48 protein-coding genes (2 of these 48 running past the window's edge) are annotated in these 57,050 nt (G+C 67.2%); 28 read left to right on the forward strand and 20 right to left on the reverse strand.

Annotated elements, in window-relative coordinates; translation table 11 throughout:
• The 3 genes in view from metH to ACFCQI_RS13720 are tightly spaced (at most 25 nt apart) and all read right to left on the reverse strand, a layout consistent with a single transcriptional unit that may run on beyond the window.
• Positions 1 to 2,156, reverse strand: partial view of a methionine synthase gene (gene metH, locus ACFCQI_RS13710; RefSeq protein WP_395117547.1) — the 5' portion only. It extends 544 nt beyond the left edge of the window; 2,156 of the gene's 2,700 nt are visible here — the first part of the coding sequence; its start codon is at positions 2,154 to 2,156; its stop codon lies beyond the left edge, outside the window.
• A complete protein-coding gene (locus ACFCQI_RS13715) occupies positions 2,153 to 3,232 on the reverse strand; it encodes a homocysteine S-methyltransferase family protein (protein WP_395117549.1) in 1,080 nt (359 codons plus the stop codon). Before ACFCQI_RS13715 ends, metH begins: the two co-directional genes overlap by 4 nt.
• Before the next feature lie 25 nt (positions 3,233 to 3,257).
• Positions 3,258 to 4,187 (reverse strand): ArsR/SmtB family transcription factor, encoded by a 930-nt coding sequence (locus ACFCQI_RS13720; protein WP_395117551.1) that lies wholly within the window; start codon positions 4,185 to 4,187, stop codon positions 3,258 to 3,260.
• Between the two features lie 99 nt (positions 4,188 to 4,286).
• On the opposite strand from ACFCQI_RS13720, the gene ACFCQI_RS13725 reads away from it, so the two are divergent.
• The gene (locus ACFCQI_RS13725) at positions 4,287 to 5,480 is read left to right on the forward strand and encodes an acyl-CoA dehydrogenase family protein (RefSeq protein ID WP_395121363.1); all 1,194 of its coding nucleotides are present in this window, start codon (positions 4,287 to 4,289) and stop codon (positions 5,478 to 5,480) included.
• Between the two features lie 190 nt (positions 5,481 to 5,670).
• Here the strand turns inward: ACFCQI_RS13725 and ACFCQI_RS13730 are convergent, their stop codons facing one another.
• Together ACFCQI_RS13730 and ACFCQI_RS13735 are read right to left on the reverse strand one after the other, a co-directional pair.
• Positions 5,671 to 8,841 (reverse strand): multidrug efflux RND transporter permease subunit, encoded by a 3,171-nt coding sequence (locus ACFCQI_RS13730; protein WP_395117553.1) that lies wholly within the window; start codon positions 8,839 to 8,841, stop codon positions 5,671 to 5,673.
• 12 nt (positions 8,842 to 8,853) lie between these two features.
• Positions 8,854 to 10,047 carry an efflux RND transporter periplasmic adaptor subunit gene (locus ACFCQI_RS13735; protein ID WP_395117555.1) on the reverse strand — a complete coding sequence of 398 codons (1,194 nt, stop codon included), beginning with the start codon at positions 10,045 to 10,047 and terminating at the stop codon, positions 8,854 to 8,856.
• A 457-nt stretch (positions 10,048 to 10,504) separates the two neighbouring features.
• Here ACFCQI_RS13735 and ACFCQI_RS13740 point away from each other — a divergent pair, with 457 nt between their 5' ends.
• The 3 genes from ACFCQI_RS13740 (at position 10,505) to ACFCQI_RS13750 (ending at position 17,367) form a co-directional block, all read left to right on the forward strand.
• On the forward strand, positions 10,505 to 15,430 hold the full coding sequence (locus ACFCQI_RS13740) for an NAD-glutamate dehydrogenase (protein WP_395117557.1): 4,926 nt from the start codon (positions 10,505 to 10,507) through the stop codon (positions 15,428 to 15,430).
• A 141-nt stretch (positions 15,431 to 15,571) separates the two neighbouring features.
• On the forward strand, positions 15,572 to 16,333 hold the full coding sequence (locus ACFCQI_RS13745) for an NAD kinase (protein ID WP_395117559.1): 762 nt from the start codon (positions 15,572 to 15,574) through the stop codon (positions 16,331 to 16,333).
• Positions 16,334 to 16,443: 110 nt separating this feature from the next.
• Entirely contained in the window at positions 16,444 to 17,367 is a 924-nt protein-coding gene (locus ACFCQI_RS13750) for a 5'-nucleotidase (protein WP_395117561.1), read from the forward strand.
• Positions 17,368 to 17,398: 31 nt separating this feature from the next.
• Here ACFCQI_RS13750 and ACFCQI_RS13755 read toward each other — a convergent pair whose 3' ends face one another.
• Both ACFCQI_RS13755 and ACFCQI_RS13760 read right to left on the reverse strand, forming a co-directional pair.
• A complete protein-coding gene (locus tag ACFCQI_RS13755) occupies positions 17,399 to 18,034 on the reverse strand; it encodes a LysE family translocator (RefSeq protein WP_395117563.1) in 636 nt (211 codons plus the stop codon).
• A complete protein-coding gene (locus ACFCQI_RS13760; protein ID WP_395117565.1) occupies positions 18,031 to 18,891 on the reverse strand; it encodes an NIPSNAP family protein in 861 nt (286 codons plus the stop codon). The genes ACFCQI_RS13755 and ACFCQI_RS13760 overlap by 4 nt, the downstream gene beginning before the upstream one ends.
• Before the next feature lie 94 nt (positions 18,892 to 18,985).
• Between ACFCQI_RS13760 and ACFCQI_RS13765 the strand changes: the two genes are divergently transcribed.
• Positions 18,986 to 19,987: a helix-turn-helix transcriptional regulator gene (locus ACFCQI_RS13765; RefSeq protein ID WP_395117567.1), complete on the forward strand. Its 1,002-nt coding sequence runs from the start codon at positions 18,986 to 18,988 to the stop codon at positions 19,985 to 19,987.
• Here the strand turns inward: ACFCQI_RS13765 and ACFCQI_RS13770 are convergent.
• Positions 19,929 to 20,804 carry a DMT family transporter gene (locus ACFCQI_RS13770; RefSeq protein WP_395117569.1) on the reverse strand — a complete coding sequence of 292 codons (876 nt, stop codon included), beginning with the start codon at positions 20,802 to 20,804 and terminating at the stop codon, positions 19,929 to 19,931. The two genes, ACFCQI_RS13765 and ACFCQI_RS13770, sit on opposite strands and share 59 nt — an antisense overlap.
• A 143-nt stretch (positions 20,805 to 20,947) precedes the next feature.
• Here ACFCQI_RS13770 and ACFCQI_RS13775 point away from each other — a divergent pair, with 143 nt between their 5' ends.
• The 4 genes from ACFCQI_RS13775 (at position 20,948) to ACFCQI_RS13790 (ending at position 25,639) form a co-directional block, all read left to right on the forward strand.
• Positions 20,948 to 22,117, forward strand: a complete 1,170-nt coding sequence (locus tag ACFCQI_RS13775) for an acyl-CoA dehydrogenase family protein (protein WP_395117571.1) — start codon at positions 20,948 to 20,950, stop codon at positions 22,115 to 22,117.
• A gap of 166 nt (positions 22,118 to 22,283) precedes the next feature.
• A complete protein-coding gene (locus tag ACFCQI_RS13780; RefSeq protein ID WP_395117573.1) occupies positions 22,284 to 22,826 on the forward strand; it encodes a GNAT family N-acetyltransferase in 543 nt (180 codons plus the stop codon).
• Positions 22,823 to 23,329, forward strand: a complete 507-nt coding sequence (locus tag ACFCQI_RS13785; RefSeq protein ID WP_395117575.1) for a hypothetical protein — start codon at positions 22,823 to 22,825, stop codon at positions 23,327 to 23,329. The genes ACFCQI_RS13780 and ACFCQI_RS13785 overlap by 4 nt, the downstream gene beginning before the upstream one ends.
• A 39-nt stretch (positions 23,330 to 23,368) precedes the next feature.
• On the forward strand, positions 23,369 to 25,639 hold the full coding sequence (locus ACFCQI_RS13790; RefSeq protein WP_395117577.1) for a thiamine pyrophosphate-dependent enzyme: 2,271 nt from the start codon (positions 23,369 to 23,371) through the stop codon (positions 25,637 to 25,639).
• A 347-nt stretch (positions 25,640 to 25,986) separates the two neighbouring features.
• Here ACFCQI_RS13790 and ACFCQI_RS13795 read toward each other — a convergent pair whose 3' ends face one another.
• The 3 genes from ACFCQI_RS13795 to ACFCQI_RS13805 all read right to left on the reverse strand — a co-directional run bounded on the left by ACFCQI_RS13795 (position 25,987) and on the right by ACFCQI_RS13805 (position 32,284).
• Positions 25,987 to 27,747: a diguanylate cyclase gene (locus ACFCQI_RS13795; RefSeq protein WP_395117579.1), complete on the reverse strand. Its 1,761-nt coding sequence runs from the start codon at positions 27,745 to 27,747 to the stop codon at positions 25,987 to 25,989.
• Positions 27,748 to 28,103: 356 nt separating this feature from the next.
• A complete protein-coding gene (gene mfd / locus ACFCQI_RS13800; RefSeq protein ID WP_395121364.1) occupies positions 28,104 to 31,592 on the reverse strand; it encodes a transcription-repair coupling factor in 3,489 nt (1,162 codons plus the stop codon).
• 89 nt (positions 31,593 to 31,681) lie between these two features.
• A complete protein-coding gene (locus ACFCQI_RS13805; protein WP_395117581.1) occupies positions 31,682 to 32,284 on the reverse strand; it encodes a GNAT family N-acetyltransferase in 603 nt (200 codons plus the stop codon).
• Positions 32,285 to 32,484: 200 nt separating this feature from the next.
• Between ACFCQI_RS13805 and ACFCQI_RS13810 the strand changes: the two genes are divergently transcribed.
• Entirely contained in the window at positions 32,485 to 32,886 is a 402-nt protein-coding gene (locus tag ACFCQI_RS13810) for an MmcQ/YjbR family DNA-binding protein (RefSeq protein ID WP_395117583.1), read from the forward strand.
• Entirely contained in the window at positions 32,883 to 33,284 is a 402-nt protein-coding gene (locus ACFCQI_RS13815; protein ID WP_395117585.1) for a VOC family protein, read from the forward strand. The genes ACFCQI_RS13810 and ACFCQI_RS13815 overlap by 4 nt, the downstream gene beginning before the upstream one ends.
• Before the next feature lie 131 nt (positions 33,285 to 33,415).
• Here the strand turns inward: ACFCQI_RS13815 and ACFCQI_RS13820 are convergent, their stop codons facing one another.
• Positions 33,416 to 33,955 carry a DUF2058 domain-containing protein gene (locus tag ACFCQI_RS13820; RefSeq protein WP_395117587.1) on the reverse strand — a complete coding sequence of 180 codons (540 nt, stop codon included), beginning with the start codon at positions 33,953 to 33,955 and terminating at the stop codon, positions 33,416 to 33,418.
• 195 nt (positions 33,956 to 34,150) lie between these two features.
• Here ACFCQI_RS13820 and ACFCQI_RS13825 point away from each other — a divergent pair, with 195 nt between their 5' ends.
• Together ACFCQI_RS13825 and ACFCQI_RS13830 are read left to right on the forward strand one after the other, a co-directional pair.
• A complete protein-coding gene (locus tag ACFCQI_RS13825) occupies positions 34,151 to 34,417 on the forward strand; it encodes a DUF1778 domain-containing protein (RefSeq protein WP_395117589.1) in 267 nt (88 codons plus the stop codon).
• Position 34,418: 1 nt separating this feature from the next.
• Positions 34,419 to 34,910, forward strand: coding sequence for a GNAT family N-acetyltransferase (locus ACFCQI_RS13830; RefSeq protein WP_395117591.1), 492 nt, complete (start codon positions 34,419 to 34,421; stop codon positions 34,908 to 34,910).
• A gap of 348 nt (positions 34,911 to 35,258) precedes the next feature.
• Here ACFCQI_RS13830 and ACFCQI_RS13835 read toward each other — a convergent pair whose 3' ends face one another.
• Genes ACFCQI_RS13835 through ACFCQI_RS13850 form a run of 4 tightly spaced genes read right to left on the reverse strand, consistent with a single transcriptional unit; the run spans position 35,259 to position 38,374 of the window.
• Complete coding sequence (locus ACFCQI_RS13835; protein WP_395117593.1) at positions 35,259 to 36,131, reverse strand: NAD(P)H-binding protein; 873 nt, start codon at positions 36,129 to 36,131, stop codon at positions 35,259 to 35,261.
• Positions 36,132 to 36,141: 10 nt separating this feature from the next.
• Positions 36,142 to 36,675, reverse strand: coding sequence for an ester cyclase (locus ACFCQI_RS13840; protein ID WP_395117595.1), 534 nt, complete (start codon positions 36,673 to 36,675; stop codon positions 36,142 to 36,144).
• Positions 36,676 to 36,695: 20 nt separating this feature from the next.
• Positions 36,696 to 37,778, reverse strand: a complete 1,083-nt coding sequence (locus tag ACFCQI_RS13845; RefSeq protein ID WP_395117597.1) for an alpha/beta hydrolase — start codon at positions 37,776 to 37,778, stop codon at positions 36,696 to 36,698.
• A 17-nt stretch (positions 37,779 to 37,795) separates the two neighbouring features.
• Positions 37,796 to 38,374, reverse strand: coding sequence for an O-methyltransferase (locus tag ACFCQI_RS13850; protein ID WP_395117599.1), 579 nt, complete (start codon positions 38,372 to 38,374; stop codon positions 37,796 to 37,798).
• 94 nt (positions 38,375 to 38,468) lie between these two features.
• Here ACFCQI_RS13850 and ACFCQI_RS13855 point away from each other — a divergent pair, with 94 nt between their 5' ends.
• On the forward strand, positions 38,469 to 39,398 hold the full coding sequence (locus tag ACFCQI_RS13855; RefSeq protein WP_395117601.1) for a LysR family transcriptional regulator: 930 nt from the start codon (positions 38,469 to 38,471) through the stop codon (positions 39,396 to 39,398).
• A 281-nt stretch (positions 39,399 to 39,679) separates the two neighbouring features.
• On the opposite strand, the gene ACFCQI_RS13860 is transcribed toward ACFCQI_RS13855, so the two are convergent.
• The 3 genes from ACFCQI_RS13860 to ACFCQI_RS13870 form a co-directional block, all read right to left on the reverse strand.
• Positions 39,680 to 40,579, reverse strand: coding sequence for a cation diffusion facilitator family transporter (locus tag ACFCQI_RS13860; RefSeq protein ID WP_395117603.1), 900 nt, complete (start codon positions 40,577 to 40,579; stop codon positions 39,680 to 39,682).
• 131 nt (positions 40,580 to 40,710) lie between these two features.
• The gene (locus ACFCQI_RS13865) at positions 40,711 to 41,226 is read right to left on the reverse strand and encodes a Slp family lipoprotein (protein WP_395117605.1); all 516 of its coding nucleotides are present in this window, start codon (positions 41,224 to 41,226) and stop codon (positions 40,711 to 40,713) included.
• A gap of 39 nt (positions 41,227 to 41,265) precedes the next feature.
• Positions 41,266 to 42,180, reverse strand: coding sequence for a 23S rRNA (adenine(2030)-N(6))-methyltransferase RlmJ (locus ACFCQI_RS13870; protein ID WP_395117607.1), 915 nt, complete (start codon positions 42,178 to 42,180; stop codon positions 41,266 to 41,268).
• 163 nt (positions 42,181 to 42,343) lie between these two features.
• Here ACFCQI_RS13870 and ACFCQI_RS13875 point away from each other — a divergent pair, with 163 nt between their 5' ends.
• The 10 genes from ACFCQI_RS13875 (at position 42,344) to ACFCQI_RS13920 (ending at position 53,947) form a co-directional block, all read left to right on the forward strand.
• Positions 42,344 to 42,679: a hypothetical protein gene (locus ACFCQI_RS13875; protein WP_395117609.1), complete on the forward strand. Its 336-nt coding sequence runs from the start codon at positions 42,344 to 42,346 to the stop codon at positions 42,677 to 42,679.
• Between the two features lie 147 nt (positions 42,680 to 42,826).
• Entirely contained in the window at positions 42,827 to 43,174 is a 348-nt protein-coding gene (locus tag ACFCQI_RS13880; RefSeq protein ID WP_395121365.1) for a hypothetical protein, read from the forward strand.
• A gap of 103 nt (positions 43,175 to 43,277) precedes the next feature.
• Complete coding sequence (locus ACFCQI_RS13885; protein WP_395117611.1) at positions 43,278 to 45,029, forward strand: copper resistance system multicopper oxidase; 1,752 nt, start codon at positions 43,278 to 43,280, stop codon at positions 45,027 to 45,029.
• Positions 45,026 to 46,048, forward strand: coding sequence for a copper resistance protein B (locus ACFCQI_RS13890; protein WP_395117613.1), 1,023 nt, complete (start codon positions 45,026 to 45,028; stop codon positions 46,046 to 46,048). The genes ACFCQI_RS13885 and ACFCQI_RS13890 overlap by 4 nt, the downstream gene beginning before the upstream one ends.
• Before the next feature lie 9 nt (positions 46,049 to 46,057).
• On the forward strand, positions 46,058 to 47,149 hold the full coding sequence (locus ACFCQI_RS13895) for a c-type cytochrome (protein ID WP_395117615.1): 1,092 nt from the start codon (positions 46,058 to 46,060) through the stop codon (positions 47,147 to 47,149).
• Positions 47,150 to 47,151: 2 nt separating this feature from the next.
• A complete protein-coding gene (locus ACFCQI_RS13900) occupies positions 47,152 to 47,604 on the forward strand; it encodes a DUF411 domain-containing protein (protein WP_395117617.1) in 453 nt (150 codons plus the stop codon).
• An 83-nt stretch (positions 47,605 to 47,687) separates the two neighbouring features.
• A complete protein-coding gene (locus ACFCQI_RS13905; protein ID WP_395117619.1) occupies positions 47,688 to 48,110 on the forward strand; it encodes a hypothetical protein in 423 nt (140 codons plus the stop codon).
• Positions 48,111 to 48,192: 82 nt separating this feature from the next.
• On the forward strand, positions 48,193 to 49,470 hold the full coding sequence (locus tag ACFCQI_RS13910; RefSeq protein WP_395117621.1) for a TolC family protein: 1,278 nt from the start codon (positions 48,193 to 48,195) through the stop codon (positions 49,468 to 49,470).
• A complete protein-coding gene (locus tag ACFCQI_RS13915; protein ID WP_395117623.1) occupies positions 49,467 to 50,774 on the forward strand; it encodes an efflux RND transporter periplasmic adaptor subunit in 1,308 nt (435 codons plus the stop codon). Before ACFCQI_RS13910 ends, ACFCQI_RS13915 begins: the two co-directional genes overlap by 4 nt.
• Positions 50,771 to 53,947 carry an efflux RND transporter permease subunit gene (locus tag ACFCQI_RS13920; RefSeq protein WP_395117625.1) on the forward strand — a complete coding sequence of 1,059 codons (3,177 nt, stop codon included), beginning with the start codon at positions 50,771 to 50,773 and terminating at the stop codon, positions 53,945 to 53,947. The genes ACFCQI_RS13915 and ACFCQI_RS13920 overlap by 4 nt, the downstream gene beginning before the upstream one ends.
• Before the next feature lie 445 nt (positions 53,948 to 54,392).
• Here the strand turns inward: ACFCQI_RS13920 and merR are convergent, their stop codons facing one another.
• Entirely contained in the window at positions 54,393 to 54,800 is a 408-nt protein-coding gene (merR, locus tag ACFCQI_RS13925) for an Hg(II)-responsive transcriptional regulator (protein ID WP_056763436.1), read from the reverse strand.
• A gap of 70 nt (positions 54,801 to 54,870) precedes the next feature.
• Between merR and merC the strand changes: the two genes are divergently transcribed.
• The 4 genes from merC to ACFCQI_RS13945 form a co-directional block, all read left to right on the forward strand.
• A complete protein-coding gene (gene merC / locus ACFCQI_RS13930) occupies positions 54,871 to 55,293 on the forward strand; it encodes an organomercurial transporter MerC (protein WP_056763438.1) in 423 nt (140 codons plus the stop codon).
• Positions 55,294 to 55,362: 69 nt separating this feature from the next.
• Positions 55,363 to 55,578, forward strand: a complete 216-nt coding sequence (locus ACFCQI_RS13935; RefSeq protein ID WP_395117627.1) for a GDCCVxC domain-containing (seleno)protein — start codon at positions 55,363 to 55,365, stop codon at positions 55,576 to 55,578.
• 70 nt (positions 55,579 to 55,648) lie between these two features.
• Complete coding sequence (locus ACFCQI_RS13940) at positions 55,649 to 56,038, forward strand: hypothetical protein (RefSeq protein ID WP_395117629.1); 390 nt, start codon at positions 55,649 to 55,651, stop codon at positions 56,036 to 56,038.
• Positions 56,039 to 56,104: 66 nt separating this feature from the next.
• Positions 56,105 to 57,050: the 5' portion of a TolC family protein gene (locus tag ACFCQI_RS13945; protein WP_395117631.1), read on the forward strand. It continues 302 nt past the right edge of the window; only the first 946 of its 1,248 coding nucleotides appear in the window; it begins with the start codon at positions 56,105 to 56,107; the stop codon falls past the right edge of the window.

Consider the following 57,050-nt stretch of genomic DNA (forward strand, 5'->3'; position numbering starts at 1 on the left):
ATGAAATCGGCCAGGCACAGGTTGGGGCGTTCCACCGGCTTGTCGGCCTGCTGGCGCAGGTGGTGCAGCGTGGCCAGCGGCTGGGTGCGGGTGTCGTCGGTGTAGATCTCCACGTCGTCCATGAGGTTGGCGGCCGGCCAGAAGCCGATCACCGCGCGGGCCGTGAGCCACTTCTCGTTGACGATCTTGTCCAGCATCGCCTGCGCGTCGGCGAACAGTTCGCTGGCCTGCGTGCCGACCACGGCGTCGGTGAGGATGGCGGGATAGTGGCCGGCCAGTTCCCAGGCCTGGAAGAACGGTGTCCAGTCGATGGTTTCGCGCAGCTCGGCCAGCGGGTAGTCGTCGAACACGGTGAGGCCGGGCCGCACCGGCTGCGGCGGGTCGTAGTTGGCCCAGTCGCAGCTGAAGCGGTTGCCGCGTGCGTGCGCCAGCGTCACCAGCTTCTTGCCGGGGCCGCGGTGCTTGTGGCGCTCGCGCACCTCCGCGTACTCGCTGCGCACCTTGGCCAGGAAGCCGTCGACCAGCTCCTTGCTGACCAGCGATTGCGCCACGCCGACCGCGCGCGAGGCGTCCTTCACCCACACGCAGGCGGTTTCGTAGTGCGGCTCGATCTTGATCGCGGTGTGCGCGCGCGAGGTGGTGGCGCCGCCGATCAGCAGCGGGATGCTGAAGCCGCGCCGCTTCATTTCGCGGGCGACGTTGGCCATCTCCTCCAGCGAGGGGGTGATCAGGCCGGAGACGCCGATCATGTCGGCCTTCTCCTCGATCGCGGTGTCGAGGATCTTCTGCGCCGGCACCATCACGCCGAGGTCGATCACCTCGAAGTTGTTGCAGGCGAGCACCACGCCCACGATGTTCTTGCCGATATCGTGCACGTCGCCCTTGACCGTGGCCATCACGATCTTGCCGTTGCTCTTGCTGGTGTTGCCGCTGAGTTTTTTCTCCTCTTCCATGAAGGGCAGCAGCCACGCCACCGCCTTCTTCATCACGCGGGCGGATTTCACCACCTGCGGCAGGAACATCTTGCCGGCGCCGAACAGGTCGCCGACCACGTTCATGCCGTCCATCAGCGGACCTTCGATCACGTCCAGCGTGCGGGTGACGGTCTGGCGCACTTCCTCGGTGTCTTCCACCACGAACTGGTCGATGCCGTGCACCAGCGCGTGCTCCAGCCGCTTGCGCACCGGCAGTTCGCGCCAGGCCATGGCGTTGCTATTGTCCTGCTCGCGCGCGCCTTTCTTGTGCTTCTCGGCGATCTCCATCAGCCGCTCGGTGGCGTCGGCGCGGCGGTTCAGTACCACGTCTTCCACGCGCTCGCGCAGCTCGGGTTCCAGCTCGTCGTAGATCGCCAGCTGGCCGGCGTTGACGATGCCCATGTCCATGCCGGCCTGGATGGCGTGGTAGAGGAACACGCTGTGGATCGCCTCGCGCACGGCGTCGTTGCCGCGGAACGAGAACGAGACGTTGGAGACGCCGCCGGAGAGGTGCGAGTACGGGAAGCGTTTCTTCAGTTCCTTCGCCGCCTCGATGAAGTTCACCGCGTTGTCGGCGTGCTCCTCGATGCCGGTGCCGATCGGGAAGATGTTGGAATCGAAGATGATGTCTTCGGGCGGAAAACCCACTTCTTCGGTGAGCAGCTTGTACGAGCGCTCGCAGATTTCCAGGCGGCGCGCCACGCTGTCGGCCTGGCCGTTCTCGTCGAAGGCCATCACCACGGTGGCGGCGCCGTAGCGCAGGATTTTCCGCGCCTGCTCCAGGAATGGTTCTTCGCCTTCCTTCAGCGAGATGGAGTTGACCACGCCCTTGCCCTGCAGGCACTTCAGGCCGGCCTCGATCACGCTCCACTTGGAGGAGTCCACCATCACCGGGATCTTGGCGATGTCCGGCTCGGCGGCGATCAGGTTGAGGAACTTCACCATTGCCGCTTCGGAATCGAGCAGGCCTTCGTCCATGTTCACGTCGAGGATCTGCGCGCCGCTCTCCACCTGCTGGCGGGCCACTTCCACCGCTTCGTCGTAGCGGTCTTCCTTGATCAGCTTCTTGAACTTGGCCGAGCCGGTGACGTTGGTGCGCTCGCCGATGTTGATGAACAGCAGGTCGGGGGTGATGACCAGCGGTTCGAGGCCGGACAGGCGGGTGTGGCGGGGCGCGTTCATGCGGCCTCCCGCACGGCGCCGGGCAGCACGCGCGGGGGCACGCCGCGCACGGCCTCGGCAATCGCCCGGATGTGAGCCGGCGTGGTGCCGCAGCAGCCGCCGACCAGATTGAGCAGGCCGTCGCGGGCGAAGTCGGCGATCACGCCGGCCATGTGTTCGGGCGTCTCGTCGTATTCGGCGAAGGCATTCGGCAGGCCGGCGTTCGGGTGGGTGCTGACATGGCTCTCGGCGATGCTCGCCAGGGTCTGGATGTGCGGGCGCAGGTCCTCGGCGCCGAGCGCGCAGTTGAAGCCGACCGACAGCGGCTGTGCGTGGCGTACCGAGTAGTAGAACGCCTCGGCGGTCTGGCCGGAGAGCGTGCGGCCGGAGCGGTCGGTGATGGTGCCGGAGATCATCACCGGCACGCGCGCGCCGCGCTGGTGGAACAGTTCGGACAGCGCGAACAGCGCGGCTTTCGCGTTCAGCGTGTCGAAGATCGTCTCGACCATGATCACGTCGGCGCCGCCGTCGATCAGGCCGCTGGCCGCCTCGGTGTAATTCGCCGCCAGTTCCTCGAAGGTCACGTTGCGGAAACCCGGGTCGTTGACGTCGGGCGACAGCGAGGCGGTGCGGCTGGTCGGGCCGAGCACGCCGATCACGAAGCGTGGCTGCTGCGGCGTCTTCGCCGTCATCGCGTCGCAGGCGGCACGGGCCAGCTTTGCGCCTTCCAGATTCAGCTCGTGGGCCAGGTGCTGCAGCTTGTAGTCGGACTGGCTGATGCGGGTGGAGTTGAAGGTGTTGGTCTCGACCAGGTCGGCGCCGGCTTCGAGGTAGGCGTCGTGCACGCCGCGGATGATTTCCGGGCGGGTCAGGGTGAGCAGGTCGTTGTTGCCCTTGAGGTCGCAGCCCGGGTGGTCGTGCGCGTGCGCGTGGCCGTCGTGGCCGTGCTCGAAGCGCTCGCCGCGAAAGCCCTCTTCGTCGAGGTGGTGCGCCTGCAGCATGGTGCCCATGGCGCCGTCGATGATCAGGATGCGTTGGCGCAGCGCCTGTTCCAGGGCGGCGACGCGATCGGGGTGGAGCCAGGGCAGGGTGTTCATTGCAACGTCCTTGCAGACAAGAGGGTCAGGCGCGCTTGCGCGCCAGCAGGCTGATGACTTCGAAATGCGGCGCCTTGCGCTCGCGGCTGAGCCGGTTGCCGCTGAGCACGTCGAGCCCGGCGCTGCGCGCGTAGCCTTCGAGTTGCTCGATGCGGAAACCGAGATTGCGGTGGTCGAACGGCTCGACCGCGGCGCGGTGGTCGTGCTGGCCCAGCGTCACGGCCAGCAAGCGGCCGCCGGGGCGCAGCAGGCGGGCGGCCTCGGCCACCGCCTTGGCGGGGTGTTGGGCGTAGGTCAGCGCGTGCAGCATCAGCACCAGGTCGAAGCGCTGCTCGCCCAGCTCCAGCGCGTGCATGTCGCCCTGGATCACGCGCACGTTGGCGAACGACTTCAGTCGTTTCGCGGCGGCCTCGACCACGCGCTCGCTGGAATCGACGCAGACGATCGAGTGCGCATGCGGCGCCAGCAGCTCGGCGGTGATGCCGTCGCCGGAGGCGATGTCGAGCACGTCGCCGGTGCCCAGCAGCTGCAGCAGCGAGCGCGCCAGCGTTTCCCAGGTGCGGCCGGGCGAGTAATGGCGCTCCATGTCGCCGGCGACGGTGTCGGCCCAGCCTTCCTCGCGGGCGCGGTTGGCCAGCACGCCGGGCAGTCGTGCGGTGTCCTCGCGCAACAGGGCGTCGTCGATGCTTGCGCGCAGCGAAACCACCAACGCGTGCTGCGCCTCGTCGCCCTCGTTGTTGGCGCGGTAATAAGCCGAGACGCCGGCGCGGCGGTCGCGCACCAGGCCGGCTTCCTTGAGCTTGGCCAGATGCGTGGATACCCGTGGTTGCGCCAGATGCAGCACCGCGGCCAGTTCGGCCACGGTCAGCTCCTCGTTCTCCAGCAGGGCCAGCAGGCGCACGCGGGTGGGGTCGGCGAGCAGGCGCAACACGCTGGACGCGGTGGCCAAGTCCATGATTATCCCTGTATCGCGATATAAAGATGTATAGGCTAGGCCGGGCTTTGCCATGCGTCAAGCGGGCTGCGCCGGGCCGATCGGCCATTTGCCGCTAAAATCGGCGGCTCGATTGCCTCAAGGAGCCCACCCGTGGATTTCCGTTTTACCGAAGACCAGTTGTCGATCCAGTCGATCGCCCGTGATTTCGCGCACAAGCGCATCGCGCCGGTGGCGGCCGAGCTGGACGCGAAGGGCGAGTTTCCGCTGGAGAACATCCGCGAGATGGGCCGGCTCGGACTGATGGGCATCGAGGTGCCTGAGGCGTACGGCGGTGCCGGCATGGACCCGATCGCCTACGTGCTGGCGATGATCGAGATCGCTGCCGCCGACGCGGCCACTTCGACGGTCATGTCGGTGAACAATTCGCTGTTCTGCAACGGCATCCTCAAGCATGGCACCGAGGAGCAGAAACAGCAGTACGTGCGCGCCATCGCCACCGGCGAGGCGATCGGTGCCTATGCGCTGACCGAGCCGCAATCGGGCTCCGACGCCTCGGCCATGCATACCCGCGCCACCAGGAACGCCAACGGCGACTGGGTGATCAACGGCAAGAAGAGCTGGATCACCTCCGGCCCGGTGGCGCGCTACATCGTGCTGTTCGCGATCACCACGCCGGGCATCGGCGCCAAGGGGGTGTCGGCCTTCATCGTCGATACCCGGCTGCCCGGCTTCCACGCCGGCAAGACCGAGCCCAAGCTCGGCATCCGCGCCTCGGCCACCTGCGAGATCGAGTTCACCGATTACGTGTTGCCAAAAGCCAATTTGCTGGGCGAGGAGGGCAAGGGCTTCTCGATCGCGATGGGCGTGCTCGATGCCGGACGCATCGGCATCGCCTCGCAGGCGGTCGGCATTGCCCGCGCCGCGTACGAAGCCACGCTGCAGTGGTCGCGCGACCGCAAGGCGTTCGGCCAGCCGATCGGCACCTTCCAGATGACCCAGTCCAAGATCGCCGACATGAAGTGCAAGCTCGATGCGGCCACGCTGCTCACCCTGCGCGCCGCGTGGACCAAGGGCGAGGCCGAAAAGCACGGCGGCCGCTTCGGCACCGAGGCGGCCGTGGCCAAGCTCACCGCCTCCGAGGCGGCGATGTGGATCGCCCACCAGGCCGTGCAGATCCACGGCGGCATGGGCTATTCGAAGGAAATGTCGCTGGAACGCTACTTCCGCGACGCCAAGATCACCGAGATCTACGAAGGCACCAGCGAGATCCAGCGGCTGGTGATTGCACGGGCGGAGACGGGATTGCGCTGAAGAGCGAGAAGTGAGTGGAGAGGAGTGAGGAGTGAGAGACAGCCTGCCCGCATCCCCCATCACTTCGCTCATCTGAAGCAACCAACAAAAAGGCCCCGGTTGGAACCGGGGCCTTTTTGTTCGGAGCAAGCGGTACGCAGGAGTACCGTGCTTTTCTCTCACTCATCACTCCTCTCCACTCACTCCTGCCTCAATGCCCCCGCTGCGGATCGGAGTCGAACGTGTGCGGTGCGTTCAGGCCCGGGCGAGGGATATCGCCATCGAGTCTGTCGCCGAGCAGGCGACGCACCACCACGTAGAACACCGGGATCAGCAGCACGCCGAGGAAGGTGGCGAACAGCATGCCGCCGATCACGCCGGTGCCGATGGCGTGGCGTGCGTTGGCGCCGGCGCCGGAGGAGACGAGCAGCGGGAACACGCCGAGGATGAAGGCCAGCGAGGTCATCAGGATCGGGCGCAGGCGCAGGCGGGCTGCGTCGACCGTGGCCTCGCGCAGGCTGCGTCCGGCCTGCTGCTCGGCCACCGCGAATTCCACGATCAGGATCGCGTTTTTCGCGGCCAGGCCGATCACCGTGATCAGGCCGATCTTGAAGTAGATGTCGTTGGGAAGGCCGCGCAGCAGGGTGAACACCACCGCGCCCAGGAACGCCAGCGGCACGATCAGCAGCACCGAGACGGGGATCGACCAGCTTTCGTACAGCGCGGCCAGCGCCAGGAACACGATGAAGATCGACAGCACCATCAGCAGGGTAGCCGCGTTGCCGGAGAGGATCTCCTGGTACGACTGCCCGGTCCAGTCGTAGCCGAAGCCCTTGGGCAGGTCGTTGCGGATGATCCGTTCCATCTCGCTCATTGCCTCGCCCGAGGCGTGCCCGGGCGCCGGCGAGCCGACGACCTCGACCGCCGAGTAGCCGTTGTAGCGGGTCAGCGAGGGCGATGACACGTCCCACGTCGAGTGCACCACGTTGGCCAGCGGGATCATCTGCGCGGTGCCGTCGCCGGCCAGCTTGGAGCTGGGCGTGAAGATGTGCTGCAGCGCATCCGGGCCCATGCGGTAGGGCGCGTCGGCCTGCATGATCACGCGCTTGATGCGCCCGCCATAGGTGAAGTCGTTGACGTACACCGGCGCCAGCATCAGCCCGATCGCGTTGTAGATGTCGCCGATCGACAGGCCCATCGACTGCGCCTGCACGCGATCCACCTGCAGGTGCAGCTGCGGGGCTTCCTCCAGCTCGTTCGGACGCACGCCGGCCAGCTTGCTGTCCTGGTTGGCCTTGCCGATCAGGGTGTTGCGTGCCGCGGTCAGGGCGTCGCGACCGGCGCCGCTGCGGTCCTGCAGGTACATGTCGAAGCCGCCGAACTGGCCCAGCCCCTGCACGGTGGGGATGTTGATCACGAAGATGCGCGCATCGCGGATCTGGTGCAGCTTGCGGTTGGCGCGCTGGATGAACTCGCTGGCGCCGACATCGCGGTCGGCCCAGTCCTTGAGCTTGATGAAGGCCATGCCGGCGTTCTCGCCGGAGCCGATGAAGCTGAAGCCGGTGACCTGCATCACCCCGTCCACCGCGGGGTCCTTGCGCAGGATGTCGCGCATCTGCGCCATGACCTCGGTGGTGCGCTGCTTGGTTGCGCCCGGCGGCAGCTGGATCACCGACATCGCGTAGCCCTGGTCTTCCTCCGGCAGGAAACTGCCGGGCAGGCGCGTGTAGAGGAAGCCGCCGAGCAGCGCGACCACCACGAACGCCAGCATCCACCGCGGCGCGTGGCCGATCGCGACGCCCACGTGGCGGGTATAGGTGTGCGTGGTCCAGTCGAACAGCCGGTTGAACTTGCGATAGACGACGTTTTTCTTCTTCTCGTGCTCCGGCTGCAGGAAGCTGGCGCACAGCGCCGGCGTGAAGCTCAACGCGAGGAAGGCGGAAAAGCCCATCGACAGCGCGATGGTCAGCGCGAACTGCTTGTAGATGATGCCGGAGGCGCCGGGCTGCAGCGACGAGGGCACGAACACCGCCGCCAGCACCACGGTGATCGCCACCACCGCGCCGGTGATCTGGCCCATCGCCTTGCGCGTGGCATCCTTCGGCGAGAGACCCTCCTCGGTCATGATGCGTTCGACGTTCTCGATCACCACGATCGCGTCGTCGACCACGATGCCGATCGCCAGCACCATGCCGAACAGGGTCAGCTGGTTGATGGTGAAGCCGAGCACCAGCATGCCGAGGAAGGTGCCGAGCAGGGCCACCGGAATCACCAGGGTGGGGATGATGGTGGCGCGGAAGTTCTGCAGGAACAGCAGCATCACCAGGAACACCAGCACGATCGCCTCGATCAGCGTGTGCACCACCTCGTTGATCGAGATGGTCACGAAGGTAGTGCTGTCGTACGGGCTGAACCAGGTCACGCCCGGCGGGAAGCTGGGCGCCAGCTCATCCATCTTGGCGCGCACCGCGGTGGCCACGTTGAGCGCGTTGGCGCCAGGCAGCAGCTGGATCGCGAAGGCGCCGATCGGCTTGCCGTCGTACTGGGTATCGAAACCGTAGTTGCCGGGCCCGAAGCTGATCCGCGCCACGTCGCCCAGGGTGACGGTGGTGCCGTCGGTGTTGGTGCGCAGGATGATCTCGGCGAACTGCTGCGGCGTGGTGAAACGGCCTTCGGTCGACACCGTGGCGCTGAAACCCTGGCCGGGGATGGCCGGGTCCGCGCCCAGCGCGCCGGCGGCGAACTGCACGTTCTGCGAACGCACGGCGGCGAGCACCTGGCTGGCCGACAGATTGTAGCCGTGCAGCTTGTCCGGGTTGAGCCAGATGCGCATGGCGTACTCGGAGCCGAACTGCCGCGTGCTGCCCACGCCCGGCACGCGCGAAATCTGGTCGAGCACCTGCGAGCCGACGATGTCGTTGAGGCGGTCGCGGTCGATGCCCGGGTTGGTCGATTGCAGCGCCACCACCATCAGGAAGCCGGCGTTGGCCTTGGCCACCACCACGCCCTGCTGGGTCACTTCGGAAGGCAGTCGCGGTGTGGCCAGCGCCACCTTGTTCTGCACCTGCACCTGGGCGATGTCGGGGTCGGTACCGCTCTCGAAGGTCAGCGTGATGCTGGCGCGACCGCTGGCGCTGGACGAGGAGCTGAAATACAGCAGGTGGTCGATGCCGGTCAGCTGCTGCTCGATGACCTGGGTGACCGTTTTCTCGGTGGTGTCGGCGCTGGCGCCGGGGTAGCTGGCGCTGACCGTGACCGACGGCGGCGCGATGTCCGGGTAGGATTCCACGCCCAGGTTGAGGATGGCCAGCACGCCACCGAGCGAAATCAGGATGGCGACCACCCAGGCGAAGACAGGGCGGTCGATGAAGAAGTTGGGCATGTCGGCGCTCCGTTACTGGCCGTTCGCGGAAGCGCCGCCCGCCGGCGCCGTGGACGTCGCGCCGGCCGGCGCATCGCGGTGCCAGGGACTCGGCTTGGCCGGCTCGCCTTCCTTCACGTTCTGGATGCCGGAAACCACCACCTTGTCGCCGGCCTTCAGGCCGCCGCTGATTACCCAGTCGCCATCGCGCATGTCGGCCGTGGTGACGTCCTTGCGCACGACCTTGTTGTCCGCACCCACGGTCATCACGTAGGCGCCGGTGGTGTCGCGCTGCACCGCCTGCTGCGGCAGCACGAACACCTTGTGACGCTGGCCCAGGTTGGCCTGCAAGGTCACGTACATGCCCGGCAGCAGCTTGTGCTTCGGGTTGGGGATGGTGGCGCGCAAGTCCACCGAGCCGGTCGCCGGGTTGACCGTGGCGGCGGAGAAATCGACCGTGCCCGGCTCGGCGTAGGTGCTGCCGTCGGGCAGGGTGATGCGCACGCTGGCCTTGTTCTGGCCGGCCAGGGTGACGTTGCCCTCGCTCTGCGCCTGGCGCATGTTCTCCAGCGATTCCACGCTGAGCGTGAAGTTCACGTACAGCGGGTCGATCTGCTCGACCGTGGTGAGCAAGGTGGCCGCCCCGCTGCCCACCAGCGCGCCCTCGGTCACCTGCTGCTGCCCGGCGCGGCCGGCGATCGGCGCGGTGACGTTGGCGTAGCCCAGGTTGATGCGCGCGGTCTCCACGTTGGCGCGCGCGGCCTGCACGGCCGCGGCGCTGCTGCGCTCGGCGGCCAGCGCGTTGTCGAGGTCGGCCTTGGACACGTAGCCCTTGGGCGCCAGTTCGCGCACGCGCTGCGCGGTGACCTTGTTGTTGGTCCAGCTGGCCTGGGCCTGCGCCAGCGAAGCCTTGGCCGCGTTCAACTCGGCCTGCAGCGGCGCCGGGTCGATCTGGAACAGCAACTGGCCGCGCGTGACGTCGGTGCCTTCCTCGTAATCGCGCTTGAGCAGCACGCCGGCCACCCGCGCGCGCACGTCGGCGCTGCGATAGGCGGAAAGGCGCCCGACCAGGTCGCGGGTCAGCGGCGAGTTCTGCGGTTGCACCGTGACCACGCCCACCTCGGGCGGCGGCATTTGCGGCGGACCGTTGCCGGTGCTCTTGCCGCAACCGGCCAATACCAGCAGGCACAGGCACAGCAGCGGCGAGCGCAGTGACGAAGGCTTCATGGGGACTCCGGTTCTCTTTCTTGTTCGGGGTGTGGGGAGGGGCGTCGCATGCGCCGCGCGGGAATCCGTTTCCGCCGCGCATCGGGTGTTGCCGGTGGCGTCCGAAACGCCGCCGTGGCGGCGCTTCGGAGATGTCACAACGTACAAACTGGACTGCGCAGTATACATTTTCCGGCGGCGTCGTTTCCAGCGCGGGTCGCGCGCGCAACCTCGCATGGTCGGAGGCAGCGGTCGATGAATATCCGCCGCCGCGCCACGCGCCGTTCGACACGCCGTTCGACACGTTGTGCGACATCCGCGCGGGCCGCGTTGCGCGGCGGATCATCCGCGCCGCGTGCGGCGCCTCGCAGACGTTCGCCCCGCCCCGCGCGCGGGTGGATTCGGGAGGTGCCGCGGCGTATCCTTCCGAGGATTTATCGCGGCCCTTCCCACCTCCGTCCAACTAACAGCAGATGCCATGAATGCGACCCTTGCGGCAAATGACCCCTCCCTCCCGTCCGTAGTGCTCGCCGAGCTGAAAAAGAGCGGCATGTCGCCCCAGCGCCTGACCCAGGCCGAGGTGTTCTGCACCGCCTTCTTCGCACGGGTCGCCGGCAGCGATGTCCAGCTGCACACGCCGGTGCAGTGGGCGGCGCTGGTCGGCAGCCTGCTGGAGTTCATGCAGCAGCGCCCGGCCGGTCGCGCCGCGGTGCGCGTGCTGAGCCCCGCGGACCTCCACGCCGGGCGCAGCCTGCTACAGGTGGTCACCGACGACATGCCGTTCCTGATCGACACGGTGAGCATGGTGGTGTCGACCAACCTGCAGATCCACGCAGTGATCCACCCGGTGCTGACCGTCTCGCGCGACGCCGCCGGCGCGCTGCAGGAGCTGGGCGGCAAGCAGGGACACGCCGAGTCGGTGATGCATTTCGAGATCGACCGCGCCGCCGATGCCGCCGAGCAGGAACAGTTGAAGGCGCAGGTCGAGGCGGCGCTGGAAGACGTGCGCGCCGCGGTCAACGACTGGAGCGCGATGCGCGAGCAGGCGCTGGCGATCGCCGCCGAGCTGCCGCAGCGCAAGATCCCGCTGGACGAGGCCTCGGCGAAGGAAGCGGCTGCCTTCATGCGCTGGCTGGCGGAGGACAACTTCACCTTCCTCGGCTACCGCGAATACGAAGTGGTCGATGCCGACGGCGACCGCGTGCTGCGTTCGCTCGAAGCCTCGGGCCTGGGCATCCTGCGCAAGACCGACAGCGCGCTGGCCCCGCGTTCGCTGCGCACCCTGGCCGCCAGCGAGCTGCCGCAGTCCGGCGCCACCGACGCGATCATCCTGACCAAGACCAACGCGCGCTCGCACGTGCATCGCCCCGGCTACATGGACTACATCGGCGTGCTGCAGTTCGGGCCTGATGGCCGCGCGGTCGCCGAGCAGCGCTTCCTGGGCCTGTTCACCTCCAGCGCCTACATGGCGCGCCCGCAGGACGTGCCGCTGGTGCGGCACAAGGTCGAGGCGGTGCTGGCCCGCTCGGGCCTCAAGCGCGATTCGTACTCCGGCAAGTCGCTGCGCCACATCCTGGAAACGCTGCCGCGCGAGGAGCTGCTGCAAGGCACCGAGGAGGAGCTGTTCAACACCTCGATGGGCATTCTCGAACTGCGCCAGCGCGCACGCACGCGGCTGTTCGTGCGCCGCGACCGCTACGGGCGGTTCTTCACCTGCATGGTGTTCGTGCCGCGCGACCGCTTCAACACTTCGGTGCGCGAACGTATCGAAGCCACGCTGGGCATGGCGCTGCACGCGGTGCAGAGCGATTCCTCGGTGGAGATGGGCGAGTCGGCGCTGGCGCGGCTGACCATCGTGATGCGGCCGAAGATCGGCGACCAGCCTGCCTGCGACGTCGCCGAACTGGAGCACGCCGTGGCCGCGATCGTGCGCAACTGGCACGACGAGGTGCGCGACGCGCTGGTGCGCCTGCGCGGCGAACACGAGGGCGTGGTGCTGGCCAACCGCTACGCCCGCGCGCTGCCGGCCGGCTACGTCGAGGACGTCAGCCCGGCGGTGGCCGCGGAAGACATCCACGAGTTGTCGCAGCTGAGCGGCGAGCACGGCATCCGCATGTCGTTCTACCACCCGCCGCAGAACCCCGAGTCGCTGCGCTTCAAGGTGTACCGCAACGGCAGCGACATCTCGCTGTCCGAGGTCCTGCCGCAGCTGGAGAACCTCGGCTTGCGCGTGCTCACCGAGCATGTCTACGAGATCCCCGGCGACACGCCGTTGTCGATCCAGGATTTCGACGTGCAGCCCACCGGCAAGCTCGCCTTCAGCGTGGAGCAGGTCGGCGCGCTGTTCGAGGATGCGTTCGAGCATGTCTGGCGCGGCGCCGCGGAGAACGACGGCTTCAACCGGCTGGTGCTCGGCGCCAAGCTCGATTGGCGCCAGGTGGCGATGCTGCGCGGCTACAGCAAGTATCTGCTGCAGACCGGCGTGACCTTCTCGCAGGCGTACATGGAGGAGACGCTCAACCGCTATCCGGCGATCGCCGGCTTGCTGGTGGAGCTGTTCCTGGCCAAGTTCGACCCGCGTCGCGAGGCGCTCTCGCCCGACGAGCTGAAGATCGCCGGGGCCACCCTGGCGGTGGAGATGCGCACGCTGATCCCGGCCAACGTGCAGGCCGCGCAGCCCGGCCTGATCGACGAGCTGGGCGCCGCGCTGGCGCGTCCGCGCGCCGAGCAGGTCAAGGTCGTGGAAGCTGCCATCGGCGTGCTGCTGGAGAACGTGGCCAGCCTCGACGAGGACCGCATCCTGCGCAGCTTCGTGGGGCTGATCCGTGCCACCTTGCGCACCAGTTTCTTCCAGCAGTGGGAGGGCGCGTACCGCGACTACATCAGCTACAAGATCGACTCGCACCAGGTCGCCGAGCTGCCCAAGCCGGTGCCGTACCGCGAGATCTGGGTGTGCGCCCCGCGCGTGGAAGGCATCCACCTGCGCTTCGGCGCGGTCGCCCGCGGCGGCCTGCGCTGGTCCGACCGCCGCGAGGATTTCCGCACCGAGGTGCTGGGCCTGGTCAAGGCGCAGATGGTCAAGAACACGGTGATCGTGCCGGTCGGCTCCAAGGGCGGCTTCTTCGTCAAGAAGTCCCCCGACGGCGACCGCGACGCGGTGCTGGCCGAGGGCATCGCCTGCTACAAGCTCTTCATCAACGGCCTGCTCGACATCACCGACAACCTGGTCGAGGGCAAGGTGGTGCATCCGCACGACGTGGTGCGCCACGACGCGGACGACCCCTACCTGGTGGTGGCCGCCGACAAGGGCACCGCGAAGTTCTCCGACATCGCCAACGCCATCTCGATCGAGCACAACTACTGGCTGGGCGACGCGTTCGCCTCCGGCGGGTCGCACGGCTATGACCACAAGGGCATGGGCATCACCGCGCGCGGTGCGTGGGAGTCGGTCAAGCGCCACTTCCGCGCACTCGGCCGCGATTGCCAGAACGAGGATTTCACCTGCGTCGGCATCGGCGACATGTCCGGCGACGTGTTCGGCAACGGCATGCTGCTGTCCGAGCACATCCGGCTGCTGGCCGCGTTCGACCATCGCCACGTGTTCCTCGACCCGAACCCCGACGCGGCCCGTTCGTTCGTCGAGCGCAAGCGCATGTTCGACGTGCCGCGCTCGAGCTGGGACGACTACGACAAGTCGCTGATCTCCGCCGGCGGCGGCGTCTACCCGCGCAGCGCCAAGTCGATCCCGATCTCGCCCGAGGTGCGCGTCGCGCTGGGCCTGAAGCCCGACGTGGAGCACCTGGCGCCGAACGATCTGCTCAGCGCGGTGCTCAAGGCGCCGGTCGACCTGCTCTGGAACGGCGGCATCGGTACCTACATCAAGGCCAGCAGCGAAACCCACGCCGACGTGCGCGACCGTGCCAACAACGGCCTGCGCATCGATGGCGCCGAGGTGCGCGCGAAGATCATCGGCGAGGGCGGCAACCTGGGCATGACCCAGAAAGGCCGCATCGAGGCGGCGCAGAAGGGCGTGCTGCTCAACACCGACTTCATCGACAACTCCGCCGGCGTGGACACCTCCGACCACGAGGTCAACATCAAGATCCTGCTCAACGACGCCGTGCAGCGCGGCGAGCTGAGTTTCGATGCCCGCAACGAGCAACTGGCGTCGATGACCGACGAAGTGGCCGAGCTGGTGCTGTGGGACAACTACCGGCAGAACCAGGCGATCACGTTGATGGAGCACCAGTCGATCGGCCGCATCGGTTCGATGGCGCACTTCATCAAGACGCTGGAAAACGAGGGCACGCTGGACCGCCAGGTGGAGAACCTGCCGTCCGAGGCCGAACTGGCCGAGCGCAAGAGCCGCGGCCTGGGCCTGACCCGGCCGGAGCTTGCCGTGCTGCTGTCCTACGACAAGATGCGGCTGTTCCAGCAACTGCTGGACTCCGACGTGCCGGAAGACCCGTACCTGTCCAAGGAGCTGGTGCGCTACTTCCCCGCGCCGCTGCACGAGAAGTACGCCGAGCACATGCAGCGCCATCGCCTGAAGCGCGAGATCATCGCCACCGCGGTGACCAACTCCACGCTCAACCGCATGGGCGCGACGTTCATGATGCGCATGCAGGAGGACACCGGCAAAGGCCCCGAGGCGATCGCCAAGGCGTACACCGCGGCGCGCGAGATCCTCGACGCGCGCCAGTTGTGGGCGCAGATCGAGGCGCTGGACAGCAAGGTGGCCGAGGACACCCAGGTCGACGCGGTCAAGCAGATCTGGTCGCTGCTGCGCCACATGACGCGCTGGCTGCTCAACCGCCCCGGCGGCTCGCTCGACATTGCCGAAAACGTGGCGCGCTATCAGACAGGCGTTTCCGCCCTGCGCCAGGTACTGCCCGAGGTGCTCACGCCCACCGGCAAGGGCGACTTCGCCTGCACCCAGGAGAAATGGGAAGGCCTGGGCATGCCGGCCGAGCTCGGCCAGCGACTGGCCCGCATGCCGGACCTGCGCGCCGCGCTGGACATGGTCGAAGTCGTGCAGCAGAGCGGGCAGCCGATGGAAAAGGTGGCGCGGGTGTTCTTCGAACTGGGCGAAGTGCTGGATCTCGAGTGGCTGCGCGGCCAGATCGAGGCCTTGCCGGTGGAAGGTCACTGGCATGCGCAGGCACGCGGCTCGCTGCTCGACGAACTGAGCCACCAGCATCGTGCGTTGGCGCTGCAGGTGCTCGGCATGGCCGGCGCCACTGGCGACCTCTCGCCGGTGCAGGCCTGGCTGCAACGCGACGACGCCACCTTGCAGCACACCCGCAACATGCTGGCGGAAATCCTCACCCAGAACGCGGACTACCCGATCGCCTCGGTCGCCGTCCGTCGTCTGGCCCAGCTGGCACAGGTGCCGGTGGGTTGAGGGCAGGGAATAGGGAGTAGGGAATAGGGAATGGCAAAGGCGGCGGCGAGCAGGCTTGATCTGATGCGCGCGTTGCAGGGATGATCGGAACGGTCGGCTTGCCGGCTCTTCCGATTCCCTATTCCCTATTCCCGGCCTCCCATGCGCATCGCCTTCGTCGCCAGTGACACCAGTGTCGCCCAGCAGGCGAGGCGCAAGCTGGTGGAGCGGTACGGTGACGTGCCGGCGGTCGAGGCGGAGCTGATCGTGGCGCTGGGTGGCGATGGCTTCATGCTGCGTACCCTGCATCTGCACCACGCGCTGGACGTGCCGGTGTATGGCATGAAGCTGGGGCGGGTCGGCTTCCTGATGAACAAGCACAAGCTCGACGGCCTGCCCGAGCGGGTGGCGCGCGCGCATGCGGCGGAGCTGCATCCGCTGGAGATGCTGGTCACCGGTGCGGATGGCGCCAGCCACCAGGCGCAGGCGTTCAACGAGGTGTCGTTGTTGCGCCAGAGCAATCAGGCCGCGCACCTGGAAGTGAAACTCAACGAGACGGTGAAGCTGCCCAACCTGGTCTGCGACGGCATCATGGTCGCCACGCCGGCCGGCTCCACCGCCTACAACCTCTCCGCGCACGGGCCGATCCTGCCGCTGGACGCGAACGTGCTCGCGCTCACCCCGATCAGCCCGTTCCGCCCGCGCCGCTGGCGTGGCGCGATCCTGCCGCACCGCACCCAGGTCACCCTGCGCATTCTCGATCCGGGCAAGCGTCCGGTCAGCGCCACCGCCGATTTCCATGAAGTGCGCGACGTGCGCGAGGTGGTCGTGCGCCAGGCCGAAGGACGCGGCGTGCGCCTGCTGTTCGACCCGGAGCACAACCTGGAGCAGCGCATCCTGGACGAGCAGTTCGCCGCGGAATGAGAGGTGAGTGGAGAGGAGTGAGAAGTGAGAGAAGGCCGACTCCGCTGTTGCTCGCTCTCACTCCTCACTCCTCTGCACTCACTCCTCGCCCTTTGCGGTAGATTCGCGGCATGAGCCAGCCAACCGTCCACGATCCCGTATCCACCACCGACAACCGCCTGGTCGTCGCCATCTCCTCGCGCGCGCTGTTCGACCTCGGCGACAGCCACGCGCTGTTCGAGCGCGACGGCCTCGACGCCTACCGCGCGTTCCAGATCGAGCACGAGGAGGACATCCTGCGACCCGGCGTGGCGTTCCCGCTGGTGCAGAAGCTGCTGGGCCTCAACAAGCTGGCCGGCGACGTGCCGCCGGTCGAGGTGATCCTGCTGTCGCGCAACTCCGGTGACACCGGCCTGCGCATTTTCAACGCGATCCAGCATTACGGCCTGGAAATCAGCCGCGCCGCATTCACCAGCGGTGCGCCGACGTCCGACTACATCGCGCCGTTCAAGGCCGACCTGTTCCTCTCGGCCAACGCCGAGGACGTCGGCCGCGCGCTGGCCGCCGGCGTGGCCGCGGCGACGATCCTGCCCAGCACCGCGCCGCCGCGCATGAGCGAGCAACTGCGCATCGCGTTCGACGGCGACGCCGTGATCTTCGGTGATGAGGGCGAACGGGTATCGCGCGAGGAAGGCCTGGAAGCCTTCCATCGCAGCGAAACCGAACACGCCGCCGAACCGTTGTCGGTGGGCCCGTTCCGCGGCTTCCTCACCGCGCTGCATCACCTGCAGACCGCGTTCCCGGCCGAGGACTCGCCGATCCGCACCGCCTTGGTGACCGCCCGTTCCGCGCCCGCGCACAAACGCGTCATCCTCACCTTGCGCAAGTGGGGCGTGCGCATCGATGAGGCGCTGTTCCTCGGTGGCCGCGACAAGGGCCCGTTCCTCGACGCGTTCGGCGCCGACATCTTCTTCGACGACTCGCCGGCGAACGTGGAGTCCGCGCGCAAGCACGTGGCGACCGGGCACGTGCCGCACGGGGTCAGCAACCGCTGAGCGCGGTGCCGGCAGCGAATGGCGCGCCGGCTTACGCGCCGCGCCATCCCTCGAACCCGGTGAACATGGCCGCGGCGATCAGCAAGGCGCCCACGCAGCGGGTCGCCAGCATTCCGGCCTTCGGCTTGCCTTGCAGCCATGCGCGGGCGCGGTCGGCCATCAGCGCCAGTCCGCCGTACACGCACAGCTGGTTGAGCGCGATGATCAGCCACAGCACCAGCGCCTGCATCGCGATCGGGCCATGCTCCGGGCGCAGGAACTGCGGAAAGACCGCCAGCATGAACAGGTAGGCCTTGGGGTTGAGCAGGCAGGTCAGCATGCCCTGGCGGAACGTCGCCGCGTGCGAGCGCCGCGAGGCATCCGGCTGCAGGGCCGGCGCGGCGTCGCTGCGCATCAGCGAAAGGCCGATCCAGGCGATGTACAGCGCGCCGGCCAGCAGCAGCGCGTTGAATGCACCAGGGACCAATTCCAGCAGCACGCTGATGCCCAGCGCGGTCATCACGACATGGCACACGCCGCCAGCGACGATGCCGGCCAGCGCAGCGAAGCCGCGGCGGCGGCCGCCTGCCAGCGTGCTGCCCAGCACGAAGGCCATGTCCAGGCCGGGCAGCACCATGATGCCGAAGACCAGTGCGAAGAACAGCCACAGTTGCTCGACGTGGTTCATGGTGAAACCCCGGCGCCCGCGCCGGCAAGCCAGCGCAGGCGCGAGCGTGGGGTCGGGTCCATCACCACGCGTTCCGGCGCGCCGCGCAGGAGGCCACTGGCGGCGAGCGTGCGTTCGGCCGCGGCCAGCCGTGGCGCGAGTCGCTCATCCAGCGTTGCGTTGTCGCGAACCACGCCGAGCCATACGAGGAACGGACCGTCGGTGCGTATCGGCAACTGCGGGAAGTTGTTCGGCACATCCAGCGACACCAGCACGCCGGCCGGGTGCACGCCCTCGATGCGGTAGCCGGCGAACGCGGCCTCGGCCTGTTTCGCGAAGGCCTCCTCGCTGCCTTTCTTCACCGCGAAGATCTGCGCCACCACGATGCCTTGCGCGCCGCGCTCCTCGGTCACCGGGTCGACCGCCGGCAGCACGCTGATGCCGTGTTCCGGATGCAGCGGGCGCAGCAGCATCACGTTGTCGCTGTCCGGCAGGATCGCGTTGACCTTGATCCGGTGTTCCTTCCACAGCGGCCCGTAGTAGAACGCCGCATTGACGATCGGGCGTGCATTGATGTCGTGGAAGCCGCGCAGCCAGGTGAAGCGGTTCGGTTGCCCGCGCTCGGTGAACTGGCCGAACACCATCGCGCCCAGCTGCTCGAAGGCCTCCGGGAAATACGCGTCGAAGTACTTGACGAAGTGCGCCAGCTCGCCGTCTGCGGTGACGTAGCGGCGGAATTCGACGACCTGGTAGTCCTTGAGGTGCTGCACGCTTTCCATCATGGGGGCCTCGTTCGCGGGTTTGCCGTGTGCCGACATGGCTGCACCGAGCGCGATGCCCGCGACGATGCCGGGTAACAGTCGCTTGAAGTGGTTCATGGGTATCCCTGGCCTGGACGCCGGCTGGCGCAGGACACACGCTAAAACCCATACAGGGCAAATTACGCCCTGATTTGTCGCTACCATGGCCGCCATGGCCAAACCCACCACGCGCGTGCTGGCGGTGCTCGACCTGCTGCAGAGCCACGGCCGCATGAGCGGCCCCGAACTGGCGCGCCGGGTCGGCGTCGACGTGCGCACGCTGCGGCGCTACATCGTGATGCTGGAGGACCTCGGCATCCCGCTCACCACCGAGCGCGGCCGCCACGGTGCCTACATGTTGGTCGCCGGCTTCAGGCTGCCGCCGATGATGTTCACCAATGACGAGGCGGTGGCGCTGTCGGTGGGCATGGTGGCGGCGCGCGGACTGGGCCTGGCCGAGGCGGCGCCGGCGGTGGAAAGCGTGCAGGCGAAACTGGCGCGAGTGATGCCCGATGGCCTGAAGCGCCACGTGCGCGCGATCGCCGATACGGTCAAGGTCGATCTGCTGCCGGCCACAAACATGCCGACCAGCAACGCCGCGCTGATCACGCTGACCACCGCGGCGCAGGCGCAGCAGCGGGTGCGCATGAGTTACGACTCGGCCCAGGGCAGCCACACCGAACGCGAGTTCGATCCGTACGGCCTGGCCTGGCGCGGCGGTGCCTGGTACGCGCTGGGCATGTGCCAACTGCGCCACGGGCTGCGCTCGTTCCGGCTGGACCGGATGGGCCAGGTGACCTTGCTGGACCACCATTTCGAGCGGCCCGACGATTTCGATGCGCTGGAGCATCTGGTGCAGGGCATCGCCGGCATGCCACGCGGCCGCGACATCGAGGTGTTGCTGCATGCGGACCTGCCGACCGCACGGCGCGCGTTCTCGCTGGGCTTTGGCCTGCTGGAGCCACTGGATCGCGGCGTGTTGTTGCGCAGCAGCGCCGATGACCTGGCCTGGTTTGCCCGCCAGCTCGCCGCGGTGCCGTTCGATTTCGAGATCCGCACGCCATCGGCATTGCGTGCCGAGCTGGCGCGCTGCGCCGTGCGCCTGCAGAAGCTGGCTAGATCATCCGTACGCGCTTCCACCAGCGCGTCACCTGCTCCTCGCGCACGAAGGTGAACAGGCCGGCGCCCAGGATGATCGCGATGCCGGTCGCCATGGGCCAGTCCAGCCGGTCATGGAAGACCACGTAGCCGAGCAGCACGGCCCACAGCATCTGGCTGTACTGGGTTGGTGCGACGTGGTTCGCCGGCGCTATTTGCGTGGCCAGCATCAGCAGCACGGAGCCGAGTGCGGCGAGCAGGCCGTAGCCCAGCAGCAGGCCCCACTGGGCGAGGTCCGGCCAGCGGAAGTTGGCCAGCATCAGCAGGCCGGCCACCAGCATCGAGCCGACCATGCCGGCGCCGTACAAGGTGACGCGTTTCTCGTGCGGCCCGGCCATGCGCAGCGCGATCATCGAGACGGCGCCGGAAAGCCCGCACACGATCGCCGCCAGATGCCCGATGCCCAGCACGCGGAAGCCCGGCCGCAGCACCACCAGCACGCCGACGAAACCGGCCACCACCGCCGACCAGCGGCGCCAGCCCACGGCTTCCTTCAGCACCAGCACCGACAGGATGGTGACGAAGATCGGCAGCAGGAAGATCAGCGCGAACGCCTCGGCCATCGGCAGCGCGGTGAACGCCATCACCGCCGCGATGCTGCCCATCGCGCTGGCGAGCGCACGTACCAGCCACAGGCCGGGGCGCTGCGCCCGCACCACGTCGCGCCAGCGGTCGTCGCTTCCCTTGATGAAGGGCAGGGCCGTCAGCCCCAGCGCGGCGCCGAAAAACACGGCCTCGTAGGCCGGCAGCGAGCCGCGCAGCGACTTCACGAACGCGTCGCTGGCGGCGAAGGCGGCAAAAGCCATGAAGCCGAGCAAGACACCTTTGAACATGGATTTTCGGGGGGGCAGATGTGCGGCGGAGAGAGGGGCCGGGACAGGCGCGCTCCATACGCACCCGTCGGGGCCGCCCGGCCTGTGCGGGCGCATGGGTCGCGCTACAATACCGGCTTTTACGCGCCCCCTCTGGAGCTTCCATGGCTGTCCGTCTGAATCCGCTCGATCTGTACGATGTCCGCGCGCTGCTCAGCGACGAGGAGCGCATGGTGCAGGATTCCGTCGGCCGCTTCGTCGACGAGCGCGTGCTGCCGATCATCGGCGACTGCTTCGACCAGGGCCGCTTCCCGAAGGAGCTGATCCCCGAGATCGCCGGTCTGGGCCTGCTCGGCGCGACGATCCCCGAGCAGTACGGCGGCGGCGGCATGAACGGCGTCAGCTACGGCCTGATCTGCCAGGAGCTGGAGCGCGGCGATTCGGGCCTGCGCAGCTTCGCCTCGGTTCAGAGCTCGCTGTGCATGTACCCGATCTTCGCCTACGGCAGCGAGGAGCAGAAGCAGCAGTACCTGCCGCGGATGTCGGCCGGCGAAGTGATCGGCTGCTTCGGCCTGACCGAACCGCATGGCGGCTCCGATCCGGCCAACATGAAGACCAACGCGAAGAAGGACGGCGGCGATTGGGTCATCAACGGCGCCAAGATGTGGATCACCAACGGCAACCTGGCGCACATCGCGATCGTCTGGGCGCAGACCGACGACGGCATCCAGGGCTTCGTGGTGCCGACCGACACGGCCGGCTTCAAGGCGCAGGAAATCCACAAGAAGATGAGCCTGCGCGCCTCGGTCACCAGCGCGCTGTTCTTCGACAACGTGCGCGTGCCGGACAGCGCGCGGCTGCCGAACGTGAAGGGCCTGAAGGGCCCGCTCGGCTGCCTGACCCAGGCGCGCTACGGCATCACTTGGGGTCCGATCGGTGCGGCGCAGGCCTGCCTGAAGGAAGTGCTCGACTACACCGCCGAGCGCATGCTGTTCGGCAAGCCGCTCGCCTCCAACCAGGCGATCCAGCTGAAGATGGCCGACATGGCCCGGCGCATCACCACCGCGCAGCTGCTGTCGCTGCAACTCGGTCGCCTCAAGGATGCCGGCAAGATGCAGCCGACCCAGGTGTCGCTGGCCAAGTGGAACAACTGCCGCATGGCGATCGACATCGCGCGCCAGTGCCGCGACATCCTCGGCGGTGCCGGCATCACCACCGAGCACTCGGCCATCCGCCATGCGCTGAACCTGGAATCGGTAATCACCTACGAGGGCACCGAGACCGTGCACGAGCTGGTGGTCGGCCGCGAGCTGACGGGGATCAACGCGTTCTGAGGCATGGCGCCAGGTGCCTTCCCGGCTCGTCATCCCGGCGAAAGCCGGGAGCCAGTGCCTTTCCCCATGCCGGAAACACTGGATGACCAGCTTCGCTGTGGTGAAGCTTCTCCGGCGTTCGCCGGAGTGACGGCGCCAGGCATCGCCGCTTAGGCCGGAGTGTTGTATGGGTTGGCAAGACATCCGCATTGAAACCGATCGCCTCATCCTCCGCCCGACCCGGCCGGAGGATTTCGAGGGCTGGGCGACGCTGATGGCCGACGCGGAGAACGCACGCCACATCGGTGGCCCGCAGCCACGGGCAGTGGCGTGGCGCGGCTTCCTGTCCATGGCGGGGGCCTGGGCGATGCAGGGCTTCGGCATGTTTTCGGTGATCGAGAAAAGCAGCGGCCGGTGGATCGGACGGCTCGGGCCGTGGTGTCCGGAAGGCTGGCCCGGCACCGAAGTGGGCTGGGGCTTGTTGCGCGATGCCTGGGGCAAGGGTTATGCGACGGAAGGTTCGGTGGCGGCGATCGACTGGGCCTTTGCCCAGTTGGGCTGGACCGAGGTGATCCACACCATTGCGCCGGACAACCTTGCATCGCAAAGCGTCGCGCGCCGACTCGGCTCAAGCCTGATCGGTCCCGGCCGCCTGCCCGAACCGTTCCAGGATCTGCCGGTGGAGATCTGGGGGCAGAGTCGCGAAGCCTGGGAACGCCGCCGCGCATGAGCCATCTCTCGCCCGCGCTGTATGCCACCCTGGCCGACGTGGTGCCCGATCTGCACGTGCACTGCGTCGATCCGTGGTGCCTGATCGGCAGCGCCGCGGCGTTGGTGCTTGGTGCCGAGGTCAGCGTGGCCGACGTGGACGTGCTGACCTCGCGCGCCGATGCGGACACGCTGATGCAGGTGTGGGCGCAGCAGCGCGAACCCGCATTCGCGCCACCGGATGGCGACCGCTTCCGCTCGCATTTCGCCCGCTTCCGTTTTCCCGGCGCGCCGGTCGAGGTGATGGGCGGGCTTGAACTCCACCTCGACGGTCGCTGGCAGCCCGTGGCGCCGGGCAAGCTGGTGCTCGCCGGCGTGAACGGCCTCGCCGTGCCGGTACCGTGCATCGACGACCAGATCCGCCTGCTCGAAAGTTTCGGTCGCGAGAAGGATCTGCGGCGCGCCGCCGTGTTGCGCGTGCTGCGGGTACCGGCTTTTCCCTTGCCTGTTGTTTCATCCCGCTGAGCGACTCCGTTGTCGCCGGCCACCACTGACGAATCCGCCATGACCGCCATTCCGTTTGCCATCAGTTCCCGCCACAAGGGCTTCAACCGCGCCGAAGTGGTCGACCAGAACTTCATCGAGTTCGTGCAGCTGTGGCGCGGCGACGTGCATGCCGCACCGCGTGACGGCGAGGCGGTGCTGCCGGGCAGCGCGCTGGATGCACGCGGGTTCCGCGAGCTGTTCGAATCGCAGCTGATCTCGCGCCACCTCGACCTGATGGCGCGCGTGCTGCGCGTGCAGAACAAGGTGTTCTACACCATCGGTTCGTCCGGCCACGAAGGCAACGCGATGGTGGCGCGGCTGACCCGCCACACCGACCCGGCCTTCCTGCACTACCGCTCCGGCGGCTTCATGGCCGAGCGCTTCCGCAAGCTCCCGGGCATGGACCCGGTGATGGATTCGGCGCTGTCCTTCGCCGCCAGCAAGGACGACCCGGCTTCCGGCGGCCGCCACAAGGTGTGGGGCAGCAAGCCGCTGTGGGTGCTGCCGCAGACCTCGACGATCGCCTCGCACCTGCCCAAGGCGCTGGGCACTGCGGTGGCGATCGAGCAGGCGCGGCGGATCGGCCACCAGCTGCCGATTCCCGACGACAGCATCGCCATCTGCTCGTTCGGCGATGCCTCCAGCAACCATGCCACCGCGCAGACCGCGTTCAACACCGCGGCGTGGACGGCGTACCAGAAACTGCCGGCGCCGGTGCTGTTCGTGTGCGAGGACAACGGCATCGGCATCTCGGTGAAGACGCCGAGCGGCTGGATTGCGGCCAACTACCAGCATCGTGCCAATCTCGACTATTTCTTCGCGAACGGCCTGGACCTCGCCGAAGGCTACGCCCAGGTGCAGCGTGCGGTGGAGCATTGCCGCGGCACGCGCCGGCCGACCTTCCTGCACCTCAAGACCACCCGCGTGATGGGCCACGCCGGCACCGATTTCGAGATCGAGTGGCGCTCGATCGAGGAGCTGTTCGCGGTGGAGGCGACCGACCCGCTGCTGCGCTCGGCCGGCATCGCGCTGGCGTCCGGCCTGTATTCGAAGGATGAATTGCTGAACCTGTACGAGGCCACCCGCCGGCGCTGCTTCGCCGCTGCCGAGGACGCGGATTCGCGCCATCGGCTGACCTCGCTGGAGGACGTGATGGCCCCGCTGGCGCCGTACACGCCGGCCGCGGTGAAGGCCGAGGCCACGCGTGCCGACTACGCGCAGAAGCGCCTGGCCGTATTCGGCGGCGAGGCGAAGCTGCCGGAGAAACTGCCGCCGCGGCACCTGGCGATCCAGATCGGCCAGGCCCTGCACGACTTGCTGGCGAAGTATCCCGAGGCGCTGCTGTTCGGCGAGGACGTGGCGCAGAAGGGCGGCGTGTACACCGTCACCAAGGGCCTCAACAAGACCTTCAAGGGCAGCCGCGTGTTCAACACGCTGCTCGATGAAACGATGATCCTGGGCCTGGCCCAGGGCTACGCGAACATGGGCATGCTGCCGCTGCCGGAGATCCAGTACCTGGCGTACTTCCACAACGCCTGCGACCAGATCCGCGGTGAGGCGGCGTCACTGCAGTTCTTCTCCAACGGCCAGTACCGCAACCCGATGGTGATGCGCGTCGCGTCGCTGGGCTACCAGAAGGGCTTCGGCGGCCATTTCCACAACGACAACTCGATCACCGCGCTGCGCGATATTCCCGGCCTGGTGGTGGGTTGCCCGAGCCGCGGCGACGACGCGGCAATGATGCTGCGCACGCTGATGGCATTGGCGAAAGTGGACGGCCGCGTGTGCGCCTTCCTCGAACCGATCGCGCTGTACATGACCAAGGACCTGTACGAGGCCGGCGACGGCCAGTGGCAGTTCGACTATCCGGCGCCGGACCAGGCGATGACGCTGGGCGAGGGCCGCATCTACAACGACGCGGCGAACGACCTGGTGGTGTTCACCTTCGGCAACGGCGTGCCGATGGCGCTGCGCGCCGCGCGCACGATCGAAGCGGAACTGAAGTGGAAGGTACGCGTGGTCGACCTGCGCTGGCTGGCGCCGCTCAACGACGCCTTCATCGCGGCGCAGGCGAAGACCGCCAAACGCATCCTGGTGCTGGACGAAGGCCGCAAGAGCGCCGGCGTGGGCGAGGGCGTGATCACCGCGATCGTCGAAGGCGGCTGCGGCGCCACTCCGATCAAGCGCGTGGTCGGCGCCGACACCTTCACCCCGCTGGCCGGGGCGGCGCTGCTGGTGCTTCCGGGCGAGGCCGACGTGGTGGCGGCAGCGCACGCGCTCGTCGGCTAGGCATGCTCTGACCACGTCTTTGCCCGTCGTTCCCGCGAGGCGCGTTTCAACAGTCGAAGGGCTGGTCGAGCTTGTCGCTGTCCGGCATCGTACCGTCACGCCGCTGGGTCAAGTACGGCAGGATCGGTGGCCGTGACCGGGCATCGAAGCCATCGCCTCCCGCAGGAGCCCACTCGCGGGCGATGCCTTTGGGGCCGGGATCGGGATTTGTAAGAGCCAACGCATCGCCCGCGAGCGGGCTCCCGCGACCATCGGTCGCGAGTGGGGTCAGGATCGTGACTGGACAACCGCGCGCCTCCGCCGGGGTGACGACTTGTTCGGACCTTCGCTGGCTGGCGCGCCGCGCTTCAGCGATCCTCGCGCCGCGTCTCCACCACGCGCAGGCGCTTTTCGCCGGCGGCGTGCGCGGAGCGGTTGGTGAATTCGTCCATGCACACGCGATTGCGGCCGCGCAGCTTGGCGCGATACATCGCCTGGTCGGCGCGGTCGATCAGCAATTCGAGCGTGTCGCCGCGCTGCCGCATGGCCACGCCGATGCTGACGCTGAGCAGTTGCTGCTCGTCGCGCACCGGAATCTCCAGCCGGTGCACGCGGCGGCAAAGACGGGTGGCCACCTGCATCGCCTCCTGCGCGTCGATGCCGTCGAGCATTGCCACGAACTCCTCGCCGCCGTAGCGGCCGAACAGATCGCCCGGCCGCAGTTCCGCGCTGAGCGTGGTGGCCACCGCCACCAGCGCGCGGTCGCCGGTGTTGTGGCCGTGGTGGTCGTTGAGCTGCTTGAAGTGATCCAGGTCGAGGAACAGCACGGCGATCGAAGGCGCCTGGCTGCTGGCCAGCAGCGCTTCGGCACGCTCGGTCCAGGCACGGCGGTTGAGCAGGCGGGTGAGCGCGTCGTGGTCGGCCAGCACCTGCACCACGTCGCGATCCTGGCGCAGTTGCAGCGCGCGATCGGCCAGGCCCAGCGACAGCACCATCGCCTCGAAGGCGCCGCCGGCGAGGCTGAGATCGTTGAGCCAGTCGATGCGGGGCAGGGCGCCGTTGACCTGGGCGCTGGTCAGCGCGGTCAGCAGCAGCAACGGCGTCCAGCCGGCGAGGAAAAACCAGGCCTGGCGCGAGCCGCGCAGCGCGGCGATTGCCCCGGCCACCAGCAACAGCAGCGCGCCGATCATCAGCAACGGGTTGAGCAGGGCCTGTGCCATCGAGACCAGCAACGGGATGCCGCTGCAGCGCATCAGCACCAGCTGGATCATGCCCACGGCCACGGCGATCACCGGCACCTGCAGCAGCCGGGCATGGCGGCGCAGGTCGCAGAACCGCATCATGAACAGCGAGGCGAACGTCACCGACAAGGCCACCGCCACTGCGCCGACCATGGTGCTGGAGTCGACCAGCCATTGCCAGCGCAGCGGATGGAACACGAAACCGGTCTGCATGCCCTGGATCAGGGCGTAGCAGACGATGTAGCCGGCATACCAGGCGTAGGTGATGTCGCGCAGCATCAGCGAGAAGAACAACGCCATCATCACCATCGCCAGCATCACCGCGAAGCAGATGCTGGCGAACACCAGCCATTGGGTGTCGCGCTGCAGATACTCGTCCCACGACAGGATGCGAAAGCGGATCGGCGCGCTGACGGTTTGCGTCGGTTCCACGCGCAGCAGGATCGGCGTGGATGCGGACAGGTCCGCCGGCACGCGCCATGCCAGCCGGCCGTGGCCGTGGCCGTGGGCGCTGAAATCGTTCATCGCCAATCGATGCACCCGGTCGCCGTGGAACACGCTGATCGCACCCATCGGCGCCGGGTACACGGTGAGCACGCGATCCTCGTTGTTCCACGGCGGCTGCGCCGCGATCACCACCCAGCTGCCCAGCTCGTTGCGCGGAAAGCGTTGCAGCATGGAGGGGTCGAAACTCTTCATGCGGCCGGCGTGGTAGGCGTCCATCACGCCCTGTGGCGTGTCACCGGCGACAACTTCCTGCCAGGCCCCATTCAGCGGCATGCCGTCGGCATGGGCTGCGCCGATCCCGAGCAGCAGCAAGCCGAGCCCCAGCATCCATGCGCGGATGCGTTGGCGGTGGCGTGCTGAAAATGTGACCGGCTTCTCCACTCGGCTTTCCCTGTTCTGCGCGACTTGCGGGGGAGCACGCGCGCAGGGCTTTTCTGTGGCCCGTGAGTCGATTTGTCCGTGGATACTGGCCTGCAGGGGTGCAAAGAAGGCCAACCTCCAACGCTGCACGATGTAAAGCCAGGATGTCAAGCACGGGTCATGCCATGTCGCGGCTTGCCGGGAGAGGCGGCCGGCGGCGGCGGGGAGGGCGGGGCGATGCTCTGATGGTCCAGGAGAACGGCCTGCAGGGACCAAAGCGGACGCTTTGGGTCACTCCCGACACCCGGGTCGGCAAGGTGATTCCGGCAGCCCGGTCGTGGCTTCCCTGCCGACGGAGGAGTCTGAGCTTGCCGCGCTCAGCGCGGGCGACGCGCGCCCAGCAGCGCCAGCACGTCCTGTGCGCTGCGGATGCGTTCGCTGGCGCCGGGCAGGTCCAGGATCACCTTCAGCTTGTCCTGGCCATCCAGTTTGTAGACGCGCGGCTGGGTCTGGATCAGCTTGATGATGGCCAGCGGATCGACCTCCGGCTTCTCGCGGAACACGATGCGGCCGCCGTTGGCGCCGAAGTCGAGTTTGCGAATGCCCAGCGGCGTGGCCATCAGCTTCAGGCTGGCCACGGCGAACAACTGCTTCGTCGGTTCGGGCAGCAGGCCGAAGCGGTCGATCATCTCCACCTGCAAGTCGCGCAGGTCATCCTCGCTGCGGGCGCTGGCGATGCGCTTGTACAGGGTCAGGCGCGTGTGCACGTCGCCGAGGTAATCGTCGGGAATCAGCGCGGGCAGGTGCAGTTCGACCTCGGTCTCGTGCTCGGAACTGAGATCGAAGTCCGGCACCTTGCCCGATTTCAGCGCGCGCACCGCGCGATCCAGCAGTTCGGTGTACAGGCCGAAACCGATTTCCTGGATCTGGCCGGACTGCTCGTCGCCGAGCAGCTCGCCGGCGCCGCGGATCTCCAGGTCGTGCGTGGCCAGGGTGAAGCCGGCGCCGAGTTCTTCCAGCGAGGCGAGGGCCTCCAGCCGTTTCTGCGCATCGGCGGTGATCGACTTGCGGTCGGGCACCACCAGATAGGCATAGGCGCGATGGTGCGAGCGACCGACGCGGCCGCGCAGCTGGTGCAGCTGGGCCAGGCCGAAGCGGTCGGCGCGGTCGATGATGATGGTGTTGGCGGTGGGGATGTCGATGCCGGTTTCGATGATGGTGGTGCACACCAGCACGTTGAAGCGCTGGCGGTGGAAATCCGCCATCACGCCTTCCAGCTCGCGCTCGGGCATCTGGCCGTGGGCGATGCGGATGCGCGCCTCGGGTACCAGCTCCTCAAGCTCGCGCACGGTGCGCTCGATGCTCTGCACCTCGTTGTGCAGGAAGTACACCTGGCCGCCGCGCGACAGCTCGCGCTGCAGCGCCTCGCGGATCGTCGCCGGGTCCCACGCAGAGATGAAGGTGCGCACGGCGCTGCGGTGCGCCGGCGGGGTGGCGATCAGCGACAGGTCGCGCAAACCGGCCATCGCCATGTTCAGCGTGCGCGGGATCGGCGTGGCGGTCATCGTCAGCAGATCCACCTCGGCACGCAGCTTCTTCAGCTGTTCCTTCTGGCGCACGCCGAAACGTTGCTCCTCGTCGACGATGACCAGGCCAAGGTTCTTGAACTTGATGTCCGACTGCAGCAGCTTGTGCGTGCCCACGATCACGTCGATCTGGCCGTCGGCCAGGCGCTTCAGCGCTTCGTTCACTTCCCTGGTGGACTTGAAGCGCGACAGCACATCCACGCGCACCGGCCAGTCGGCGAAGCGGTCGGCGAAGTTGCGGTAGTGCTGCTGGGCGAGCAGGGTGGTCGGCACCAGCACGGCGACCTGCTTGCCGGCGGTGGCGGTGGCGAAGGCGGCGCGCAGCGCGACCTCGGTCTTGCCGAAGCCGACGTCGCCGCAGATCACCCGGTCCATCGCGCGCGGCGCGGCGAGATCGTCCAGCACCGCCTCGATCGCGCTTTCCTGGTCGGGAGTTTCCTCGAACGGGAAGCTGGAGCCGAATTCCTCCACCAGCTGACGGTCGATCGGCAACGACTCGCCGCCGCGCGCCTGTCGCTGCGCGTAGATCGCCAGCAGCTCGGCGGCGACGTCGCGCACCTTCTCCGCCGCCTTGCGGCGCGCGCGCTCCCACGCGTCGCCGCCCAGCGAGTGCAGCGGCGCCAGCTCCGGCGCGGTGCCGGAGTAGCGGCTGACCAGGCCGAGCTGCGAGACCGGTACGTACAATTTGTCGCCCTTGGCGTATTCGATGGTGAGGAACTCGCCGGCCATGCCGCCGACGTCCATCGACAGCAGCCCCTGGTAGCGGCCCACGCCGTGATCCACGTGCACGATCGGCGCGCCGACGGTGAGTTCGGTGAGATCGCGGATGATCGTGTCGGGATCGCGCGCCGTGCCACGCCGGCGTTTGCGCTCGCGCTCGTTGCGCACGCGCTCGCCGTAAAGCTCGCGCTCGGTGAGCACAGTCAACACCGGTTTGGTCAGTGCAAAGCCCTGCTCAAGCGGTGCGATGGTGATGGCGAAGCGCGGGAGGTTTTGTTCGTCATTCCGGCTTTCACCGGGGTGACGAGCGAGAAAGTCCGACCAGTCATCGACGTGCTCGGGTTTCAGCCCTGCGCTTGCCAGCGTATCGACCAGCGCCTCGCGCCGTCCCGCCGAATCCGCCGCGATCAGCACGCGACCCGGGTAGCCGGCGAGGAAATGCCGCAGCGAGGTGGCCGGCTCCTCGCCCTTGCGATTCAACGGCAGCTCCGGCGCCGGCTGGGTGCCGGTGTCGATGGCGTGCTCGTGGCCGGGCTCGACCACGTCCACGCGCAGGCGCTTGTTGAGCTGCTCGCGCAACTTGTCCGGCGGCAGGTACAGCTCGGCTGGCGGCAGTACCGGGCGCTCGATGTCATGCGCGCGCTGGTCGTAGCGCTCCAGTGTCTGTGCCCAGAACTGGTCGGCGGCCTCCCCGGCGCCTTCGCCGAGCACGAACAGCGCGTCGTCGGCGAGGTAGTCGAACAGCGTGGAGGTCTGCCGGAAGAACAAGGGCAGGTAGTACTCGATGCCCCCGGGCGTGACGCCCTCCTTCATGTCCTGGTACAGCGGGCAGCGGCGTACGTCGATCGGGAAGCGCTCGCGCAGATTGGAGCGGAACTCCTTCGCCGCTTCCTCGGTGAGCGGAAACTCGCGGGCGGGCAACAACTCGACGCGTTCCACCTGCTGCTGCGAGCGCTGCGTCTCGGGATCGAAGCTGCGGATCGAGTCGACCTCGTCGTCGAACAACTCGATGCGGTACGGCTCGGCGGTGCCCATCGGAAAGATGTCCAGCAACGCGCCGCGCACCGCGAAGTCGCCCGGCTCGGCCACCTGCGGCACGTGGCGGTAACCGGACGCTTCCAGTCGGCGCTGCTCGGCGGCCAGGTCGAGCTGCTGACCCTTCGACATCACCAGGCCGGAGCCGGTGATGTGGGTACGCGGCGCGATCCGCTGCATCAGCGTGGCCACCGGCACCACCAGCACGCCGCGCTTGACGCCAGGCAGGCGATACAGCGTGGCGATGCGTTGCGAGACGATCTCCGGATGCGGACTGAACGCGTCGTAGGGCAACGTCTCCCAGTCCGGGAACTGCAGCACCGGCAGATCATCGGCAAAGATGCCCAGCTCCGCTTCCAGCGCCTGTGCGCGCTGGGTGTCGCGCGCCACCACCACCAGCAGGCCTTCATGCGTGCGCGCCGCCTCGGCCAGCAGCAAGGCGCGTGCCGAGCCGTGCGGCGGCAACCAGTAGCGGCGCTGCCTGGGTGTGGTGGGGAGGGGAGGATGCTTGATCGGGCTGGGCATAGCCGACAAGTGTAACGCGGCGCTCCAGTCGGGCCGTGCGGGGCGGGCACCGCCCGCCGCTCCCGATCATGGCGCCGTGACGAGTTGCCCTACAGTTTCAAGGTGATCAGCATGGTGCCCGGTTCGTCGGGAATCGCGCGCTGGGTGAAGCCGAGCTCCTTGCACAGTTGCAGCATCGGCCGGTTTTCCTGCAGCACGTAGCCCCACAGTTCGTACAGGCCACGGCGCCGGCAATCGTCGACCAGCCGCTGCATCAGCAGCGCGCCGAGGCCGATGCGGCTCCAGGCATGCTCCACCAGCACGGAGAACTCGGCCGTGTCGGTGGTATCGTCGACGTAGATGCGCCCCACGCCGCGCATCTCGGCCGGGTGGAGGGATTCGTCCATCAGCACGAAGGCGGTTTCGCGCGTCGGGTCGATCCGGCACAGCTGCTGCGCCATCGGCGTGGGCAGCTCGGACATCGCGTGCAGGAAGCGGCGACGGATCTCCTCCGGCGACAGGCGGGCGAAACAGCGCTGCATCGCCGCCACGTCACCCGGTTCGATCGCCCGCAGGGTGAGCTCCCGTTCGTCCTGCGTACGCACCTTCTCGCCGGCCGCCGGCGCGAGGGCCTTGCGGGCAAAGCGCAGGCTGCTTCGCGGTGGCAGCGAGGCATGCGGCGTGGGGGAGACGAAGTCGATCGCGGGAATCATGGGCGCTCCATACTTTTGCGTATTGTGTGCAATGCAGCATGATTATGCAACGGGCAACCGCCGACAGATCATGATGATGAGGTGAGCTTTGGCGTCACTTCCGGTCATTCATGTTGCGCCACAAGATGCGCCGCAGGACAAAGACAGCGCCTGCGCAACACCCCACAATGGATGCGGATTCCCCCGGCGGAGCAGCCTGCATGACCGACCAGCCACCCCACGGCATCACCGTGGCCCAATTGCAGCGGCTGTGCAGCCGCTGGCCCGGCGTAACGCGCGACATCAAGTGGGGCGACAACCTGGTGTTCAGCGTGGGCGGCAAGATGTTCGCCATGACCCATGCCGATGGTCGCGAGGGCGGGCGCCTGGCGTTCAAGGTGGCGGACGAGCGATTCCTCGAACTCACCGACCTGCCCGGCATCATTCCGGCCCCGTACCTGGCGCGGATGCGCTGGGTGTCGGTCACCGAACCACGACGTTTCGCCACGGCGGAGCTGCAGGCGCTCATCCTCGACGCGTATACGCTGATCCGCGCCAGGCTCACGAAGAAACTGCAGTCCGGACTGGGCCCGCTGCCCGTGCTCAAGGCAGGCAAGCCATGAAGCAGCATCTCGGCGCACTTGCGCTGCTGGTCGCCGACTACGACGAGGCGATCGCCTGGTACACCCGCGCGCTCGGTTTCGAGCTGATCGAAGACACCGACATGGGTGGCGGCAAGCGCTGGGTGCTGCTGGCGCCGCCCGGTTCCGGCGAAACCCGCTTGCTGCTGGCCAAGGCGAAGGGTGACGAACAGACTTCCCGCATCGGCAACCAGACCGGCGGCCGCGTGTTCCAGCTGTTGCACACCGACGACTTCCAGCGCGACTGGCAGCGCATGCGCGCCGAAGGCGTGCACTTTCGCGAGGAGCCGCGGCATGAGGCCTACGGCACGGTGGCGGTGTTCGATGATCTGTACGGCAACGGCTGGGATCTGCTGGAACCGCGGCGTAACCCGCCGTAACCGTTCTCCGAGGCCACCCCCGTCCCTGCAGGAGCCCGCTGGCGGGCGATGCCTTGAAAGCCGGGATTCGGGAATTCGGGATTCGGGATTCGGGATTCGCAAAAGCAACTGCATCGCCCGCGAGCGGGCTCCTACCAGATCAAATCGTCCGGCACCTGGAACTGCTTGTAATACTCGTCGTCCGCACCATTGCCGCTACCGGCTTCGCTACGCGCGTGATCAAGCACGATCGCTGTCGCATCACGCTCGTATACCTTGTCGGCCGCAGCACGCGGCAGCAATTCATAACCCTGATCATGCCGCACGATCACCAGCGTGCCGCTGGCCAACTGCGCACGCAGCGCCTCGTTCACCAGCACATCCCTGATCGTGCCGCCATCGGTGAACCGATAGGCAATCTCGCCATCGCGCTTCACCTTGTGCGCCTCGACAATCTGGCGCACCTGCGCGTGCGCTTCGTTCTGCCGCAGCTGCGCATTGCGCTCCGCCGCCAGCGCACGATCGCGCTCGGCCTTCTCCGCCTGCAACCGCTCCACCTCCACCTGCTCGGCACTCGGTGCCGCCGGTCCCTTGCCCTTGTGCTTCTTCGCCTGCTCGCGCACGACCTGCGCCGCCTTGGCCTTGTTGACCAGGCCGGCCTTGAGCAGTTGTTCTTGCAGGGGGTTGCGCATGGGAAACGTGGGAAGGTCAGGCAGTGGTGCGGAACGAGATTGTAGCGTGTGACTCTTGTTCGACTGTTGTTTCGGGATTTGATCGCGTGATGGTTGCCGATCTGGACGCTGCCGAGACCAAGGCAAGTTCCCGATTTTGAATGGATTGCGACATCAGTTTTGTACGGTATACTACCGTACACAAGGAGATGCGCCATGACCGCCGCGGCCCGACTCGACCTGCGCCTGAACCCGACCGACAAGGATCGCATTGCCCGCGCTGCCGACCTGCGCGGCGTGCCGCTGTCTGCTTTCGTGCGCGATGCCGTGTTGCGTGAGGCTGAAAGCGTGATGGCAGCGGAGCTTACCGTGATGCTGTCTCCGGCTGAGTCGCGCCGCTTTCTCGCTGCGTTGGACAAGCCGTTCAAGCCGAATGCAAAACTCAAGAAGGCGATGGCCGACGCAGCCAAGCTGATTCGCTGACGTGGCGCTGCGTTTCATGCGGCTGGATCCGCGGCAACACGACCGCGGCAGCTTTTGCTGCGGCGTCGAGGTGCTCGACACCTATCTGCGACAACAGGCCGGCCAACACCAGCGTGAAGGCATCGCCACCACGCACGTTCTGGTCGATGACATCACGCCAGGCAGCATCCTCGGTTACGTGAGTCTTGCCGCCGCCCAGCTTCATCTGCAGGACTTGCAGCCCCCCGATCGCAAACGCCTGCCCGCGTACCCGATACCCACCACCCGCGTTGGAAGGTTGGCCGTCTCCAGCCAGCACCGGGGTCAAGGTTACGGCAGGCTGCTGCTGGGTCACGCTGTGAACAGCGGCCTCAGTCTCCGCGAGAAACTTGGTGTGCGTGTGCTGGTGGTGGACGCCAAAGACGAACGCGCCGCCATGTTTTACAAGGCCTTCGGCTTCCAGCCCACGACCGCGACTGCACTGACCTTGTATCTGCCACTGGGCAACGGTTGAACCGAAAAGTCAGGACACGCACAAATGCCGCAGAAATCGAAGAGGCGGTATCGGAACTGGTGCTGCAGTCTTTTGACCGAACCGGGGTTGCGTATCTGTTGGTGGTCGGCCGCCAGGTATTGACATGCGGGTACCAATGTCCGTTTGCGACCCATTTGAGTCGTTGGTGAACGTCCGCTTTGAGGAAGGCCATCATTGGCAAAATGGCAGCGCGGCCGTTCGTTTTATGGGCATTCGCGCCTTGATAAGCAGCTGTCCATCCTTCCCGGGCATCGCCTTAGCCAAACGCGCACAGACTGAGTGCGGCATTGAGTTTCTTGATTTGCTCCATTGCTTTCTAAATCCGCGTCACTGGTGACCACTATCGCGAAGCATCTCCTCAAATACGGCCCCTTGGCCGACCACGCCATGGCGTGTTTCATGCGTGCCTTGAGACGCTACCCGTCCATTGTTGAATCCATCGAACAGTTCGCAGAACGCTGCGATGGCGCTGTCCGAATAGCCGGCCGCCCGGAAGTTGCCCGTCCAGGCCTCTCGCGGTATGGCCACGGCCTCGATTGGCCGACCGGTGAGACGCGACAGCTCGGCAGCAGCGTCCCGTGGCGAATAGGGCTCGGGGCCGTGAAGTTCGACGATACCGGTGCCCGACTCCTCAAGCAGCGCCGCCGCCGTGCTGCCGATGTCGCGTACCGACACCATCGGCAGCGCGCGATCGAGCGGTTGGAACATCGACGGCAACTGCCCGCTGGCGACAGCACCGTCCACGAACCACGCCCAGTTCTCGATGAAGTTGGCGGCACGCAGCACGATGACCTGCAGGCGACTGTCGGCGAGTCGGCTTTCGAAATCGTGGGTATTGAGTATGTTGCCGGTACCCGAGGCGTGCTGCGCGCCGACCGATGAGAGCGCGACCACGCGTTGCATGCCGACATGTTGGGCGGCGTTGATCATCGCCTGATGAACCTGCCCAGCGCTGGCCAACAGATCATCGGCCTGATACGCCGGCGGATTCATCAGATAGGCGGCATCGGCGTCGACGAAAGCCTTGATGAGACTCGCTTCGTCCGACACGTCTGCAATGCACACGTCCGCACCTCGACCCCTCCACGCTGCCGCTTGTTCGGCACGCCGCAAGACAACGCGCACGGGCTGTCCGCGCGACAGGAGGGTATTGGCGACGACCGAGCCGGTCTGCCCATTGGCGCCCGTGATCACATACATGGCTGTCGTCCTATTTGCTGCCGTGGCTTGGCGGAAGTGCGCCCATTTGGAACAGCCCGTTGAGCCAGTCCTCCACGTGCCAGGTCTTGACGACCCGTCCGTCGCAGACCTGGTGGATATCGATGGCCATGATGGTGAATGGTCGGTTGCTCGGCGCGACCCCAGCAAAAGCACCACGCTGGGTGGCATGGATCTGTGAACGAACGACCACTTTGTCGCCTTCGGCAATCATGTCCTGATTGACCACGTTGAAGTCTGGAAAGCTTTTGAAGTAGCCGTCTATGGCGCCTTTCATGCCGGCACGGCCAGCTTTCTGGCCGGGTGCCATGGGAACGTCGATCCAACCCGCTGAGAGCACGTCGTCCAGCAGCCCCTTGTTCTTGGTGTCCAGTGCCGCGTAGAACTTTTTCACCAAGGCCTTGTTGCTGGAAGGTGTGCTCGGATTGGCGCAGCTGCCAGTAGCTGCCGCCGGTGAGACGGTGAGCGCTGCGCCAGCAACGATGAACCCAGCGGCCAGAACGATCGACGGAATGGAAGTTCGCATATGTTGTTCCCCAAGAGTGGTTAGCGAAGATGGCTGTCAAACCATGCCATCACCTCGATGGCAGTTGGCTCGATGACCAGTGGATCGTCGTAAAAACGGGTGTGAAAAATACCCGGCACGATGTGCAACTGCTTGTCCTTGACCGGCATCAGCGCATAGACGTGCTGCGCGGCTTCGGGGCCGCCGTCGGACATTTCACCGTGCACGATCAGCGTGGGTGTATGCATCTTGCGTGCATGCGCATCGACGTCGAAGCTCCACACTTCGGCGTCGCTCATCGTGGTGTAACGATTTTCCCAACGGCTGGGCGCGCCCCACTTTTCGCTGGTCCACGGCATGTACCAGTCATGGATCGGTGGCCACGGCAAGCCGGCGGATTTGTCGGCCAGGCTCACGACCTCGGTGTAATCGACTTCGCCTGTACGGTCGTAATGAGCCTTGGCAGCATGCCCGCGTGCGATGCGCTGTTCCAGGCTGGGGCCACCGCCGCTGAAGAATTTGGCGATGTTCTGCGCGTACAGGTATTGGCCGGACACCAGCGCGAGTGCCTTGATGCGCGGGTCGGCGGCGGCGACCGCAATCATCTCCGAACAACCCTGACAAATACCCAGCGCGCCGAGCTTCGCCGCATCGACCTCGGGTCGCGCAGCCAGGTAGTCAATCGCGGCTTGGGCGTCGGCAATCTTGTTCGCCGGGCTTTCGTGGCGGCGCGGTGTGCCGCCACTCTCGCCACTGCAGCGCGGGTCGAAGACCAGCGCGACATATCCGGCATTGGCCAGCCGGGTGGCGTATTCGGCGGGCGACTGTTCCTTGACGAAACCGAACGGACCCAGCAGCACCACGCCCGGTCGCTTTACCAGTGGACCTTCCGGCAGACACAGCAAGCCGACGATGGGCTCGCCGGCGCTGCTGAACTGGATGCGTTCGACCGTGTGTTTTGCATGGGTCATGGGATGAGCTCCGAGGGTCGATGTCGACGCCGTTGAGGTGAGGGGATCGAGGCCAAGCCCGAGCACACCGGTCAACGCAGCGGCTGACTGAAGCAGCCGGCGTCGTGCGATATCAACCGATGCTTCAGACGCGTTCGCTGCGGTATCAGGCACGCGCGGCTCCGTGCTGCTCACGGGACATCTAGCCGAATGCTGAGCGACGTGTCGCTGCCTTCGCCCAACGGCGCGGTCAGCCATTGATTGGCTTCCTGCAAGCGCGCGCGATAGTCCGCGGTTTCCGGGCCGGCCAATTCCTGATTGGCGCTCACCAGCAGACCGCCCGGTCGCAGCAGCCGGCGCAACGCAGCCAGATCCGACAGCGTCGGCGCATAACCATCGAAGAAGGCAAGGTCATAGCCTGTCTGCAGCGTCGGCAGCAACGTCGCAAAATCGCCGTGATGCACCCGGATCCGAGCGTCGTATCCGGCTCGCTCGATCGCAGCGCGTGCCAGCGCCACATGCTGCGGATCGCGTTCCAGCGTGTCGACGTGCGCCGCGGGTGCGCCGTGTGCCAGCCACAACGCGGTATAGCCCAAGGCGGTGCCCAGTTCGAGGATGCGCTTGGCGTTGCTGGCCGCCGCCAACACGCCGAGCAATCGGCCGTCCGCGTGGGGATAGGCCCAGCAGCCGTGTTCGGCGCGGTGTTGATCGGTTCCGGCCTGGATGGCGCGCCAGGGATCATTCGTGGCTTTGTTGTGTTGAACTTTCATGGGGTCCGTGTTCCACATGCTTCGGCTGTCGTGGCAGGAACCCAGAATGCGTCACCACTGCTATGCTCACAATGCATTCAAAGGCATAGCTGACATGCATACCAGACATATTGCCGAGCTGGACCTCAACCTGCTCAAGCTGCTTGATGCGTTGCTCGATGCGCGCGGTGTGACGTTGGCCGCCGAACAGCTGGGCATCGGACAGCCGGCGGCGAGCCGTGCGCTGGCGCGGTTGCGCAAGGTGTTGAACGATCCACTGCTGGTCCGCGCCCAAGGCGGTTACCGTTTGACGCCGCGGGCGGAACAACTGCGTCCCGAAGTGGTGCTGGCACTGCGAGCGCTGGATCAGGTGTTTGCGCCGGCCCAGTTCGATCCAGCCAGCACGACGCGCCGCTTCCGCATCGCGGCTACCGACTACGGGTCGCTTGCCGTGTTGAACCACGCGGTACCCGCGCTGTTGCGCAGCGCCCCCGACGCGCGCGTCGATGTGCTGCCATGGGGCGAATCCACGTTGGATGCACTGGCCGATGCCGACATTGATCTCGCACTGTATGCGGATGATCCGCTGCCGGCGGCGTACTCCTACCGACGATTGTTCTCCGAAACTTTTACCTGCCTGTACCGATGGGGCCACCCGATCGGGCTACGTGCGCGTACGGGCTCTTCTGCTGCGCGCCTCAAAGCGCTGGGCAGTTACTCTCAGGCAGTGATTGCCTATCCTGCCGGCCGGGTCACCCAGTACGACGACCTGTTCGCCCAGTTGGACTTGCCGCATGAACGCGTCGCGCTGAGTCTGCCGTATTTTCTGGCCGCGCCATGGATCATCGCCGACAGTGACCTTGTTTTGGTGGTCCCGACACGCGTGGCTGCGTGCCTCGCCTCATTGGCGGCTTTGGACAGCGTGCCGTTTCCGGCACGCGCCACCGGCTTTGAATACCACATGGTGTGGCATGAACGCATGCATCGTGATCTTGCTCACCAGTGGCTGCGCGAGGTGATCTTGAAAAGTATCCAAACGCCTTGATGATGTCGTTTATTTGATCCAGGCGCGCGGGTACCGCTTTTTCTGTTGACTAGCAATGCCGCATGACTCGCGTGCGTTATTCGATCGATCGCATCCTTTGGTGGATGTGGCGCTTTTCGTCGCAGATACTCGCAGTTCCATTCATTCGTCCCCGCATTTTCTCCAATACGAGCTTGGTCGGAGGCGTGTCTTTGAACGACAGCTTTGTGCTGTTGCAGTGAGCAACGTGAACGGCCGGAGTTGGCCGATAGCCGCCATTGATGCAGTCCAGTCGTTACCGATCAATCCGCGTTATCCGGCTCGAAGAAGCTCCAGCGCACGTCGCCGAACTCGGCCTTCATCGCGGCCTCGACGGTGTTGATGGATTCGATGAGGTTGGCGGTGGGCTGCATGCGCGCCTTCACCGCCACCATCACGTCGGCGCCCATCTGCAGGGTGATCAGGTTGAGGACTTCGGCGACTTCGGGGCGGTTCCTCAGGAAGCCCATCAGCTCGTCACGGCGGCGCGGTTCCACGCCCTGGCCGATCAGCAGCGCCTTCACCTCGATCGCCACCAGCACGGCGACGACGATCAGGAGGGTGCCGATGGCGATGGTGCCGGCGGCGTCGAACATCAGGTTGCCGGTGAGCATGGTGGCACCGATGGCGAGGGCGGCCAGGCAGAGGCCGACGAGGGCGGCCAGGTCTTCGCCGAAGATCACCAGCAGTTCGCTGGAACGGGTTTGGCGAAACCACGTCCACAGATCCTGGTCACCGCGGGCCTTGTTCACTTCCTGCATGCAGCCGCGCATCGAGATGCCTTCGACCACGATGCCGAACACCAGCACGCCCATCGCCAGCCACGGCCACTTGAGCGGTTCGGGATTCGTGAGCTTGTGCACGCCCTCGTAGATCGAGAACATGCCGCCGACGCTGAACAACAGGATGGCGACGAGGAACGACCAGAAGTACAGCGCACGACCCCAGCCCAGCGGGAATTCGTCGGACGGTGGACGCTTGGCCTGGCGGATGCCGAGCAGCAGCAAACCCTGGTTGCCGCAGTCGGCCAGCGAGTGCACCGCCTCGGCCATCATCGCGCCGGAGCCGGTAACCACGGCCGCGACGAGCTTGGCCACGAAGATGGCGAAGTTCGCGCCCAGCGCGAGGAAAATGGCCTTGATCGGGTTGGCGTGGCTGGACATGCGCGGGCTCGGGCGGGAAACGGGCGGCCATTGTAATGGACGCCAGCCGGGCCTCTCCGCGAGATGGCGGCGGACGCCTGCTGCCTCCGCGGCGAGGCCGTGAGGCGGGGTGCCCGCCTCCGGACAGCGACTCAGCGGATGCCGACGCCCACGCCAAGCCCGAAGTGCACGTTGCTGCGACCCTTCTGCATTTCCTCGGCGGTCCAGACGTGGGACTGCGCCACGTCGACCAGCGGGAACAGGTAGTCAGCCTGGCCAACCTGGCCGCCGCGGGTGCCGTTGAGTTTGCCGTCGACGGTCATCAGCGCGCCGGCGGGGTAGTCGAGCGGTTCGACGTAGCCGCGCAGCACGGCTATGAAGCGGCCGTTTCCGCTGTCATTCGCCTTCGGCCGCTGCGAGGAATCCAGCGGGTAGGCCAGCAGCTCGATTTCGCTGTGGTCCTGGAAGTTGCTGACGCGCACGATGCGCCCGCCCCAGATGACTTCGTTGCCGCTGTACTGCTCGGGCGTCTGCGCCACTTGCGCGGGGGTGGCGAGCACCGCGTTGCCGGTGGTCTTGTAGATCGGCGCGGGTGCGCAGGCGGCCAGCACGAGCAAGGCGGCGGGCAGGGCGAGCCGGATCAGCAGCGGGGCGGGGCGGTGGCGCATGGTCGTGGCTCCTGGGCGGACGCGAGAGACGGGGCCAGCTTAGCGACGGTTCGGCCTGGGCGGTAGTCGCGAGGCGGGCAGGGGGCTGGGCGTATTCAGCTGGCTGCCGGCCTCGTCCAGCAGCCAGTCGAGTTTTACCGTGGCCGGACGCTCGCGCGCCAGCAGGCCGGCCAGCACGCGCAGCGGTTCGCGCAGGGCATCGTCCAGTTTCCACGGCGCGTTGAGGATGACCATGCCTGAGCCGTTGAGGCGCAGCGGCGAATCGTCCGGGTGCACCAGCAGCTCGGCGCGCAGGACGCGTTTCACCCCGCTGTGCTGCAGGCGGCGCAGGAACGGCTGCACCTGGCTGCGCAGCTTGATCGGATACCACACCGCGTAGACGCCGGTGGGCCAGCGCTGCAGCGCCGGCTTCAGGGCCTGCTCGATCAGCTTGTACTCGGCGTCCTGCGCCTCGTAAGGCGGGTCGATCAGCACCAGGCCGCGCTTCTCCTGCGGCGGCACCAGCGCCTTCAGCGCCTCGTAGCCGTCGCGCTCGTGCACGTGCACCTGAGGGTTGCCGCGGAACAGGTCGCGCAGTTTGCATGCCGCCTCGGTATGCAGTTCGCACAACTGGGCGCTGTCGCCGGGGCGCAGCAGGCGGGCGACCTGCAGCGGCGAGCCGGGGTAGCGCTTCAGGCCTTGCGCGTTGTCGGCGCTGCCCAGGATGCCGTCGCGCCAGCGACGCAGCAGCGGAGGCAGTTTCTCCGCCGGGTGCAGGCGCGCGATGCCGTCCTTGAACTCGCCGGTCTTGCCTGCCTCGAAACCGTCCAGCGGATAGTTGCCGCTGCCGGCATGGGTGTCGATATAGCAAAACGGTGCGGGCTTGGCCTGCAGCGACTCGATCAGTGCCAGCAGCACGACGTGTTTCAGGACGTCGGCAAAATTGCCGGCGTGGTAGGCGTGGCGGTAGTTCATGGCGGTCACGGGAATGGGGACACCCAGTATAGAGGGCCGGTGCCGTGCTCCTCCGGTGCTACGTAACCTTTCCTGCACATGGGCCGGTGCAGGCTCCGCTTGTTGCAGCGTTGCAACCGGCCGGACGCGCGGCTCCGGCCGTCCACCTGCGCGGAGAATCATCATGAAGTTCCTGCCAAGAATCATGGTTTCGACGGCCGCTGTCGGCCTTTGCCTGGCATTCGGCACGGTCAGCGCCCAGGACACCGGAGGCATGGCGCCGGCACCGGCGTCGAGCAGCATGGGCCATATGGGCGGCATGCATCACAAGATGATGCGCCACAACAAGAACGGCAGCATGCACATGATGCCGGCCACGGTGAGGTCGGTGGATGCCAAGACCGGCATCGTCGAGGCGGACGCGGGAGGCATGTCGCTACGCGTGCACTTCCCGCCGGCTTCGGTGGCCAACCTGAAAGTCGGCGACAAGATCACGCTGCACATGGGCTATACCAAGTAGTTCGTCGGGTGACCGACGAACCATTACGGGCGCCGGACAGGGGCCGATGGACCCATGTCCAGAGTTGAGACTGGCCGGTACCAACCCTATGCTGTGCCGATGAATCACCTGCTTCGCCATGCCGCACGCTTGCCGTCCCTCCGGGCGATGGCATGGTTGGCGTGGCTGATTCTCGTGCTGGCACCGGTGCATGGCATGCCGCGCGGGATGGCCGGCGACGCGCTGCGGGGCGCGCCGGCATCGTCCGTCGCGCACGCGGCCGATCATGGTCCGGATGCCATGCCGGTCGCGTCCGGCTGCTGCGCCGACCACGGCCTCGGCCAGCGCGACGCGATGACGTCGGCCCATTGCGCGGCGGCGTGCGGCAGCTTGCTGCAGGTGGCCACCCTGGCTGCTCTGGTGCCGGTGGCGCCGGAACCGCTGCACGTTTCCCCTCCCTTCGCGTCCGCGCCCAGCGTCGTGCACGCGCCACCGCTGCGGCCGCCAGCCGGCTGATCCTCGTTCGCTGCGACCGTGCCTGCATGCCCGCCTGGCGGCGAGCGTGGACGGCGGCCCGTGTCGGCACCGGCCATCGGTGCCTTCCCCGAAGGAGACCTGCGTGCATCCATTTCCCCCCTTGCCTGCGACCGACCTGTCGCGGCGACGTTTCGTGCAGGGCCTGGCCCTGGGCGGCGCGGCAGCCGGCCTTGGCCTGCTGCGGCCCGCGAACGCCTGGACGCTGACCAGCCCGGGACAGCCCACCGTGCTCAGCGGCACCGACTTTGCGCTGGACATCGTCGAGCGCACCGTCAACTTCACCGGCGCGGCGCGGCCGGCGACCACCGTCAACGGAGGCGTGCCAGGTCCGTTGCTGCGCATGCGCGAAGGCACCACGGTGAACCTGCGCGTGAGCAACCGCCTGCGCGTGCCCACCTCGATCCACTGGCACGGCATCGTCCTGCCGTTCCGGATGGACGGCGTACCCGGCCTCAGCTTCGACGGCATCGCGCCGGGCGAGAGTTTTCTGTACCGGTTCCAGCTGCGCCAGAGCGGCACCTACTGGTACCACTCGCACTCGGGTTTCCAGGAGCAGAACGCGCTGTACGGTCCGCTGGTGATCGAACCGGCCGGCCCCGAGCGATACCCCACGGATCGCGACTATGTGGTGATGCTCAACGACTGGACCGACGAGGACCCCGAGCGCATCTACGCCAAGCTGAAAAAGCAGAGCGACTACTACAACTTCGCGCAGCCCACCGTGCCGGACTTCTTCCGTGACGTGCGTGAAAAGGGCCTGAGCCAGGCGCTGGCCAAGCGCAGAATGTGGAACCAGATGCGGATGAATCCGACCGACCTCGGCGACGTCTCCGGCTACACCTACACCTACCTGATGAACGGCACGACGCCGGCCGGCAACTGGACCGGCATCTTCAGGCCCGGCGAAAAGATCCGGCTGCGTTTCATCAACGGTTCGTCGTCCAGCATCTTCGACGTGCGCATTCCCGGCCTGAAAATGACGGTGATCGCCGCCGACGGCCAGGACGTGCAACCGGTGGCGGTCGACGAATTCCGCATCTCGGCAGCCGAAACCTACGACGTGATCGTCGAGCCGCAGGAGGAGCGCGCGTACACGCTGTTTGCCCAGTCGATCGACCGCAGCGGCTACGCGCGCGGCACGCTGGCGCCGCGTGCAGGCATGGACGCCGAGGTGCCGGCGCTGGACCGGCGCGTGTGGCTCGGCATGCAGGACATGATGGGCGCGATGTCGCACGCGGACCATGGCGGCGGTGATGCCGCGATGCCCGGCATGGACCACGGCAGCATGGATCACGCCGGCATGACCACCGCACCCGCCGTGCACCACGTCCGCACCGAATACGGCCCCGGCGTGGACATGCGCGTCGACATGCCGCGCAGCAATCTCGACGATCCGGGCATCGGCCTGCGCGACAACGGCCGCCGCGTGCTGACCTACGCCGACCTGCACACCGTCGGCGGCCCGCTCGACGCGCGCGAACCCGGCCGCGAGATCGAACTGCACCTGACCGGAAACATGGAGCGCTTCATGTGGTCGTTCGACGGCATCAAGTACTCCGACGCCAAGCCGATCCATTTCAACACCGGCGAGCGCCTGCGCATCGTGCTGGTCAACGACACCATGATGAACCACCCGATCCACCTGCACGGCATGTGGAGCGAGCTGGAGAACCCGCACGGGCAGTTCCAGGTGCGCAAGCACACCATCAACGTGCAGCCGGCACAGCGGATCAGCTACGCGGTGACCGCCGACGCGCCGGGGCGCTGGGCCTACCACTGCCACCTGCTGTACCACATGGAGGCGGGCATGTTCCGCGAGGTGGTGGTGGCATGAGCACGAAGCGCCGCGATACCTCGATCGTTCCGCGCCGCGTGGCGTGGCTGGCCGCACTGCTGCTGGCCATGCCGCTGGCGGCGACGGCGCAGAGCGCGCCAGCCCCGGCCGGCAGCACGGCGCCGGTGGCGATGGACCATGGCCCGATGCACGGGATGGACCACGGCGGCATGCATCACGGCACGCCGCCGCCCGCGCCGGCGACATCCCCCCAGGTCATGCCCGACATGGATCACGCGTCGATGCCCGGCATGAGCCACGGCCAGGCGCATGGCGCGGGCGCGGGCATGCAACCGATGCAGGGCGGCTACGCACCGGCGGACGCACGCAGTGGCGATTATTCCGACGGCATCGCCGCCAGTCCCGCGCACGCCCTGCACATGCACGGCAGCACACCCGCCGGCATGCTGCTGATCGATCAGCTCGAAGCGTTCCACGGCCGCGACGGCAACGGTCAGTCGTGGGAAGCCTCAGGCTGGTACGGCAGCGACACGGACAAGCTGTGGCTGCGCAGCGAGGGCGAGCGCAGCGATGGCCGGATCGGCGATGGCGAGGTCGAGGCGCTATGGGATCACGCCGCGGCCGCGTTCTGGAGCACGCAGCTGGGCGTGCGCCATGACTTCGGCACCGGTCCGCAGCGAAGCTGGGCCGCGTTCGGCGTGCAGGGCCTGGCGCCGTACTGGTTCGAGATCCAGGCCACCGCCTACGTCGGGCCGTCCGGCCGCAGCGCGGCGCGCCTGCGGGCGGACTACGAGCTGCTGTTCACCCAGCGGCTGATCCTGCAGCCGGAGCTGGAGGTCAACCTGCACGGCAAGTCCGACCCGGCGCGCGGCATCGGCAGCGGCCTCACCGATGCCAGGCTGGGCTTGCGCCTGCGCTACGAGATCCGGCGCGAGTTCGCGCCGTATCTTGGCGTAGTCTGGACGCGCCGCTTCGGCACCACGGCCGATTTCGCCCGCGCCGATCATCAGGCAGTCTTCGACCGGCAGTGGGTCGCCGGCCTGCGCATCTGGTTCTGAGGAGAGCCCATGAAACGACTCATCATCACCGTCGTGATTCTCTGCGTCATCGCCGCCGCCGGTGTCGGCGCCTTCGTCTGGTCCGGCGTCTACAACGTCGGCGCCGACGACCACCACACCAGACCCGTCTACGCGCTGATGCAGACGCTGCGCGAGCGCTCGATCGAGCATCACGCAAAAGACATCGTGGTGCCGAATCTCGACGACCCGCAGCTGATCCTCAAGGGCGCCGGCCAGTACGCGGCGATGTGCACCGGTTGCCACCTGGCGCCGGGCATGGCCGAGAACGAGATGCGCCCGGGCCTGTACCCGCTGCCGCCCGAGCTGGCGAAATTCCGGCCCGATCCGCGCGAGGCGTTCTGGGTGATCAAGCATGGCGTCAAGATGAGCGCGATGCCGGCGTGGGGTGCCACCCATGACGACGCCACGATCTGGAGCATGGTGGCGTTCCTGCAGAAACTGCCCGACATGACGCCGGCGCAATATCAGGACATCGTGGCCCGGGCACCGCAGGACCACGACATGGATGAGGCGGGCGGCCACAGCCACAGCCATGGCGGCACCGCTGACGAGGATGCGCATGGCACGGCGGCGATGGAAGGCATGCCGATGGCCGGCGAAGCGGGGCACAGCCATGACGCGGCTGATGGCGATGTTCACGAACACGCCGCCGTGCCGACGGTCGAGGCGCCGCTGTCGATGGAAGGCATGACGCCGGGCGCAGTGCCGGCGGCCGAAACGGTGGCGCGGGCCTTCCAGGCCGCGTTGCAGCGTGGCGACCGCGAAGCCGTACTCGCACTGCTGGCGCCCGGGGTCCGCGTCAGCGAAGGCGGCCACACGCAGACACGCGACGAATACGCCGCCGGCCATCTGGGCGAGGACATCAAGTTCCTGAAGGCCGCGAAGCTCACGCCGGTCTCGTTCGGCTCGATGCCGATGGGCGACACCGCAATGGTCGGCAGCGAAAGCGGCGTCGAGGTCACGATCAAGGGCAGGCCGACCACGCTGCGCAGTCGCGAGATGCTCAAGCTCGGCAAGGACGGCGACAGCTGGAAGATCGTGTCCGTCCAGTGGCAAACCACCCCGACAACCGGAGAATGACGATGAAACGATGGTTTTCCCGCATGGGCATCAGTTTGCTGTTTGCCGTGCTGTTCGCGCCGGCGGCGTTGGCGGCGAATGCGTTCGACGTCTACCGCGACCCGTCCTGCGGCTGCTGCGGCGCCTGGGTCGATTACATGCGCGCGCAGGGCTACACCGTCACCGTGCACCAGGACCAGCCGATGGCGACGGTGAAGGCGCGCTTCGGCGTGCCGCCCGGTGCGGTGTCTTGCCATACCGCGGTGATCGAGGGCTACGTGGTCGAGGGGCACGTGCCGGTGGAGGACATCCGCCGCCTGCTCGCCGAGCGGCCGGACGCCATCGGCATCGCCGCGCCCGGTATGCCGATGGGCTCGCCCGGCATGGAGATGGGCGCGCCCGAGCGTTACGATGTAGTGCTGATCGGCCGCGACGGCTCGACCCGGGTGTATGCGACGCACGGCCTGGCTGCGTGAGCGCAGCTGGTCTCCCGATCGCGATCCGCCGACTTGATCCGCGTCAATGACCTGCCCGCTGCCGACACTACAGTGCCCGTGAGATGAAACCCGCCTTCCGCCTCCGTCCCGTCGCCCGTCGCCGCCTTGCGTGGCTGGTGGTCGTGCTGCTGCTGTGGCAGCAGGTGGCGGTGGCGGCGTATGCCTGCGTCGCGGCACAGGCGGCGCCGGCCGCGGCCGCGCTGGCCGTGGCGGTGCACTCCTCGTCCATGGCAATGGCCGACGGCTGTGCGGACATGACGACACCGGTCGATCCGCTGTGCCGGCAGCATTGCCAGCCCGACCATGCCACCCAGGTCGATGCGCGCACCGCCTCGGTGCCGGCCAGCGCGTTGTCCGCGCTGCCGCCGGTGCTGCTGTCCGTGACGGCGGTGGCGTTGCCGTCCGAGCGGGCGTTGATTCGGCGCGAGCGTCTGCGAGCGCCGCCACCGATTCCCCGCTTGTTGTTCTGTTCGCTCCTGATTTGATCTGACCCGTCGCGGTATCCACCGACGTGGCGTCGTGCCTGCATGGCACGGCGCGAATCGCAGATCGACGGAGTGTTCACCCATGTTCTCCCTTCAATTCGCCCGGCGCCTGATGGCGGCGGGTCTGGCCGTGCTCCTGTGGGGAGCGGCGGCCGCGGCGGCGCATGCCGCCGAACCGCCGCTGACGCTTGATGCCGCCATCCATCAAGCGATCGAGCGCGCACCCCTGCTGGAGGCGCGCCGCGCCCAGTCGGAATCGGCACGACAGGAGGCGGCCCGTGCGGGTGCGCTGCCCGATCCCCAACTCACCGTCGGGGTCGACAATCTGGCCGTGCAGGGGCCGGGCGCATTTACGGTTGGCGGTGACAGCATGACCATGCGCACCGTCGGCATCAGCCAGGCCCTGCCATCGCGCCGCAAGCGTCAGGCCGAACGGGCGATGGGCCATGCCCAGGCGGATTTGGCCGCATCGTCGGAGGTGGCGACCGGCTTGTCGATCCGGCAGCAGGTGGCCGATGCCTGGATCTCCGCCTGGGGTGCGCACCGCGAAGCCATGATGTTGCGATCCATGCGGCAGGCATGGGCGCAGGACGTGGCCGTGGCGAAAGCACGCTTGCGCGGTGGTACCGGTAGCGCGGCAGAGGTGCTCGCCGCCCGCATGGAATCCCTCGACCTGGAAAACCGTCTCGATGAGGCGAATGCCCGCGAGGCACAGGCCCGCGCGGGCCTGGCGCGATGGCTCGGTTCTCCGATCGGGCAGCCGCTGGGGGACGCGCCAGACTTCGCCGTCCTGCCGCACGACGAAGCGTCCTTGCTGGCCAGCCTCGATCGTCAGGGCAACCTGCTCGGGTGGCCGGCCCGCGAACAGGCCGCCGAGGCAGCGCTTGCCGCTGCCCGTGCCGACAAACGCCCTGAATGGAGCGTGGGCTTGAGCTACGGCTCCCGTGTGCGCGGCTTGTCCGACATGGTGTCGCTGCAGGTCGGGGTAAGCCTGCCGCTGTTCACGCGCAACCGGCAGGATCGGGGTATTTCCGCCCGCGCGGCCGACCTCGATGCGGTTCGCGACGAACGCGACGACGCACGCCGTCAGCAGGTCGAGGCCATCCGATCCGCCTGGGCGCAATGGGAATCGCTCGGCCAGCAGGTGCGCCGGCACCGCGATGCCTTGCTCCCACTGGCCAATGACCGCGTGGTCCTGGCGCTCGCCGCGTACCGCGGCGGCGGCGAGATCCAGCCCTTGCTGGATGCCCGTCGCGACGAGATCGCTCACCACACGGATTACGCCCGCATGCAGGCCGAGTACGGCCGCGCCTGGGCGGCACTGGCTTATCTGTTACCCACTTCGGAGACGACGCCATGAAGCGCGCATTGATGATGCTCACCGCCGCGCTGCTGGCGGTCATGCTGCTTCTGATCGGCTACTTCGGCGGCCGCCATCAGGCGCCATCGTCTCCGTCGCAGGCCGGTACTCCCGCCTCCGCAGCGGAAGCCGGCGGTAAAAAAATCCTGTACTGGTACGACACGATGGTGCCGCAGCAACACTTCGACAAGCCGGGTCTGTCGCCGATGGGCATGCAGATGGTGCCCAAATATGCCGATGAGAAGCCGGCCGAAGAAGGGACGGCCAAGGATGTCGTCCGGATCGATCCGACGACGGTGCAGAATCTCGGCGTTCGCACCGCCACGGTGGAGCGTCGCGTGCTGGCGTCGGCGCTCCGGGTGCCGGGCACCATCACCTGGGATCTGCGCCAGGCCATCACCATCAGCGCCCGCACCGATGCGGTGGTGAGCAAGCTGGACGTACGCGCGCCGTATACCGTGGTCAAGGCAGGCGAGCCGCTGGCGGAGCTGTTGGCACCGCAGTGGAGCAGTGCACTGGCCGAATACGATGCGCTTCAGCATGTGCAGTCGACCGAAGCAAAAGGCCTTCGCGCGGCTTCGCGGGAACGCCTGCAGGTGCTGGGCCTGACGCCGGCAGAGATCCGATCGTCGCGTCGCGGCACGGGCGCGGCGATCACGCTGCACGCCCCGCAGGCGGGCGTCGTCACGACACTGGACGTGCGTGAAGGCCAGCGCGTCACCGCCGGTCAGACCTTGATGACAGTGAATGGCCTGTCCACCGTGTGGACCGAGGCGGCACTGCCGCAGGCAGCGGCGGGCACGGTGCGCAACGGCACGCCGGTGGTGGTCACGGTCGATGCCCTGCCGGGTCGGTCGTTCCCCGGCACCGTGGAAACCTTGCTGCCGGAGGTGGATGCGGTGACGCGCACCCAGCGCGCCCGCATCGTGCTCGACAATCCCGACGGTGCCTTGAGTCCAGGCATGTTCGCCACCGTGCGGCTCAGCCCCGCGCAGGGTGAAGCGGTGCCCGTGGTGCCGGACGACGCGCTGATCGCCACCGGCAGCCAGACGCGGGTAATCATCGCCGAGGGAGATGGCCACTTCCGTGCTGTATCGGTGCGCATCGGGCGTGCAGCCGGCGGCTATACGGAAATTCTCGACGGCCTCACGGGCGGTGAAAAGGTCGTGGTCTCCGGCCAGTTCCTGATCGACTCGGAGGCGAGCCTGTCCGGTGCGCTGGAGCGCCTGAATGACAGCTCCACCAAACCGGTGCCGGCCACGAGTACCCCCATGCCGGGCATGCCGATGGGAGACAGACCATGATCGCCGCCCTGATTCGCGCGGCGATCGCCCATCGCGTGTTCGTGCTGCTGGCTGCACTGGCCTTGGCCCTGATCGGCATGTTCTCGGTGACGCGCACGCCGGTCGACGCGCTGCCCGATCTGTCCGACACCCAGGTAATCATCCGCACCAGCTACCCGGGCCAATCGCCGCAGGTGGTCGAGGATCAGGTCACCTATCCGCTGGCCACCACGATGCTCTCGGTGCCCGGCGCGACCACGGTGCGCGCCTTTTCGTTCTTCGGCGACTCCTACGTCGATGTGCTGTTCGACGACAGCACCGACCTGTACTGGGCACGCTCGCGGGTGCTGGAGTATCTGAGCCAGGCGCGCGATCGCCTGCCGGCCGGCGTCACGCCCTCTCTCGGCCCTGATGCCACGGGACTCGGCTGGATCTACGAGTACGCGCTGATCGATCCCACCGGCAAACACGATCTCGGCCAGCTGCGCGCGCTGCAGGACTGGTTCCTGCGCTATCAGCTCAAGACCGTGCCGAACGTCGCCGAGGTCGCCACCTTGGGCGGTATGGAGCGGGCGTGGCAGATCGTGCCCGATCCGCAGGCGCTGGCGGCGCGCGGCATCACCGTGGCGCAACTGGTCGATGCGGTGCGCGCCGCCAATGGTGCTAACGGTGGCTCGGTGATCGAACGGGGTGAAGCGGAGCTGATGGTACGCAGCGAAGGCTACCTGAAGAGCCGCGCGGACTTCGAAAACGTGCCGATCACCGTCAACGCCAGTGGTGTGCCGGTGCTGCTGCGCGACGTGGCGACGGTGCGGCGTGGCCCGACGTTCCGTCGTGGCATTGCCGAGCTGGACGGGCAAGGCGAAGTGGTCGGCGGCATCATCGTGATGCGCACGGGCAAGAACGCGAAGGCCACCATCGCCGCGGTGAAAGCACGGCTGGCCGAACTGCAGCGCAGCCTGCCGGCCGGCGTCGAAATCGTGCCCACCTACGACCGCTCGCAGCTGATCGACGCCGCGGTGAGCAATCTGTGGAGCAAGTTGTTCGAAGAATTCCTGGTGGTGACGCTGGTCTGCGTGTTGTTCCTGGGGCACCTGCGCTCGGCGCTGGTGGCCGTGATCACGCTGCCGCTGGGCGTGTTGGTCGCCTTCATCGCGCTGCATCTGCAAGGCGTCACGGCAAACCTGATGTCGCTCGGCGGCATCGCCATCGCGATTGGCGCGATGGTGGATGCGGCGATCGTGATGATCGAGAACGCGCACAAGCACCTGGAACATTGGCGCAACGCGAACGGTGGACGCGAACCGCAAGGTGCGCAGCGGTGGTCGCTGATCGCCGACGCTGCCGCCGAGGTGGGGCCCGCGCTGTTCGTCAGCCTGTTGATCATCGCGCTGTCGTTCGTGCCGGTCTTTGCGCTGCAGGGACAGGAGGGCAAGCTGTTCAAGCCGCTGGCCTTCACCAAGACCTATGCGATGGCCGCGGCGGCCGGGCTGGCGGTGACCCTGGTGCCGGTGCTGATGGGCTACCTGATCCGCGGGCGCATCCGTGCGGAGCGCGACAATCCGCTCAGCCGGGTTCTGATCCATGGCTATCGGCCCCTCCTCGAAGCCGTGCTCCGTTATCCGAAAGCGGTCCTGGTGCTGGCCGGTGTGCTGCTGCTTACCGCGGTCGTTCCGCTGACCAGGCTCGGCAGCGAGTTCATGCCGGCGATGGACGAAGGCACGCTGCTGTACATGCCCACCGCGTTGCCGGGACTGTCCGCCGGCAAGGCCTCGCAGTTGCTGCAGCTGACCGATCGCATGATCAAGACCGTGCCCGAGGTCGATCATGTGTTCGGCAAGGCGGGGCGCGCCGACACGGCCACCGATCCGGCACCGCTGGAGATGTTCGAAACCACGATCACCTTCAAGCCGAAGGACCAGTGGCGGCCCGGCATGACGATGGACAAGATCAAGGCGGAACTGGACAAGGCCGTCCACGTGCCGGGGCTGACCAACCTGTTCGTGCCGCCGATCCGCAACCGCATCGACATGCTCTCCACCGGCATCAAGAGCCCGATCGGCATCAAGGTGCTGGGTACCGACCTGGCCACGCTGCAGACCGTAGCCGACCGGATCGAGACGGTGGCGAAGACCGTGCCCGGCGTCAGCTCGGCGATCGCCGAGCGCCCGGCCAGCGGTCGCTACGTCGACGTGCACATCCGCCGTGATGCCGCCGCGCGCTACGGGCTGTCCCAACAGCAGCTGCAGCAGTTGATCGCGACGGTAGTTGGCGGTGATCCGGTCGGCCAGACGATCGAGGGACGCGAGCGCTATCCGATCGTGGTGCGTTACCCGCGTGCCGAGCGCGACTCGGTCGGGGCGTTGCGACAGCTGCCGATCGTCGCTGCCGATGGCGCCCAGCTCACTCTGAGTCAGGTGGCGGACATCGCCGTGGTGGCGGGGCCGTCGATGCTGAAAAGCGAGGGTGGCCAGTTGGCGACCTATGTCTACGTCGACACAGCCAGCAGCAATCTCGGCGGCGTGGTTGCGGATCTGCAACGCGCAGTGGCCCAGCAAGTCACCTTGCCGCCGGGCACGACCTTGGCTTGGTCCGGTCAGTTCGAGTACCTGGCCAGTGCCATGGAAAGACTCAAGCTGGTGGTGCCGATTGCGCTGGTGATCATTTTTCTGTTGATCTATGCCGTTTTCCGCCGGGTGAGCGAAGCCGCGCTGATCATGGCCAGCGTGCCGCTGGCGCTGGTGGGCGGCCTGTGGTTGATCTGGTTGCTCGGTCACGCGGTGTCGGTGGCCACGATCATCGGCTTCATTGCGCTGGCCGGCGTCGCTGCCGAGTTTGGCGTGGTGATGCTGTTGTATCTGCACCATGCCTGGGAGCACCAGCTTGCGCTCGATCCCCACGCCGGCCCGGAAGCGCTGGACGCAGCGATCCGCGAAGGTGCCGTGCAGCGCGTGCGCCCGAAGGCGATGACCGTCGCGGTCATTCTCGCCGGTCTGTTTCCGATCCTGCTCGGCCACGGTGCCGGTTCGGAAGTGATGCAGCGCATCGCCGCACCGATGATCGGCGGCATGGTCACCGCGCCCTTGCTGTCCATGCTCGTCATACCCGCGGCGTACCGCCTGCTGGTTCGCCACCGGCTGCGTAAAACCGGCAAGACAAACACCACACTTCACCCCAACCCGCAAGGAAACTGACCCATGAGGAGCCATGCATCACCCTCGCGATCGCCGTGACGTTGCCTGATTAGCGACAAGGCTCAGCCAATACCTCACCGTTCGCCCTGAGCGTAGGCCCGCAGGGCCGCACGCGGGGAGCAGCCATGGATGGCTGTAGCTTTGAGGAGCGAGGAAGTCGAAGGGTGATCGCCTATGGGCGCTTCGACTCCGCTTGCTGTCGCAAGCTACGCTCAGCGCGAACGGGTTTCCAAGCTGAGCTTCGTCGCTAATCAAGTGACGTTGGGCGCAGCCGGGTGTCGGGCAGCCATCGGCAGATGGATCCAGACCTGCCGGGCATGGTCGGGATGCGGGCCACCAAGGCATGCTCCGCGACGATCATGGCGGAGCGGCCTGAGCGTGGCTGCAAAACTCAGCCGATGCGCGTCGCCGGCTTCCTATCGGCCGCATCCTGCCTGCCGCCATTTCAGCAGGCATGCAACGAGGCGATGAGCGGGCAGGACACGCTGCGCTGACGCGCACCGCATTGTTCGACGAGCGCAGCGAGGGCCGTCTCCATGCGTGTGAGGTCGGCCAGTCGGCTGCGTACATCGGCCAGCCGCAACGCGGCGAGATCGGCCGCTTCCGTGCAATGGGTGCCATCCTCCAGCCGCAGCAGCTGCGCGACCTCATCGAGGCTGAACCCCAACCGCTGCGCGGATTTCACGAACTTCACCCGTGCAACCTCCGCGTTTCCGTAGCGACGAATGCCGCCCGGCGGACGGGCGGGCTCCGCCAACAGGCGCTTGCGCTGGTAGAAGCGGATCGTTTCGACATTGACCCCGGCTGCCTTGGCGAAGGCGCCGATGGAAAACGTATCCTGCGTGGAGGACATGGGCTTGACTCCGTACTTGACTACGGGAATACCTTAGATCACCGGCATTCCACGCGAAAGGAGAACCTCCATGCCCCTGCTCACCCGGCTGGCCGACAAGGCCGGACTGATCGGCAGTGTCGTCTCGGCAGCGGCCTGCGTGAATTGCTTTCCCGCCCTGGCCAGCCTCGGTGCGGCGATCGGGCTGGGCGTACTGAGCCCGTACGAAGGCCTGTTCATCCGCATCCTGCTGCCGGCGTTTGCGGGCATCGCGCTGCTCGCCAATGCGCTGGGCTGGCTCAGTCACCGGCGGTGGCCGCGGGCCGCGCTCGGTATGCTCGGCCCGCTGCTGGTGCTGCTGGCGGTATTCGTGATGCGGGCCAGTGGCCATCGCACCGGATGGCTGCTCTATCCGGGCCTGCTGCTGATGGTGGCGGTGTCCATCCGCGATCTGCTGGCGCCAGCACCGAGCGCATCCTGTCGCACGGCCAGCGACACGGTGGATGCCCGCTGAACCGACGCGATTGACAAGGGCATGGCGAAGACCATGCCTACACTTCACTCCATTTCTCCGGCGAAACACGTGACGACCGAACTCATCCTGCTCAGCACGCTGACCTGTCCGCATTGCGGCCACCAGGCCACCGAGACCATGCCGATCGACGCCTGCCAGTTCTTCTACGACTGTCCCGGCTGTGGCAAATTGCTGCAGCCCAAAGCGGGCGACTGTTGCGTGTTCTGTTCTTGGGGCAGTGTGCCGTGCCCGCCGATCCAGCAGCAGAAGCGCTGCTGCGGGTGAGCGTCGCGGCGGATGAACCGTCGCTTCGCCGGTTGCCTTCGCGGCTCTTCCTGCGCATAGTGGGCAGGTCATGAGCGTCCTTCGCACTTTTCGCCGCTTGCCCCATCGTCGCCCCGTCATGGTGCGCGCGGTACTGCTGTTCGCGCTGGCGATGGTGCTGTCGGCCTTGATGCCGAGATGGATCACGCATGGCCATGACGACGCGCACACGGCAGTGCACGCGATCGCCGTCGATGCCGCCGCCGATCACCACCATGCCGACGGCGCCGACGAGCCGATGGTGTCGCTGCCGGATGGCTCGCACGTCCATGCGCATTACCTGGCCGGCGCCGCGGCAACCCTGCCGAAAATCGTCGTTGCGCTATGCGCGCCGGTGCAGGCGGACGTCTGCACGCCATGGCAGGATGCTTCCGCACCCGACGGTTCGCCGACCCGGCTGCATCGCCCTCCCATCGTCTGACGGCAACGTCCCGACGGCCGCGTTGCGGCCTGAACTCGTTGACTGTGCATTCGATGGGAGAACGTCGTGTTTTCTTTACGCTGTCTGTGCCTCCTGCTGCTGGCGGGCGGCTTCGGTGCGCCCGCGGTGGCGGGCGAGGCGCTTTCGCTGCCGCAGGCGGTGGCTCGTGCGCTTGCACACAACCCGGCCATTCGTGCCGGCGATCGGACCATCGTCGCCGCGGAACGGCAGGCGGACCTTGCCGGCCTTGCGCCGCCCTGGGTGGTGGGGGCGGAGGTGGAGAATGTGGGGGGCAGCGGATCGCTGGCCGGCGTGCAGGCGGCGGAGACCACCTTGCGCCTGGGTCGTGTCCTCGAACGGGGCGGCAAGCGCGACGCCCGCGTGGCCGCGGGCGCCATCGACGTCGAGCGGTCGCGCATTGCGCTGGAACAGACCCGTCTGGAACTGGCCACCGAGGCCGCCAGGCGCTTCGTCGAAGTGCTCGCCGATCAGGCGCGCACCACCGTGGCGGCGCAGGACCTCGCCCTCGCGCACGAGCTGACGGCGACCGTGCGGCGCTGGGTGCAGGCCGGCCGCAGTCCGGAGTCGGACCTCGACCTGATGCAGATCGCCGAGGCGCAGGCCGACATCGAGGTGGAGCACACGTCGCACGAACTGGCCGGTGCCAGGGTCTCGCTTGCCGCGTTGTGGAACGCCGTCGAACCCGACTTCGACACGGTGGCCGGCAACCTGTTCGAGCTGCCCGCGGTGCCGGCGTACGACGCGCTCGTGTCGCGCCTGCCCGACAACCCCGCCCTGCGTGGCCTGGCGCTGGACACGCGCGCGGCGCAGGCGCGCGAACGCCTGGCCGTCGCCAGCGCCAGGCCGGATGTCAGCATGTACGTCGGCGTGCGGCGGCTGTCCGCGTTCAACGACACCGCGCTGGTCGCCGGCATCTCGCTGCCGCTGGGCAGCGCCGGCCGCTCGGCGCTGAGCGTGGCCCAGTCCGTGGCCGAGACCGAGGCGGCCGACG

The sequence above is a fragment of the Rhodanobacter sp. FW102-FHT14D06 genome (assembly GCF_043950705.1).
GTDB lineage: Bacteria > Pseudomonadota > Gammaproteobacteria > Xanthomonadales > Rhodanobacteraceae > Rhodanobacter.

Bases quoted from the DNA above. Each gene is read 5' to 3' on its own strand.
- ACFCQI_RS13715 (WP_395117549.1), bottom strand. From the start codon at position 3,232: ATGAACACCCTGCCCTGGCTCCACCCCGATCGCGTCGCCGCCCTGGAA.
- ACFCQI_RS13720 (WP_395117551.1), bottom strand. From the start codon at position 4,187: ATGGACTTGGCCACCGCGTCCAGCGTGTTGCGCCTGCTCGCCGACCCC.
- ACFCQI_RS13730 (WP_395117553.1), bottom strand. From the start codon at position 8,841: ATGCCCAACTTCTTCATCGACCGCCCTGTCTTCGCCTGGGTGGTCGCC.
- ACFCQI_RS13735 (WP_395117555.1), bottom strand. From the start codon at position 10,047: ATGAAGCCTTCGTCACTGCGCTCGCCGCTGCTGTGCCTGTGCCTGCTG.
- ACFCQI_RS13740 (WP_395117557.1), top strand. From the start codon at position 10,505: ATGAATGCGACCCTTGCGGCAAATGACCCCTCCCTCCCGTCCGTAGTG.
- ACFCQI_RS13745 (WP_395117559.1), top strand. From the start codon at position 15,572: ATGCGCATCGCCTTCGTCGCCAGTGACACCAGTGTCGCCCAGCAGGCG.
- ACFCQI_RS13750 (WP_395117561.1), top strand. From the start codon at position 16,444: ATGAGCCAGCCAACCGTCCACGATCCCGTATCCACCACCGACAACCGC.
- ACFCQI_RS13755 (WP_395117563.1), bottom strand. From the start codon at position 18,034: ATGAACCACGTCGAGCAACTGTGGCTGTTCTTCGCACTGGTCTTCGGC.
- ACFCQI_RS13760 (WP_395117565.1), bottom strand. From the start codon at position 18,891: ATGAACCACTTCAAGCGACTGTTACCCGGCATCGTCGCGGGCATCGCG.
- ACFCQI_RS13765 (WP_395117567.1), top strand. From the start codon at position 18,986: ATGGCCAAACCCACCACGCGCGTGCTGGCGGTGCTCGACCTGCTGCAG.
- ACFCQI_RS13770 (WP_395117569.1), bottom strand. From the start codon at position 20,804: ATGTTCAAAGGTGTCTTGCTCGGCTTCATGGCTTTTGCCGCCTTCGCC.
- ACFCQI_RS13775 (WP_395117571.1), top strand. From the start codon at position 20,948: ATGGCTGTCCGTCTGAATCCGCTCGATCTGTACGATGTCCGCGCGCTG.
- ACFCQI_RS13780 (WP_395117573.1), top strand. From the start codon at position 22,284: ATGGGTTGGCAAGACATCCGCATTGAAACCGATCGCCTCATCCTCCGC.
- ACFCQI_RS13785 (WP_395117575.1), top strand. From the start codon at position 22,823: ATGAGCCATCTCTCGCCCGCGCTGTATGCCACCCTGGCCGACGTGGTG.
- ACFCQI_RS13790 (WP_395117577.1), top strand. From the start codon at position 23,369: ATGACCGCCATTCCGTTTGCCATCAGTTCCCGCCACAAGGGCTTCAAC.
- mfd (WP_395121364.1), bottom strand. From the start codon at position 31,592: ATGCCCAGCCCGATCAAGCATCCTCCCCTCCCCACCACACCCAGGCAG.
- ACFCQI_RS13805 (WP_395117581.1), bottom strand. From the start codon at position 32,284: ATGATTCCCGCGATCGACTTCGTCTCCCCCACGCCGCATGCCTCGCTG.
- ACFCQI_RS13810 (WP_395117583.1), top strand. From the start codon at position 32,485: ATGACCGACCAGCCACCCCACGGCATCACCGTGGCCCAATTGCAGCGG.
- ACFCQI_RS13815 (WP_395117585.1), top strand. From the start codon at position 32,883: ATGAAGCAGCATCTCGGCGCACTTGCGCTGCTGGTCGCCGACTACGAC.
- ACFCQI_RS13820 (WP_395117587.1), bottom strand. From the start codon at position 33,955: ATGCGCAACCCCCTGCAAGAACAACTGCTCAAGGCCGGCCTGGTCAAC.
- ACFCQI_RS13825 (WP_395117589.1), top strand. From the start codon at position 34,151: ATGACCGCCGCGGCCCGACTCGACCTGCGCCTGAACCCGACCGACAAG.
- ACFCQI_RS13835 (WP_395117593.1), bottom strand. From the start codon at position 36,131: ATGTATGTGATCACGGGCGCCAATGGGCAGACCGGCTCGGTCGTCGCC.
- ACFCQI_RS13840 (WP_395117595.1), bottom strand. From the start codon at position 36,675: ATGCGAACTTCCATTCCGTCGATCGTTCTGGCCGCTGGGTTCATCGTT.
- ACFCQI_RS13850 (WP_395117599.1), bottom strand. From the start codon at position 38,374: ATGAAAGTTCAACACAACAAAGCCACGAATGATCCCTGGCGCGCCATC.
- ACFCQI_RS13855 (WP_395117601.1), top strand. From the start codon at position 38,469: ATGCATACCAGACATATTGCCGAGCTGGACCTCAACCTGCTCAAGCTG.
- ACFCQI_RS13860 (WP_395117603.1), bottom strand. From the start codon at position 40,579: ATGTCCAGCCACGCCAACCCGATCAAGGCCATTTTCCTCGCGCTGGGC.
- ACFCQI_RS13865 (WP_395117605.1), bottom strand. From the start codon at position 41,226: ATGCGCCACCGCCCCGCCCCGCTGCTGATCCGGCTCGCCCTGCCCGCC.
- ACFCQI_RS13870 (WP_395117607.1), bottom strand. From the start codon at position 42,180: ATGAACTACCGCCACGCCTACCACGCCGGCAATTTTGCCGACGTCCTG.
- ACFCQI_RS13875 (WP_395117609.1), top strand. From the start codon at position 42,344: ATGAAGTTCCTGCCAAGAATCATGGTTTCGACGGCCGCTGTCGGCCTT.
- ACFCQI_RS13880 (WP_395121365.1), top strand. From the start codon at position 42,827: ATGGCATGGTTGGCGTGGCTGATTCTCGTGCTGGCACCGGTGCATGGC.
- ACFCQI_RS13890 (WP_395117613.1), top strand. From the start codon at position 45,026: ATGAGCACGAAGCGCCGCGATACCTCGATCGTTCCGCGCCGCGTGGCG.
- ACFCQI_RS13895 (WP_395117615.1), top strand. From the start codon at position 46,058: ATGAAACGACTCATCATCACCGTCGTGATTCTCTGCGTCATCGCCGCC.
- ACFCQI_RS13900 (WP_395117617.1), top strand. From the start codon at position 47,152: ATGAAACGATGGTTTTCCCGCATGGGCATCAGTTTGCTGTTTGCCGTG.
- ACFCQI_RS13905 (WP_395117619.1), top strand. From the start codon at position 47,688: ATGAAACCCGCCTTCCGCCTCCGTCCCGTCGCCCGTCGCCGCCTTGCG.
- ACFCQI_RS13910 (WP_395117621.1), top strand. From the start codon at position 48,193: ATGTTCTCCCTTCAATTCGCCCGGCGCCTGATGGCGGCGGGTCTGGCC.
- ACFCQI_RS13915 (WP_395117623.1), top strand. From the start codon at position 49,467: ATGAAGCGCGCATTGATGATGCTCACCGCCGCGCTGCTGGCGGTCATG.
- ACFCQI_RS13920 (WP_395117625.1), top strand. From the start codon at position 50,771: ATGATCGCCGCCCTGATTCGCGCGGCGATCGCCCATCGCGTGTTCGTG.
- merR (WP_056763436.1), bottom strand. From the start codon at position 54,800: ATGTCCTCCACGCAGGATACGTTTTCCATCGGCGCCTTCGCCAAGGCA.
- merC (WP_056763438.1), top strand. From the start codon at position 54,871: ATGCCCCTGCTCACCCGGCTGGCCGACAAGGCCGGACTGATCGGCAGT.
- ACFCQI_RS13940 (WP_395117629.1), top strand. From the start codon at position 55,649: ATGAGCGTCCTTCGCACTTTTCGCCGCTTGCCCCATCGTCGCCCCGTC.